48 protein-coding genes, 1 tRNA gene and 1 pseudogene (1 of these 50 only partly in view) are annotated in these 56570 nt (G+C 62.3%); 19 read left to right on the plus strand and 31 right to left on the minus strand.

Annotation, left to right across the window (positions count from 1 at the left end; translation table 11 throughout):
- Window positions 1-305: 305 nt before the first annotated feature.
- Window positions 306-506, minus strand: coding sequence for a hypothetical protein (locus J3A98_RS02305; protein WP_003251937.1), 201 nt, complete (start codon window positions 504-506; stop codon window positions 306-308).
- A gap of 481 nt (window positions 507-987) precedes the next feature.
- On the opposite strand from J3A98_RS02305, the gene pcaR reads away from it, so the two are divergent.
- The 8 genes and pseudogenes from pcaR (at window position 988) to pcaC (ending at window position 9092) form a co-directional block, all read left to right on the plus strand.
- A complete protein-coding gene (gene pcaR / locus J3A98_RS02310; RefSeq protein ID WP_209963721.1) occupies window positions 988-1863 on the plus strand; it encodes an IclR family transcriptional regulator in 876 nt (291 codons plus the stop codon).
- A 320-nt stretch (window positions 1864-2183) separates the two neighbouring features.
- Window positions 2184-3530, plus strand: coding sequence for an MFS transporter (locus J3A98_RS02315; protein WP_019752479.1), 1347 nt, complete (start codon window positions 2184-2186; stop codon window positions 3528-3530).
- A gap of 219 nt (window positions 3531-3749) precedes the next feature.
- Window positions 3750-3845 (plus strand): annotated as a pseudogene (locus tag J3A98_RS02320) (CoA-transferase subunit beta); the annotation flags it as partial.
- The gene (gene pcaF / locus J3A98_RS02325; protein WP_176682793.1) at window positions 3842-5047 is read left to right on the plus strand and encodes a 3-oxoadipyl-CoA thiolase; all 1206 of its coding nucleotides are present in this window, start codon (window positions 3842-3844) and stop codon (window positions 5045-5047) included. The pseudogene J3A98_RS02320 and the gene pcaF, both read left to right, overlap by 4 nt.
- A gap of 187 nt (window positions 5048-5234) precedes the next feature.
- On the plus strand, window positions 5235-6524 hold the full coding sequence (locus J3A98_RS02330; RefSeq protein ID WP_176682640.1) for an MFS family transporter: 1290 nt from the start codon (window positions 5235-5237) through the stop codon (window positions 6522-6524).
- A 9-nt stretch (window positions 6525-6533) separates the two neighbouring features.
- Entirely contained in the window at window positions 6534-7886 is a 1353-nt protein-coding gene (locus tag J3A98_RS02335; protein WP_209963724.1) for a 3-carboxy-cis,cis-muconate cycloisomerase, read from the plus strand.
- Window positions 7887-7897: 11 nt separating this feature from the next.
- A complete protein-coding gene (gene pcaD / locus J3A98_RS02340; protein WP_103463027.1) occupies window positions 7898-8689 on the plus strand; it encodes a 3-oxoadipate enol-lactonase in 792 nt (263 codons plus the stop codon).
- Between the two features lie 10 nt (window positions 8690-8699).
- On the plus strand, window positions 8700-9092 hold the full coding sequence (pcaC, locus tag J3A98_RS02345) for a 4-carboxymuconolactone decarboxylase (RefSeq protein ID WP_010952489.1): 393 nt from the start codon (window positions 8700-8702) through the stop codon (window positions 9090-9092).
- 82 nt (window positions 9093-9174) lie between these two features.
- On the opposite strand, the gene J3A98_RS02350 is transcribed toward pcaC, so the two are convergent.
- The 5 genes from J3A98_RS02350 to ttgA form a co-directional block, all read right to left on the minus strand.
- Window positions 9175-9699, minus strand: a complete 525-nt coding sequence (locus J3A98_RS02350) for an Mpo1-like protein (RefSeq protein ID WP_176682643.1) — start codon at window positions 9697-9699, stop codon at window positions 9175-9177.
- Between the two features lie 241 nt (window positions 9700-9940).
- A complete protein-coding gene (locus J3A98_RS02355) occupies window positions 9941-11197 on the minus strand; it encodes an OprD family porin (RefSeq protein WP_209963727.1) in 1257 nt (418 codons plus the stop codon).
- 405 nt (window positions 11198-11602) lie between these two features.
- Window positions 11603-13057 (minus strand): AdeC/AdeK/OprM family multidrug efflux complex outer membrane factor, encoded by a 1455-nt coding sequence (locus tag J3A98_RS02360; protein WP_176682645.1) that lies wholly within the window; start codon window positions 13055-13057, stop codon window positions 11603-11605.
- Window positions 13054-16206 (minus strand): multidrug efflux RND transporter permease subunit TtgB, encoded by a 3153-nt coding sequence (gene ttgB, locus J3A98_RS02365; protein WP_084850834.1) that lies wholly within the window; start codon window positions 16204-16206, stop codon window positions 13054-13056. The genes J3A98_RS02360 and ttgB overlap by 4 nt, the downstream gene beginning before the upstream one ends.
- A 3-nt stretch (window positions 16207-16209) precedes the next feature.
- A complete protein-coding gene (ttgA, locus tag J3A98_RS02370) occupies window positions 16210-17364 on the minus strand; it encodes a toluene efflux RND transporter periplasmic adaptor subunit TtgA (RefSeq protein ID WP_176682646.1) in 1155 nt (384 codons plus the stop codon).
- A gap of 256 nt (window positions 17365-17620) precedes the next feature.
- Between ttgA and ttgR the strand changes: the two genes are divergently transcribed.
- Window positions 17621-18253, plus strand: a complete 633-nt coding sequence (ttgR, locus tag J3A98_RS02375; protein ID WP_209963730.1) for a TetR family transcriptional regulator — start codon at window positions 17621-17623, stop codon at window positions 18251-18253.
- Window positions 18254-18370: 117 nt separating this feature from the next.
- On the opposite strand, the gene J3A98_RS02380 is transcribed toward ttgR, so the two are convergent.
- Window positions 18371-19822: an MDR family MFS transporter gene (locus J3A98_RS02380; RefSeq protein WP_176682648.1), complete on the minus strand. Its 1452-nt coding sequence runs from the start codon at window positions 19820-19822 to the stop codon at window positions 18371-18373.
- A gap of 382 nt (window positions 19823-20204) precedes the next feature.
- Here J3A98_RS02380 and J3A98_RS02385 point away from each other — a divergent pair, with 382 nt between their 5' ends.
- On the plus strand, window positions 20205-21074 hold the full coding sequence (locus J3A98_RS02385) for an oxaloacetate decarboxylase (RefSeq protein ID WP_103463020.1): 870 nt from the start codon (window positions 20205-20207) through the stop codon (window positions 21072-21074).
- 154 nt (window positions 21075-21228) lie between these two features.
- On the opposite strand, the gene J3A98_RS02390 is transcribed toward J3A98_RS02385, so the two are convergent.
- A complete protein-coding gene (locus J3A98_RS02390) occupies window positions 21229-22104 on the minus strand; it encodes a LysR substrate-binding domain-containing protein (protein ID WP_209963733.1) in 876 nt (291 codons plus the stop codon).
- Between the two features lie 114 nt (window positions 22105-22218).
- Here J3A98_RS02390 and J3A98_RS02395 point away from each other — a divergent pair, with 114 nt between their 5' ends.
- Window positions 22219-23856 carry a 5-guanidino-2-oxopentanoate decarboxylase gene (locus tag J3A98_RS02395; protein ID WP_209963736.1) on the plus strand — a complete coding sequence of 546 codons (1638 nt, stop codon included), beginning with the start codon at window positions 22219-22221 and terminating at the stop codon, window positions 23854-23856.
- A 123-nt stretch (window positions 23857-23979) separates the two neighbouring features.
- On the opposite strand, the gene J3A98_RS02400 is transcribed toward J3A98_RS02395, so the two are convergent.
- Entirely contained in the window at window positions 23980-24900 is a 921-nt protein-coding gene (locus J3A98_RS02400; protein ID WP_176682652.1) for an AraC family transcriptional regulator, read from the minus strand.
- 202 nt (window positions 24901-25102) lie between these two features.
- Here J3A98_RS02400 and J3A98_RS02405 point away from each other — a divergent pair, with 202 nt between their 5' ends.
- Complete coding sequence (locus J3A98_RS02405) at window positions 25103-25396, plus strand: antibiotic biosynthesis monooxygenase family protein (protein WP_209963738.1); 294 nt, start codon at window positions 25103-25105, stop codon at window positions 25394-25396.
- 16 nt (window positions 25397-25412) lie between these two features.
- Entirely contained in the window at window positions 25413-25679 is a 267-nt protein-coding gene (locus tag J3A98_RS02410) for a hypothetical protein (protein ID WP_014859143.1), read from the plus strand.
- Here J3A98_RS02410 and J3A98_RS02415 read toward each other — a convergent pair whose 3' ends face one another.
- From J3A98_RS02415 to bglX, 6 genes are all read right to left on the minus strand, one after another.
- Window positions 25680-26285 (minus strand): flavin reductase, encoded by a 606-nt coding sequence (locus J3A98_RS02415; protein WP_010952506.1) that lies wholly within the window; start codon window positions 26283-26285, stop codon window positions 25680-25682. It abuts the gene before it with no gap.
- A gap of 119 nt (window positions 26286-26404) precedes the next feature.
- The gene (locus tag J3A98_RS02420; protein ID WP_209963741.1) at window positions 26405-26731 is read right to left on the minus strand and encodes a hypothetical protein; all 327 of its coding nucleotides are present in this window, start codon (window positions 26729-26731) and stop codon (window positions 26405-26407) included.
- Window positions 26732-27031: 300 nt separating this feature from the next.
- Entirely contained in the window at window positions 27032-28351 is a 1320-nt protein-coding gene (locus J3A98_RS02425) for an MFS transporter (RefSeq protein ID WP_176682656.1), read from the minus strand.
- A gap of 253 nt (window positions 28352-28604) precedes the next feature.
- Window positions 28605-29939 (minus strand): sigma-54 dependent transcriptional regulator, encoded by a 1335-nt coding sequence (locus tag J3A98_RS02430; protein ID WP_176682657.1) that lies wholly within the window; start codon window positions 29937-29939, stop codon window positions 28605-28607.
- On the minus strand, window positions 29933-31690 hold the full coding sequence (locus J3A98_RS02435) for an ATP-binding protein (protein ID WP_176682658.1): 1758 nt from the start codon (window positions 31688-31690) through the stop codon (window positions 29933-29935). Before J3A98_RS02435 ends, J3A98_RS02430 begins: the two co-directional genes overlap by 7 nt.
- A 130-nt stretch (window positions 31691-31820) precedes the next feature.
- Complete coding sequence (gene bglX / locus J3A98_RS02440) at window positions 31821-34112, minus strand: beta-glucosidase BglX (protein ID WP_209963744.1); 2292 nt, start codon at window positions 34110-34112, stop codon at window positions 31821-31823.
- 186 nt (window positions 34113-34298) lie between these two features.
- Here bglX and J3A98_RS02445 point away from each other — a divergent pair, with 186 nt between their 5' ends.
- A complete protein-coding gene (locus J3A98_RS02445) occupies window positions 34299-34916 on the plus strand; it encodes a TPM domain-containing protein (protein WP_209963747.1) in 618 nt (205 codons plus the stop codon).
- A gap of 88 nt (window positions 34917-35004) precedes the next feature.
- Entirely contained in the window at window positions 35005-36219 is a 1215-nt protein-coding gene (locus J3A98_RS02450) for an SAM-dependent methyltransferase (protein ID WP_209963751.1), read from the plus strand.
- 33 nt (window positions 36220-36252) lie between these two features.
- Here the strand turns inward: J3A98_RS02450 and J3A98_RS02455 are convergent, their stop codons facing one another.
- The 7 genes from J3A98_RS02455 to J3A98_RS02485 form a co-directional block, all read right to left on the minus strand.
- On the minus strand, window positions 36253-37263 hold the full coding sequence (locus J3A98_RS02455) for a DUF4917 family protein (protein WP_209963754.1): 1011 nt from the start codon (window positions 37261-37263) through the stop codon (window positions 36253-36255).
- A gap of 204 nt (window positions 37264-37467) precedes the next feature.
- Entirely contained in the window at window positions 37468-39174 is a 1707-nt protein-coding gene (locus J3A98_RS02460) for a SulP family inorganic anion transporter (protein ID WP_176682663.1), read from the minus strand.
- Window positions 39175-39384: 210 nt separating this feature from the next.
- Window positions 39385-39458: transfer RNA gene (locus J3A98_RS02465), tRNA-Gly, on the minus strand.
- 111 nt (window positions 39459-39569) lie between these two features.
- Window positions 39570-40457 (minus strand): (R)-3-hydroxydecanoyl-ACP:CoA transacylase, encoded by an 888-nt coding sequence (gene phaG, locus J3A98_RS02470; RefSeq protein WP_176682664.1) that lies wholly within the window; start codon window positions 40455-40457, stop codon window positions 39570-39572.
- Window positions 40458-40801: 344 nt separating this feature from the next.
- Entirely contained in the window at window positions 40802-41494 is a 693-nt protein-coding gene (locus tag J3A98_RS02475; RefSeq protein WP_176682665.1) for a 16S rRNA pseudouridine(516) synthase, read from the minus strand.
- An 8-nt stretch (window positions 41495-41502) separates the two neighbouring features.
- The gene (locus J3A98_RS02480; protein ID WP_176682666.1) at window positions 41503-41715 is read right to left on the minus strand and encodes a cysteine-rich CWC family protein; all 213 of its coding nucleotides are present in this window, start codon (window positions 41713-41715) and stop codon (window positions 41503-41505) included.
- Window positions 41708-43189, minus strand: a complete 1482-nt coding sequence (locus J3A98_RS02485) for a diguanylate cyclase (RefSeq protein ID WP_209963758.1) — start codon at window positions 43187-43189, stop codon at window positions 41708-41710. Before J3A98_RS02485 ends, J3A98_RS02480 begins: the two co-directional genes overlap by 8 nt.
- Before the next feature lie 212 nt (window positions 43190-43401).
- Between J3A98_RS02485 and J3A98_RS02490 the strand changes: the two genes are divergently transcribed.
- The gene (locus tag J3A98_RS02490; protein ID WP_176682668.1) at window positions 43402-43851 is read left to right on the plus strand and encodes a hypothetical protein; all 450 of its coding nucleotides are present in this window, start codon (window positions 43402-43404) and stop codon (window positions 43849-43851) included.
- 44 nt (window positions 43852-43895) lie between these two features.
- On the opposite strand, the gene J3A98_RS02495 is transcribed toward J3A98_RS02490, so the two are convergent.
- Window positions 43896-45002 carry an enoyl-CoA hydratase/isomerase family protein gene (locus J3A98_RS02495; RefSeq protein WP_176682669.1) on the minus strand — a complete coding sequence of 369 codons (1107 nt, stop codon included), beginning with the start codon at window positions 45000-45002 and terminating at the stop codon, window positions 43896-43898.
- Window positions 45003-45128: 126 nt separating this feature from the next.
- On the opposite strand from J3A98_RS02495, the gene ung reads away from it, so the two are divergent.
- Window positions 45129-45821: a uracil-DNA glycosylase gene (gene ung / locus J3A98_RS02500; RefSeq protein WP_176682670.1), complete on the plus strand. Its 693-nt coding sequence runs from the start codon at window positions 45129-45131 to the stop codon at window positions 45819-45821.
- 27 nt (window positions 45822-45848) lie between these two features.
- Here ung and J3A98_RS02505 read toward each other — a convergent pair whose 3' ends face one another.
- The 6 genes from J3A98_RS02505 to J3A98_RS02530 form a co-directional block, all read right to left on the minus strand.
- Window positions 45849-47531 carry a bifunctional metallophosphatase/5'-nucleotidase gene (locus J3A98_RS02505; RefSeq protein ID WP_209963761.1) on the minus strand — a complete coding sequence of 561 codons (1683 nt, stop codon included), beginning with the start codon at window positions 47529-47531 and terminating at the stop codon, window positions 45849-45851.
- Window positions 47532-47621: 90 nt separating this feature from the next.
- Window positions 47622-48677, minus strand: a complete 1056-nt coding sequence (locus J3A98_RS02510; protein WP_209963766.1) for an AbrB family transcriptional regulator — start codon at window positions 48675-48677, stop codon at window positions 47622-47624.
- A complete protein-coding gene (locus tag J3A98_RS02515) occupies window positions 48670-50184 on the minus strand; it encodes a tripartite tricarboxylate transporter permease (protein ID WP_103463003.1) in 1515 nt (504 codons plus the stop codon). Before J3A98_RS02515 ends, J3A98_RS02510 begins: the two co-directional genes overlap by 8 nt.
- 3 nt (window positions 50185-50187) lie before the next feature.
- Window positions 50188-50646 (minus strand): tripartite tricarboxylate transporter TctB family protein, encoded by a 459-nt coding sequence (locus J3A98_RS02520; protein WP_176682673.1) that lies wholly within the window; start codon window positions 50644-50646, stop codon window positions 50188-50190.
- A 68-nt stretch (window positions 50647-50714) separates the two neighbouring features.
- On the minus strand, window positions 50715-51695 hold the full coding sequence (locus J3A98_RS02525; RefSeq protein ID WP_021785748.1) for a tripartite tricarboxylate transporter substrate binding protein: 981 nt from the start codon (window positions 51693-51695) through the stop codon (window positions 50715-50717).
- Window positions 51696-51741: 46 nt separating this feature from the next.
- Window positions 51742-53031, minus strand: coding sequence for an OprD family porin (locus tag J3A98_RS02530; RefSeq protein ID WP_209963769.1), 1290 nt, complete (start codon window positions 53029-53031; stop codon window positions 51742-51744).
- A 200-nt stretch (window positions 53032-53231) separates the two neighbouring features.
- Between J3A98_RS02530 and J3A98_RS02535 the strand changes: the two genes are divergently transcribed.
- On the plus strand, window positions 53232-53903 hold the full coding sequence (locus J3A98_RS02535; protein WP_021785746.1) for a response regulator: 672 nt from the start codon (window positions 53232-53234) through the stop codon (window positions 53901-53903).
- Complete coding sequence (locus tag J3A98_RS02540) at window positions 53896-55275, plus strand: sensor histidine kinase (RefSeq protein ID WP_176682676.1); 1380 nt, start codon at window positions 53896-53898, stop codon at window positions 55273-55275. Before J3A98_RS02535 ends, J3A98_RS02540 begins: the two co-directional genes overlap by 8 nt.
- Before the next feature lie 65 nt (window positions 55276-55340).
- On the opposite strand, the gene J3A98_RS02545 is transcribed toward J3A98_RS02540, so the two are convergent.
- Together J3A98_RS02545 and J3A98_RS02550 are read right to left on the minus strand one after the other, a co-directional pair.
- Complete coding sequence (locus J3A98_RS02545) at window positions 55341-56147, minus strand: HDOD domain-containing protein (RefSeq protein WP_176682677.1); 807 nt, start codon at window positions 56145-56147, stop codon at window positions 55341-55343.
- 55 nt (window positions 56148-56202) lie between these two features.
- Window positions 56203-56570 carry the 3' end of a folate-binding protein YgfZ gene (locus tag J3A98_RS02550; protein WP_209963772.1) on the minus strand. 574 nt of this gene lie beyond the right edge of the window, so the window shows 368 of its 942 coding nt (coding positions 575-942); the start codon falls outside the window, past its right edge; it ends in the stop codon at window positions 56203-56205.

A 56570-nucleotide genomic window follows, 5' to 3' on the forward strand; every position in this document is an offset into this window, starting at 1 on the left:
TGTCTGGCGGGTCATAGGGGGGCGGGATTATGCCAGAAAACCTTTGCAATCGATGCACTTGCAACAGACAGATGACAGCCTTCATGGTGCAAGCGTGTCGTGCAGAGGGGGGCGTTCAGTGGGGTAAATGGCGGCTAAAAGTCGAAAAACATGGCGAAAAATGGCCTAAATGTTGAGAAATGTCCATTTTGCAAAATTTCAAACGGCCGTATGAAATTTGTGTAATTCCATTTCATCATCGGCCAGACAGTAAAGATCGACCTCGCCCGGGCTGACCGGGCGACGACGCGCAGGGGCCCCGAGACTCAGGGGTTGTCGCTGCGCAGTTCTTTTTCGATGCGTTCCAGTTCCTGGCTGAAGGCCTGGTCGCGAACGCTGGCACGCTTGCGCCAGGGTTTGCGTTCCGGATCCGGTTGTGCGGCGTAAGTGGTGACTTCGCCACCATAAACATCCTTGTAACGTTCAGCCTGGCGCTCGAGTTCCGCGCGCAGTTCATCTTTCGTCACGTGCAGTACCTGAAAAAAAGTGTAATGACTGTTGTCATGCATTGTGCCACATGCATATTGCCTTGCTGGCCGCAACGGCTTGATAAAGCGGAAGGTTCTATGACCACGGTAAGCGGAGGGCCTGCGCAATCGATTATAGCAACCGATAATTCGCCGAACATCGTTAATTTACTCAACCCTGACATCATCTGGCGTAACTAGCAGGATGTGCCCGCGAACAGTTGGGACCTTTCGTACAAGTTTGAAAGGATTGACAGATAGAAGTTCGCTGCATTGTCAGGGCAGGGCGTAATGAAAAACGGCCTCGCCCGAAAAGGCGAGGCCGTTGCCTGGGGACTTCTACGGTGGGTACCTGACCAGTCTCTCCAAAGAAGCCACAAGTGGCATGGGAAAGGTATAAGCAAACGTGTCGGCGGTCAATTGCGATTATCGGCCGTTTGTTCGATAATCGCACGAACGGGTGTTTTTTTTGAGGTGTGCGATGAGTGACGAAACCCTGGGCAACGATTCCGCCAATCCGGAGGTGGCGCGGCCTGCTTCGACGGCCATGGCGCCGCCGATCGTGGCGTCCCCGGCCAAACGCATCCAGGCCTTTACCGGTGACCCTGACTTCATGACCTCACTGGCGCGTGGCCTGGCCGTGATCCAGGCATTCCAGGAGCGCAAGCGTCACCTGACCATCGCCCAGATCAGCCACCGTACCGAAATCCCTCGCGCAGCCGTGCGCCGGTGCCTGCACACGTTGATCAAGCTGGGTTACGCCACCACCGACGGGCGTACCTATTCGCTGCTGCCCAAAGTGCTGACCCTGGGGCATGCCTACCTGTCGTCGACGCCGCTGGCAATTTCTGCCCAGCCGTACCTGGATCGCATCAGCGACCAGTTGCATGAGGCGGCCAACATGGCCACCCTCGAAGGTGACGACATCCTTTATATAGCCCGCTCGGCCACGGTCGAGCGGCTGATCTCGGTCGATCTGTCGGTGGGTGGGCGCCTGCCGGCCTATTGCACGTCGATGGGGCGCATTCTGCTGGCGGCCATGGACGACACCAGCCTGCGTGAGTACCTGGAACGTGCCGACCTCAAGGCGCGCACCAGCCGTACCCTGAATGACCCTGAGTCGTTGTTTGCCTGCATCCAGCAGGTGCGCGCCCAAGGCTGGTGCGTGGTGGACCAGGAACTGGAACAGGGGCTGCGATCGATTGCAGTGCCGGTGTACGACGCTTCGGGGCAGGTGTTGGCTGCGTTGAATGTAAGTACCCATGTCGGGCGGGTGACCCGCAGTGAGCTGGAGCAGCGGTTCTTGCCGATTTTGCTGGCAGCCAGCCGGGACCTTTGCCATCAGTTGTTTGGTTGAGACCGCAGGGAGCACTTTGCGGCCCCGGATCAGAACAGGCAAAACCGTTTCTTGTGCGATAAACGCACAGTGTCGTGCCGGGTGAATTGCGTCACCCCGGCCCGCTGATTAATGTCTCTCGCAACGGTCGGCTAGCCGACCGAACAAGAAAAACACAAGAGGCACTTACGCATGAATACTGTCATCTCGCTGCTGCGGCCGCACCCGCATGCAGTACCGTTGTATCCAGGCTGACCCAGGCCATATACCCCAATCATCGCCCTTGTACCGGTTGCCCGCGTGCAATGGCCTGACTGTGCCCCACATTCTGGATAACAATAATGAACCAAGCGCAAACCAACGTCGGCAAAAGCCTCGACGTTCAGTCGTTCATCAATCAGCAGCCGCTGTCCCGCTATCAGTGGCGGGTCGTGCTGCTGTGCTTCCTGATCGTCTTCCTCGATGGCCTGGACACCGCTGCCATGGGTTTCATCGCCCCGGCACTGTCGCAAGAGTGGGGGATCGATCGCGCCAGCCTTGGACCGGTCATGAGTGCCGCGTTGATCGGCATGGTGTTCGGCGCCCTGGGCTCCGGGCCGCTGGCTGACCGCTTTGGCCGCAAGGGCGTGCTGGTGGGTGCGGTGCTGGTGTTCGGTGGCTTCAGCCTCGCCTCGGCTTATGCCACCAACGTCGACCAGTTGCTGGTGTTGCGCTTCCTGACTGGCCTGGGCCTGGGTGCAGGCATGCCCAACGCCACCACGCTGTTGTCCGAATACACCCCGGAGCGCCTCAAATCGCTGCTGGTGACCAGCATGTTCTGTGGCTTCAACCTGGGCATGGCGGGTGGAGGCTTCATTTCCGCCAAGATGATCCCGGCCTACGGCTGGCACAGCCTGCTGGTCATCGGTGGCGTGCTGCCGTTGCTGCTGGCGCTGGTGCTGATGGTCTGGCTGCCGGAGTCGGCGCGGTTCCTGGTGGTGCGCAACCGCGGCACCGACAAGGTGCGCAAGACCTTGTCGCCAATCGCGCCGCAAGTGGTGGCCGAGGCCGGCAGTTTCAGCGTGCCGGAGCAAAAGGCGGTGGCTGCACGCAACGTGTTCGCGGTGATCTTCTCTGGCACGTACGGTTTGGGTACCGTGCTGCTGTGGCTGACGTATTTCATGGGTCTGGTGATTGTCTACCTCTTGACCAGCTGGCTGCCAACCCTGATGCGTGACAGTGGTGCGAGCATGGAACAGGCCGCATTCATTGGCGCGCTGTTCCAGTTTGGCGGAGTGCTAAGTGCAGTCGGCGTGGGTTGGGCCATGGACCGTTTCAATCCGCACAAGGTGATCGGCATTTTCTATCTGCTGGCCGGGGTGTTCGCCTACGCAGTGGGGCAGAGCCTGGGCAACATCACCGTGTTAGCCACGCTGGTACTCGTCGCCGGTATGTGCGTGAACGGTGCGCAGTCGGCAATGCCATCGCTGGCGGCACGCTTCTATCCCACCCAGGGCCGGGCCACGGGTGTATCGTGGATGCTGGGTATTGGCCGCTTTGGTGCGATTCTCGGGGCCTGGAGTGGCGCCACGCTGCTGGGCCTGGGCTGGAACTTCGAGCAGGTGCTGACGGCGTTGCTGGTGCCGGCGGCGCTGGCGACCGTGGGTGTGGTCGTCAAGGGGCTGGTCAGCCACGCTGACGCGACCTGAGGGCGAGGGCCGCGTTGCGGCCCATTTGCAGCACAAGGCTGCTCCGGCAGAGCGGCGTTGTGCTGCGATCAGGGCGCACAGCTGCCCTGGATAGCCGCGCAACAAATGGTTCGTTAATCGCACAGATAGTCGATTATCGGATTGTAAGGTACCTACCAGTCTCCTTAATCTGGGTTCACCGAAGCACCCTGACCAGGAGCCTCCAAATGCCACGCGCAGACCATTTCCGAACCCACCCCAATCGAGCTGTCCACCATGTGTGACCTCGACGCCCGTACCGCCGCGGCCCATGGCCAGCTGGCAGGAGAAGCCTGATGCACGACGTATTCATCTGTGATGCCATCCGTACCCCGATCGGCCGCTTCGGCGGCGCCCTGGCCAGCGTACGGGCCGACGACCTGGCAGCCGTGCCGCTGAAGGCGCTGGTAGAGCGCAACCCAGGCGTGCAGTGGGACCAGGTAGACGAAGTGTTCTTTGGTTGCGCCAACCAGGCCGGTGAAGACAACCGCAACGTCGCCCGCATGGCGTTGCTGCTGGCCGGCCTGCCGGAAAGCATCCCGGGCGTCACCCTGAACCGCCTGTGTGCATCGGGCATGGATGCCATCGGCACCGCTTTCCGCGCCATCGCCAGCGGCGAGATGGAACTGGTGATTGCGGGTGGCGTCGAGTCGATGTCGCGCGCTCCGTTCGTCATGGGCAAGGCTGAAAGCGCCTATTCGCGCAACATGAAGCTGGAAGACACCACCATTGGCTGGCGTTTCATCAACCCGCTGATGAAGAGCCAGTATGGTGTGGATTCAATGCCGGAAACCGCCGACAACGTGGCTGACGACTATCAGGTTTCGCGTGCTGACCAGGACGCGTTCGCCCTGCGCAGTCAGCAGAAGGCTGCCGCTGCGCAGGCTGCCGGCTTCTTCGCCGAAGAAATTGTGCCGGTGCGTATCGTTCACAAGAAGGGCGAAATCATCGTCGAACGTGACGAACACCTGCGCCCGGAAACCACGCTGGAGGCGCTGACCAAGCTCAAACCGGTCAACGGCCCGGACAAGACGGTCACCGCCGGCAACGCCTCGGGCGTGAACGACGGTGCTGCGGCGATGATCCTGGCCTCGGCCGCAGCGGTGAAGAAACACGGCCTGACCCCGCGTGCCCGCGTTCTGGGCATGGCCAGCGGCGGCGTTGCTCCACGTGTCATGGGCATTGGCCCGGTGCCGGCGGTGCGCAAGCTGACCGAGCGTCTGGGGGTGGCGGTAAGTGATTTCGACGTGATCGAGCTTAACGAAGCGTTTGCCAGCCAAGGCCTGGCAGTGCTACGTGAGCTGGGTGTCGCTGACGATGCGCCACAGGTAAACCCTAATGGCGGCGCCATTGCCCTGGGCCACCCGCTGGGCATGAGCGGTGCGCGCCTGGTGCTGACTGCGCTGCACCAGTTGGAGAAGAGTGGTGGGCGTAAAGGCCTGGCGACCATGTGTGTGGGTGTCGGCCAAGGTCTGGCGCTGGCCATCGAGCGGGTTTGACCTGTACCGGCCTCTTCGCGTGCAAGCCAGCTCCCACAGGGATCCACGCAATCCCCTGTGGGGGCTGGCTTGCCCACGAAGAGGCCTGTCCTGTGAGACATAAGGCCAATTGCCAGCCAGATAGCGGAACGAGTGTGTTACCAGGTATGTCTAGATTTACCTGGTACCCACCAGGAGTAAAACCCTCATGACCTCAACCTATTACACCGGCGAAGAGCGCAGCTCGCGCATCTTCGCTATTGTCGGTGCCTCGTCAGGCAACCTGGTGGAATGGTTCGATTTCTACGTCTACGCCTTCTGCGCGATCTACTTCGCCCCAGCCTTCTTCCCCTCCGACGACCCCACCGTGCAACTGTTGAACACGGCGGGTGTATTTGCCGCAGGCTTCCTGATGCGCCCCATTGGTGGCTGGATCTTCGGCCGTCTCGCCGACCGTCATGGTCGCAAGAATTCCCTGATGATCTCGGTGCTGATGATGTGCTTCGGCTCCCTGATGATCGCCTGCCTGCCCACCTATGCCAGCATCGGCACCTGGGCCCCGGCGCTGCTATTGCTGGCCCGGCTGATCCAGGGCCTGTCGGTAGGAGGCGAATACGGCACCACGGCCACCTACATGAGTGAAGTGGCCCTGCGTGGGCAGCGTGGTTTCTTTGCTTCGTTCCAGTACGTCACCCTGATCGGCGGCCAGTTGCTGGCGGTACTGGTCGTGGTGATCCTGCAACAGCTGCTGACTGAAGATGAACTGCGGGCCTGGGGCTGGCGCATTCCCTTCGTGGTGGGGGCCATCGCCGCCCTGATCTCGCTGATGCTACGCCGTTCGCTGCACGAGACCAGTAGCGCCGAAGCCCGTAATGACAAGGATGCAGGTTCGATCGGTGGCCTGTTCCGCAATCACGCAGCGGCGTTCATCACGGTGCTTGGCTACACCGCTGGTGGCTCGCTGATTTTCTATACTTTCACCACCTATATGCAGAAGTACCTGGTCAACACTGCGGGCATGACAGCCAAGAACGCCAGCTACGTGATGACCGGGGCGTTGTTTCTGTTCATGGTGGTGCAGCCGTTCTTCGGCATGTTGTCCGACCGCATCGGTCGGCGCAATTCGATGCTGCTGTTCGGTGCGCTGGGTACCCTGTGCACAGTGCCGCTGCTGATGGCACTGAAAACCGTGACCAGCCCGATCATGGCCTTCGTGCTGATCAGCCTGGCCCTGTGTATCGTCAGTTTCTACACCTCGATCAGCGGTCTGGTGAAGGCTGAGATGTTCCCGCCACAGGTGCGGGCACTGGGTGTGGGCCTGGCCTATGCGGTGGCCAACGCAGCATTCGGCGGTTCGGCCGAGTATGTGGCCTTGGGCCTGAAAAGCCTCGGGATGGAAAACACTTTCTACTGGTACGTGACGGCGATGATGGCGATTGCCTTCCTGTTCAGCCTGCGCCTGCCGAAGCAGGCGGCGTATCTGCACCATGATGATTAAGGACGCTGCATGAGCAACCAACTGTTCGACGCCTATTTCACCGCGCCGGCCATGCGCGAGATTTTCTCCGACCGTGGCCGCCTGCAGGGCATGCTGGATTTCGAAGCAGCGCTTGCCCGTGCCGAAGCCTCTACCGGTTTGGTCCCGCACAGCGCGGTGGCGGCCATCGAGGCGGCCTGCCAGGCCGAGCGCTATGACGTTGGCGCGCTGGCCAATGCCATTGCCACCGCGGGTAACTCGGCAATTCCGTTGGTGAAAGCGTTGGGCAAGGTGATCGCCACTGGCGTGCCTGAAGCTGAGCGCTATGTGCACCTCGGGGCCACCAGCCAGGATGCGATGGACACCGGTCTGGTTCTGCAGTTGCGCGATGCTCTGGACTTGATCGAGGCCGACCTCGGCAAGCTGGCTGATACCCTGTCGCAGCAGGCGTTGAAGCATGCCGATACGCCACTGGTGGGGCGTACCTGGTTGCAGCATGCTACCCCGGTGACCCTGGGCATGAAGCTGGCCGGTGTACTGGGCGCTTTGACCCGCCACCGTCAGCGCCTGCAGGAATTGCGCCCGCGCCTGCTGGTCCTGCAGTTCGGCGGTGCCTCGGGCAGCCTGGCGGCCTTGGGCAGCAAGGCGATGCCGGTGGCCGAAGCGCTGGCCGAACAGCTCAAGCTGACCCTGCCCGAGCAGCCCTGGCACACCCAGCGCGACCGCCTGGTGGAGTTTGCCTCGGTAATGGGCCTGGTTGCCGGCAGCCTGGGCAAGTTCGGCCGTGATATCAGCTTGCTGATGCAAACCGAGGCGGGGGAGGTGTTTGAGCCTTCTGCGCCGGGCAAGGGTGGTTCTTCGACCATGCCACACAAGCGCAACCCGGTGGGGGCCGCCGTGTTGATCGGTGCCGCAACCCGCGTGCCGGGCCTGCTGTCGACGCTGTTTGCGGCGATGCCCCAGGAGCACGAACGCAGCCTGGGCCTATGGCATGCCGAGTGGGAAACCTTGCCGGATATCTGCTGCCTGGTCTCTGGCGCCCTGCGCCAGGCTCAAATGATTGCCGAGGGCATGGAGGTGGATGCCGCGCGCATGCGCCATAACCTCGACCTGACACAAGGCCTGGTGCTGGCCGAAGCGGTGAGCATCGTCCTTGCCCAGCGCCTGGGGCGCGACCGTGCTCACCACCTGCTGGAACAATGCTGCCAGCGCGCGGTGGCCGAACAGCGGCACCTGCGTGCCGTGCTGGGTGACGAACCGCAGGTCAGCGCCGAGCTGTCTGGCGAAGAACTCGATCGCCTGCTCGACCCTGCCCATTATCTGGGCCAGGCCCGCGTCTGGGTGGCGCGCGCCGTATCCGAACATCAACGTTTTACTGCCTGAAGGAGACTGCTGTGGCGCACTTGCAACTGGCCGATGGCGTTTTGAATTACCAGATCGATGGCCCGGAAGACGCCCCGGTGCTGGTCCTGTCCAACTCGCTGGGTACCGACCTGGGCATGTGGGACACCCAGATTCCGTTGTGGAGCCAGCACTTCCGGGTGCTGCGCTACGACACCCGCGGTCACGGTGCATCGCTGGTCACTGAAGGCCCTTACAGCATCGAACAGCTGGGCCGAGACGTGCTGGCCCTGCTCGATGGCCTGGACATCCAGAAAGCTCACTTCGTCGGCCTGTCGATGGGTGGCCTGATCGGCCAGTGGCTTGGCATCAATGCAGGTGAGCGCCTGCGCAGCCTGACCCTGTGCAACACGGCCGCCAAGATCGCCAACGACGAGGTGTGGAACACCCGTATCGACACTGTGCTCAAAGGTGGCCAGCAGGCCATGGTCGACCTGCGCGATGCCTCCATCGCCCGCTGGTTCACCCCAGGTTTTGCCCAGGCACAGTCGGAGCAGGCTCAGCGTATCTGCCAGATGCTGGCGCAAACCAGCCCGCAAGGCTATGCCGGCAACTGCGCAGCGGTACGTGACGCTGATTATCGTGAGCAACTGGGCCGCATCCAGGTGCCCGCGCTGATCGTTGCCGGTACTGAAGACGTGGTGACCACCCCTGAGCATGGCCGCTTCATGCAGGCCGGTATCCAAGGTGCCGAGTACGTCGACTTCCCGGCGGCGCACCTGTCCAACGTCGAGATTGGCGAGGCCTTCAGCCGTCGCGTGCTCGATTTCCTGCTGGCTCACTGAGGACAACGCCATGGACGAGAAACAACGTTACGACGCTGGCATGCAAGTGCGCCGCGCAGTGCTGGGCGATGCCCACGTGGACCGCAGCCTGGAGAAACTCAACGACTTCAATGGCGAGTTTCAGGAAATGATCACCCGCCACGCCTGGGGTGACATCTGGACCCGCCCGGGGCTGCCGCGTCATACCCGCAGCCTGATCACCATCGCCATGCTGATCGGCATGAACCGCAACGACGAGCTGAAGCTGCACCTGCGTGCGGCGGCCAACAATGGCGTGACCCGCGACGAGATCAAGGAAGTGCTGATGCAGAGCGCGATCTACTGCGGCATTCCGGCGGCCAATGCCACGTTCCACCTGGCTGAGTCGGTGTGGGATGAACTTGGCGTAGAGTCGCGCCAGTAAATCGTGTTCGCGGGCAAGCTCCTTGCCACAGGTCCTGCATAACCCTGCAGACCTGTGGCAGGGAGCTTGCCCGCAATGGCCCTTACACCGACGCCTTTTTCTCCCGCATGGCAACCGGGCCGGCTTTGGTTTCCACGGCATGCTTCAGTGTCGGGCACAGGCCCAGCATGAACGCAGCTTCCGCCACCACGAACAATGGCCCGATGATCAGGCCGCTCACATCGTCGACAAATGCCGGTTTGCGGCCTTCGTAGTAGTGGCCGATGAACTGGATGATCCAGCCCACCACGAACGCCCCCAGCCCGGCGCCGAGCCATAGTGTTGTCGACTGCACTGCCAGCGCCTCACCGACCCACAGGCACAGGCCCAGCAACAGCCCCATCACCAGCCCGAAGCGCAGGTCCAGGCGCAGGTAGAACCACACCGACGCCGCCGCTGCCAGCAGGGCGGGGGACAGCCAGATGCCAGCTATCTCCCAGCCTGGACGTGACAGCAGGATGGTGACTGCCAGCACGATCATGGGGATGCCGATGAAGTGGGTGAAGATGTTGCGCGGGTCGCGGTGATAGTTGGCGTATTGGCTCAGGTGGTCGACGAGGGTTTTCATTGTTGTGCCTCCCTGTTCAGCTTGGTTTCACCTGTAGCGGATAGTGATCAGGATAGCCTGCAGTCGCCACTATCATCATCTCAGCGAATGGCGGCAGCTCGCACTGGCAAATTCATGGCAGGGTTTTATTCAGCTGTAGCAAATCATGCCCTCAAAGAAGGTGCATGAATGTTTATAGCTTTAGGTCACTTGAGGGGCATCTGGCCTCTTCGCGTGTTCATCCGCGAAGAGGCCATTCGATTCACAGAAGGTTCAGCGGGTAACTCACAATCAAGCGATTCTCATCGAACGCGTTGGTGCTGAAGTCGCGACGCATGGTCGAGTTGCGCCATTTCACCGACAGGTCCTTGAAGCTGCCCGACTGCACCACATAGGCCAGCTCTGTTTCCCGCGCCCATTCCTTGCCATCGTCCACGCTGCCCGCGGTGACGTTTTCACCCTTGATATAACGGTTCATCAGGGTCAGGCCGGGTACGCCGACGGCGGCGAAGTTGAAGTCATGGCGAACCTGCCAGGAACGCTCCTTGGCATTGTCGAAGCTTGAATTGTAACTGTCGTTGGCCAGGCTACCGCCACTGGTGCCATTGACCCGCATCCAGGCGTCATCGCCGCTGACCTTCTGCAGGCCAACGTAAAAAGTGTGGCCTTGGTAGCGCGCCGAAAGCAGGGCGGAGGCGGTGCGGTTGTCCAGCTTGCCGGCACGTTCGGCGCCATCTTCCTTGCCGATGAAGTAGCCCAGGTTGGCGCCCAGCGTCCAGTCGCCCAGCGGCTGGCTGTGCGTCAGGTTGAGGTACTGCTGGCGGTAGATGTCCTTGAGCTGGGCATCCCACAGGCCGATCATGGTGCGCTTGTCGTTGAAGCTGTACTCACCGCCGCCGAAGTTGAAACGGTCGGAGGTGAAGGCAGCTTTGCCGTTGAGCGACATGTCTTCCATGCTGGCATCGTTGCGCGGGCTATTGCCGCGGAACTGGCCGGCGTACAGGGTCAGGCCGGCGATTTCCCTGGAGGTCAGTTGACCACCGCGGAAGGTTTGCGGCAACGAGCGACCATCGTCTGAACGCAGGATTGGCAGTACCGGCATCCATTCACCGACTTTCAGCTCGGTTTCGGACAGCTTGGCTTTCAGCGCCACACCCAGCCTGCCGAAGTCATCGGCCGGGCGCCCGTCGTCATGCACAGGTAGCAAGTGAGTGTTGGTGGTGCCTCTGCCGCCGTCGAGCTTGACCGAGTACAGCCCCAGTACGTCCACGCCGAAGCCGACCGTACCCTGGGTGAAACCGGAGCGGGCATCGAGGATGAAGCTTTGCGTCCATTCCTCGGCCTTGCCCTGTGGGTGGGCCGGGTCGACGAAGTTGCGGTTGATGTAGAAGTTGCGCAGGTTGAGGTTGGCCTTGGCGTCCTCGATGAAACCACCTTCGTTGGCGGCGAACACGGGGAGGGCGCAGGACATGGCCAGCAGGCCGGGCAGCAGCTGGCGTGCGGGTAGCGAAATGCTCATCTGTCGTGAATCTCTTGTTTTTATGGTCGAGCCAGTGCACTGCGGGATCGAGCCTGCAGATGCGGGTGTTTTTTGATGAACTTGGGCAACGTTGCGTGGGGGGGATGGTGCGGGGTTGTGCGGGGGTGAGGCAATTCGCCGCAAACGGAACGGGGCGATAATCGAACGGAATGTTCTGGTTGGTTAATAAGTCTCCTGTGCTGGCCTCTTCGCGGGTAAACCCGCTCCTACAACGGCTTGCGCCCAACCACCGATATGTGTCCACCACCGATCAGTGTAGGAGCGGGTTCACCCGCGAATACGGTGGTGGCTGCGACGGTGAATCACCAGGGGATACTGGCCGGCACAGGCAGTAAAAAAGCAAAGCCCACCGCTAAGGGTGGGCTTGTGCTGTAACAAGGCCGATCAGCCTTTCGGTGTTTCCACCGATGCTTGCTGGTTGGCCTGCCCGGTCTGCTCGTACCAGCCACCGCCGAGCGCCTTGTACAGGTTGACCTCGCTGGTCAGTTGCGACAGGCGGTCTCCGATCAGTGCTTGCTGGGCACTGAACAGGTTGCGTTGGGCGTCGAGGAAGGTCAGGTTGCTGTCAATCCCGATGCGGTAGCGGCGTTCGGCCAGGCGGTAGTAGTCCTGGTTTGCCTGCACCAGGTCGCGCTGGGCTTGCAACTGCTCGTCGAAGGTCTTGCGCGCCGCCAGGCCATCGGAGACTTCCTGGAAGGCCGTCTGGATGGTTTTTTCGTACTTGGCGACGTTGATGTCCTTCTGGATTTTCGAGTAGTCCAGGCTGGCTTTCAGGCTGCCGGCGTTGAAGATCGGCAGGTTGATCTGCGGCTGGAACAGCCAGGTGCCCTGGCCGCCCGAGAACAGGTGGCCCATGTCGGGGCTCAGGCTGCCGGCGTTGGCGGTCAGGCTGATGCTCGGGAAGAACGCTGCGCGGGCTGCGCCAATGTTGGCGTTGGCGGCCTTGAGCAGGTGCTCGGCTTCCTGAATGTCCGGGCGACGCTGGAGGATATCCGATGGCAGGCCGGCCGGTACTTCGGCCAGTTGGTCGTCATCGAGCGCCAGCGGCTTGGCCAGGTCGGCAGGAATGCCGGTACCCAGCAGCACAGTCAGGCTGTTGACGTCCTGGGCGACCAGGCGCTGGTACTGCGAGTACTTGACCCGGGCGCCTTCCACGGCGGTGCGTGCCTGACTGACGTCCAGGGCCGAGGCCACGCCGACTTCATTGCTGCGACGGGTGAGGTTGTAGCTTTCCTCGTAGGTCTTCAGCGTTTCTTCGGTCAGCTTGAACAGGGCCTGGTCGGCCTGCCAGGTGTAGTAGGCGTTGGCCACGCTGGCTACCAGGGCGATCTGCGTGGAACGACGCGCCTGCTCGCTGGAGAGGTAGGTTTCCAGGGCCTGCTCGGTCAGGCTGCGCACGCGGCCGAACAGGTCCAGCTCGTAGGCGCTGACGCCCAAAGTGGCCGAGTACTGGCTGGTGATGCCAGATTCACCTGTTTGCGACATGTTCGCCGGGACACGCTGGCGGCTGCCGCTGCCGGTGGCCGAAACCGCCGGGAACAGGTCGGCGCGCTGAATGCGGTATTGCGCACGGTAGGCGTCGAGGTTCAGCGCCGCAACGCGCAGGTCGCGGTTATTGACCAGCGCGGTCTGGATCAGCTGTTGCAGCGCTGGGTCGTGGAAGAACTGACGCCAGCCCTGTTCAGCAGCGGCGACATCCGCCGATTGCGTCGGCGAATAGGCAGGGCCTTGTGGCCACTGCGCAGCCACCGGCGCTTCCGGGGTCTGGTAGTCAGGGATCAGCGAGCAGCCGCCAAGAATGAAAGCGGTTACCGCCAGGGACAACAAAGACTTGGTCATTGCCCAGCCTCATAACGTGGATTTTCAGGGGTGACGTCTTTTTCCGGCTCTTTGCTGCCGAACAGCGACGACACTGCGACGAAGAACAGTGGTACCCAGAAGATAGCCAGCACGGTCGCACTGATCATGCCGCCGATCACGCCAGTACCGATGGCGTGCTGGCTGCCGGCGCCGGCGCCGCTGGCGATGGTCAACGGCACCACGCCCAGGATGAACGCCAGCGAGGTCATGATGATCGGGCGCAGACGCATGCGGCACGCTTCGATCGCTGAGTCGTACAGGCTACGGCCTTGTTCGTGCAGCTCCTTGGCGAACTCGACGATCAGAATGGCGTTTTTCGCCGCAAGACCGATGGTGGTCAACAGGCCAACCAGGAAGTACACGTCGTTGGACAGGCCGCGCAGGCTGGTGGCGATCAGTGCACCGATGATACCCAGCGGTACTACCAGCACCACGGCGATCGGGATCGACCAGCTTTCGTACAGGGCTGCCAGGCACAGGAACACGAACAGTACCGAGAGGGCGAACAGCGCCGGCATCTGCGAGCCGGAGAGTTTTTCCTCGTAGGACATGCCGGTCCAGGAGAAGCCGATACCGCTTGGCAGCTCGCCAGCAATGCGCTCGACCTCGGCCATGGCTTCACCGGTACTGTAGCCAGGCGCCGGTGCACCGAGGATCTCCATCGCTTCGACACCGTTGTAACGCGACAGCTTTGGCGAGCCGTAGGTCCATTCGCCTTTGGCGAAGGAGGAGAACGGCACCATCTCGCCTGCGCCGTTGCGCACGTACCATTTTTGCAGGTCTTCCGGGCTCATCCGCGCGCTTGGTTCGCCCTGGATGTACACCTTCTTGACCCGGCCACGGTCGATGAAGTCGTTGACGTAGCTGGCGCCCAGCGCAATCGACAGGGTGTTGTTGATGTCGGCAATGGTCACGCCCAAGGCGCTGGCACGTTCGTCATCAATGGTCAGCTGGTACTGCGGTTCATCGTTCAGGCCGTTCGGTCGCACGGCGCTGAGGATCTTGCTCTGCGCGGCTTTGGCCAGGAACTGGTTGCGCGCCTCCATCAACTTCTCGTGGCCGACACCGCCGCGGTCCTGAAGGAACACGTCGAAGCCGGTGGCGTTACCCAGTTCAAGCACCGCTGGCGGGGCGAAGGCGAACACCATTGCATCGCGGAAGGTGAAGAAGTGCTGCTGGGCACGCTGTGCCAGGGCGAACACGCTGTTCTCCTTCGAGCGTTCATCCCATGGTTTGAGCATGATGAATGCCATGCCCGAGCTCTGGCCGCGGCCTGCGAAGTTGAAACCGTTGACGGTGAATACCGACGATACGGTATCGGCTTCGTCCTTGAGCAGGTATTCGCGCATCTGGTCGACCACAGCCTGTGTACGCTCGGCACTGGAGCCGGCCGGGGTCTGCACCTGGGCGAACAGTACGCCTTGGTCTTCTTCCGGCAGGAACGCGGTGGGGATGCGGGCGAACAGCCAGATCATGCCGACCACGATCAGCGCATAGGCCAGCAGGAATGGCACCTTGTTGCGCAGGATGGTGCCTACACTGCGCTCGTAGCCATTGACGCTGCGGTCGAAGTTGCGGTTGAACCAGCCGAAGAACCCGCCTTTGGCGGTGTGGTGCTCGCCTTTCTTCAGCGGTTTGAGCATGGTTGCGCAAAGCGCCGGGGTGAAGATAAGCGCAACCAGCACCGACAGGCCCATGGCCGAGACGATGGTGATGGAGAACTGCCGGTAGATCACACCCGTGGAGCCGCCGAAGAACGCCATGGGCAGCAGTACGGCCGAGAGCACCAGGGCGATACCCACCAAGGCACCCTGGATCTGTTCCATCGAGCGCTTGGTAGCCTCCTTGGGCGGCAAGCCTTCCTCGGACATTACCCGCTCGACGTTCTCCACCACGACGATGGCGTCATCCACCAGCAAGCCGATGGCGAGGACCATGGCGAACATGGTCAGGGTGTTGATGCTGAAGCCCGCGGCGGCAAGGATGCCGAAGGTACCCAGCAATACGACCGGTACGGTCATGGTGGTGATGATGGTGGCGCGGAAGTTCTGCAGGAACAGGTACATCACCAAGAACACCAGAACCACGGCTTCGATCAGGGTGTGGATCACGCCGCTGATCGATTCGGTGACCACTGGGGTGGTGTCATACGGGAATACCGCTTTCACTCCAGGCGGGAAGAACGGTTCCAGGTCGGCGATGGTCTGGCGCAGTGCCTTGGCGGTGTCCAGGGCGTTGGCGCCGGTTGCCAGTTTTACCGCCAGGCCGGAAGCCGGCTTGCCGTTGAACTGGGCGCTGACTGCGTAGTTTTCACCCCCCAGGCCCACTTGGGCGACGTCACCCAGACGCACCTGTGAACCGTCTTTGTTGACCTTCAGCAGGATATTCTCGAACTGCTCGGCGGTTTGCAGGCGGGTCTTGCCGATGATGGTGGCGTTCAGCTGGGTGCCCGGCAGGGCTGGCAGGCCGCCGAGCTGGCCGGAGGACACCTGCACGTTCTGTGCGGCCACGGCGGTCTTGACGTCGACCGGGGTCAGCTGGAACTTGTTCAGCTTGGCCGGATCGAGCCAGATACGCATGGCGTACTGCGCACCGAACACCTGGAAGTCACCCACACCCGCAGTACGCGAGATCGGGTCCTGCATGTTCGAGACGATGTAGTTGGCCAGGTCGTCCTTGGTCATGCTGCCGTCTTCGGAGACCAGGCCGATCACCAGCAGGAAGTTCTTCACTGCTTTGGTGACGCGGATACCTTGCTGCTGCACTTCCTGCGGCAGCAGCGGGGTGGCCAGGTTCAGCTTGTTCTGTACCTGTACCTGCGCGGTGTCGGGGTTGGTGCCCTGTTCGAAGGTGGCGGTAATGGTCATGCTGCCGTCGGAGTTACTTTCCGACGACACATAACGCAGGTTGTCGATACCGTTGAGCTGCTGCTCGATCACCTGCACCACGGTGTCCTGCACGGTTTGCGCCGAGGCGCCCGGGTAGGTCACGGCGATGGCGATGGCCGGCGGCGCGATACTGGGGTACTGGTTGATCGGCAGCTTCAGGATCGACAAGGCCCCGACCAGCATGATCACCAACGCGATCACCCAGGCGAAGATCGGGCGATCGATAAAGAACTTCGACATGGTTTACTCCGCTTTGGCGTCTGCTTTCGCCGCGTTGGCCTGAACAGGGCCGGCCGGCTTCTTGACGTTGGTGGCTTCGCTGACCTTCACCTCGACGCCCGGGCGCACGTACTGCAGCCCTTCGGTGATCAGGCGGTCACCCGGGTTGAGGCCTTCCTCGATCAGCCAGTCGCTACCCAAGGTGCGGCTCGCCTTGAGTTGGCGCAGTTCGACCTTGTTCTCCTGGTTGACCACCAGGGCGGTTGGTGCGCCCTTGAGGTCGCGGGTCACGCCTTGTTGCGGTGCCAGGATGGCGTTGGCGTTGACACCGGCCTTGAGCCGCGCATGCACGAACATGCCTGGCAGCAGGGTGTGATCGGGGTTGGGGAACAGGGCGCGCAGGGTCACAGAGCCTGTGGTCTCGTCGACCGCGACTTCGGAGAATTCCAGGCGGCCTTCCTGTTTGAACAGGCTGCCGTCCTCCAGCACCAACTGAACCGAGGCGGCGTTGTCACCAGCCTTCTGCAACTGACCGCTTTCCAGGTCACGGCGCAGCTTGAGCAGCTCGGCGGTGGACTGGGTAACGTCGACATAAATAGGGTCGAGCTGCTGGATGGTGGCCATGGCATCGGTCTGACCATTGCTCACCAGTGCACCTTCGGTGAACGAAGAACGGCCGATACGGCCGCTGATCGGCGCCAGAACCTTGGTGTAGCGCAGGTCGATCTGTGCGCTCTTGAGCGAAGCCTCGGCCTGCAATCGTTTGGCATTGGCGTCGTCATATTCCTGTTTGGAGACGGCCTGTTCGTCAATCAGTTGCTTGTAGCGTTCGGCCAGCGAGCGTGTAGCCAGCAGGTTGGCCTTGGCATTGGCCAGGGTGGCTTCGTACACGGCAGGGTCGATCTGATACAACTGCTGGCCTTCCTTGACCTCACTGCCTTCCTTGAACAGGCGCTTGAGGATGATGCCGTTGACCTGCGGGCGCACTTCGGCGACGCGGTAGGCACTGGTACGCCCCGGCAATTCCGAGGTGAGGGTGAAGGCTTGCGGCTGGATGGTCACGACGCCGACCTGAGGAGCCTGCGCCGCTGGCGCTGCTTCTTCTTTCTTACAGCCACTGAGCAGTGTTGCCAGGGCGACGGCGGAAACCAGAGCGGTAACGGCTGGCTTGAATTGCATGAGGATCCTCGGGTCGCTGGAGCAGGGAGACGCTCAAGAGTAATGGAAGAGATCTTGATCTGGAAAAAATGCTATCCGGTGGATAAATAGCTTGCTAAGAAATATACTTACATTCATGGTTGTTTGTAAATACTGCTGGGCTGTACTCCGGTACTGCCTCAGCGTTTGATTAGCTCATCCGAGAGGCCCCTGCAGAGGTTCCCCGGAGCGTTTCCCGCACGCGCTGCGCGTTCGGGCCAGATGAGGTTGTACTGCCATGGTCCGTAGAACCAAAGAAGAAGCCCAGGAAACCCGCGCCCAGATCATCGAGGCGGCGGAAAGGGCTTTCTACAAGCGCGGGGTTGCGCGAACCACACTGGCCGACATCGCCGAACTGGCGGGTGTGACGCGGGGGGCGATCTACTGGCACTTCAATAACAAGGCCGAGCTGGTGCAGGCGTTGCTCGACAGCCTGCACGAGACCCATGACCATTTGGCGCGCGCTAGCGAAAGCGAGGATGAAGTCGACCCGCTTGGCTGCATGCGCAAGCTGCTGTTGCAGGTGTTCAACGAGCTGGTGCTCGATGCCCGAACCCGTCGTATCAATGAAATCCTGCATCACAAGTGCGAGTTCACCGATGATATGTGTGAAATTCGCCAGCAGCGCCAGTGTGCGGTGCTGGATTGCCACAAGGGCATCACCCTGGCGCTGGCCAATGCCGTACGCCGGGGCCAGTTGCCTGGCGAGCTGGATGTCGAGCGCGCGGCGGTGGCCCTGTTTGCCTATGTCGATGGCCTGATCGGGCGCTGGCTCTTGCTGCCTGACAGTGTCGATTTGTTGGGTGATGTCGAAAAATGGGTCGACACCGGGCTGGATATGCTGCGCTTGAGCCCGGCTCTGCGCAAATGACACTTTGTGAAGGATTGTGAGGGAGTGTTTCCCGTTTGTGTTAAGGGGGGATTAAGGGCGCGGCTGCCTTGCGGCTGTGCGCAGCACAAGGCGGCTCTTGCAGCGATTGCGCAACTTTCAGCGGCCGCGCAATTGCCGGTCGGGTAGAGCGAATGCCGCAAACAGGCCCAGCACCGCGACAAGCGCACTCCCCATCAACAGTTGTCTGAACGTCTCCAGCAACCGTCCCTGAGTCACCAGGTCCACCTCTGCGGCCTTCAAGCTCCCCAGCAACGGATTGACCGACAGTTCGAAACCACCCTGATGCAGCAGTGCCAGCAACAGGCTGGACATGCACGCCACGCCCATGGCTCCGCCCAGCGAACGGAACAGGTTGGTGGTGCTGGTGGCCACGCCGATGTCCTTGCTGGCCACCGCGCTTTGTGTGCCCACCAGCGAGGTCGGGAATTGCAGCCCGCAGGCTATGCCGGTCAGCAGCATGAACAGCGCAGCGAGCAACGCGGATTGCGGCGGAGTCAGTGCCATCGCGAAAATGGCCACTGGCATCAGCAGTGCACCGGCCAGGATCTGCGGCTTGTAGCGCCCGGTCCGGCTGGTCATGCGGCCTCCTGTGAAGGCGCCCATGGGCAGCCCCATGGCCAGCGGCAGCAGGTGCAGGGCGGCGCTGTCGGCACCGGCGCCGGTGATGCCTTGGTAACGCAAGGGCATGAGCATGGTCAGGGAAATGGACTGGAAACTGGCGAAAAAGATCACTGCCCAGCACAGCACTGCCACTCGGTTGCTGAACAGGCTGAGCGGCAGCAGCGGCTCCGGGCAGCGCCGTTCGTGGGCGATGAAAAGCGTGAGGCCAAGCAGGGCGCAGCCGAACAGCGCCAGCACGGCCGGGTCGGCCCAGGTGTGGCCCTGGCCCACCATGGTAATGCCCAGCAGCAGGCTGCCAAGGCCGAGAATCAATAGCATGGCGCCAAGGTAGTCCACCTGTGCCTCGCGACGCTGCACCGGCATGCTGCCGAGCGCACGGCGTATGGCCCACAAGGCGACCAGCCCCAGCGGCAGGTTGATCCAGAACACCCAGCGCCACGACAGGTACTCGGTCAACCAGCCGCCCAGCACTGGCCCAGCCACGCTGGCCGCGGCGTACATGCTGCTGAAGTAGCCCTGGTAGCGGCCGCGTTCGCGTGGGGGCACGAAGTCGCCAATGATTGCCTGGCTCACCGAGACCATGCCGCCTGCGCCGATACCCTGCAGTACCCGGGCCAGCACCAGTTGCGGCATGTCCTGGGCCATGGCGCAGGCAATGGAGGCCAGGGTGAACAGGCTGATGCCGGTGAGGATCATCCGGCGCCGGCCATAAAGGTCGCCCAGTTTGCCGTAGATCGGCACGGCCACGGTCATTGCCACCATGTACCCGGAAATGACCCAGGCCAGCATGCCGACATCGCTGAACTGTGCCGAGATGGCGGGCAGCGAGACGGCGACGATGGTCTGGTCCAGAGCGCCAAGGAAGATGGCGAGCATGAGGGCGGTGAGCACGTTGCGCAGGGAGGTGGGGGGCAGGGCGGCGGTCACGGGAATACCTTGTTTTGTCTATGGCAGCCTCTTCGCGGGCAAGCCTGCTCTCACAGAAGCCCCCGAATTGTACCCTGAGTTAGGTAGCTTCCTATGTACTATCTGCATCCCCTATGCAATATCGGCATTGGCGCATTCATCCAGTGCTGCATGGCTGCGTGATATCGTTGGTATGCCACAGAGGCTGAAATCCGGGGCTTGCACCAGCTTGGTGCAACATATTGCCGCAGGTTTTTCAGTCCACTGTCTCCCACACCTTTTATTCCTCTGCCTGCATGTCGAGCATGACCGCCCAGATGGCGACGGTTGGAACAGGTCAGGTAGACCCGATTACAGGGGTCGGTAGTTACCGTTCAAATTTCAACATTATTGCGGAGTGATCATGCCCAAGGCTTCCCACCAAGATCTGCGTTTTGCCTTCCGCGAGCTGCTCGCTTCAGGTTCCTGTTTCCACACTGCCTCGGTGTTCGACCCGATGTCGGCACGCATTGCCGCAGACCTGGGCTTCGAAGTCGGTATCCTCGGCGGTTCGGTCGCCTCGTTGCAGGTGTTGGCTGCTCCGGACTTCGCTCTGATCACCCTCAGCGAGTTCGTCGAGCAGGCCACCCGCATTGGTCGGGTCGCGCAACTGCCGGTACTGGCCGACGCCGACCACGGCTATGGCAACGCACTGAACGTGATGCGCACGGTGACCGAACTGGAGCGCGCCGGTGTGGCCGCGCTGACCATCGAGGACACCCTGCTGCCTGCCCAGTTCGGGCGCAAGTCTACCGACCTGATCCCGGTCGAGGAGGGGGTTGGCAAGATCCGCGCGGCGCTGGAGGCACGAGTCGATTCGTCCCTGTCGATCATTGCCCGTACCAACGCGGGCGTACTCAGCACCGAAGAAATCATCGTGCGTACCCAGAGCTACCAGAAGGCGGGCGCTGATGGTATTTGCATGGTAGGGGTCAAGGACTTCGAGCAGCTCGAGCAGATTGCCGAGCACCTGACGGTGCCGCTGATGCTGGTCACCTATGGCAACCCGAACCTGCGCGATGACGAACGCCTGGCGCGTCTGGGCGTGCGCATCGTGGTCGATGGCCATGCGGCTTACTTTGCCGCGATCAAGGCCACTTACGACTGCCTGCGGCTGCAGCGTGGCCGGCAGAACAAGTCGGAAAACCTCAGTGCCACCGAACTCTCGCACACCTACACCCAGCCTGAAGACTACATTCGCTGGGCCAAGGAATACATGAGCGTCGAAGAGTGATCGGCAGGGCGCCGTCCATTCAACGGACGGCGCTCAAGGTAGCACTCCACAGTCGGCCATTGAGTCGCCTGCTTCGCGGGCATGCCCGCTCCCACTGGTACCGCACAGATCCCAAGGCATGTGCATACCTGTGGGCGACCCCGCGAAAGGGCTGTCACAGGCTGGCCTGGCCCTCCAGCCAGTCCAGTAGTTCGAGCAACCCCGGCGGCAAGCTTCTGGCCTGGCTCACCAGGTAATACCCCTTGCCCGTCAGCACCTTCAGCGCAAACGGCATGCACAACCGCCCACCGCGCAGGTCATCGCCAATCAGCGACCAGTCACCGATCGCCACCCCTGTGCCCTGCGAAGCCATGGCCATCGCCATGTCCAGTGTCTCGAAATGCTGTTTGGGTCCATGTGTGGCCAGCGTCACTCCAGCCGCCTGCAACCACAACCGCCAGTCGTGTTCATCCCGCGAGGGGTGCAGCAGCATGTGCCTGGCCAGGTCTTCCACCTGCTGCAACGGCACTGGCCCTTCACGCAGTGACGGTGCGCACACCGGGGTCAGTTGCTCATCGAACAGTTTGCGCACGTGTAGCCCGTGGTTTGGCGCATTGCCATAGACCACCGCTGCATCGAAGCCCTCGCGACGCAAATCCACCCCGTGCTGCACGGTCGTGGTCAGCTCAACCGGCACATCCGGGCGCAGTGCCTGCCATTCCATCAGGCGCGGCAGCAGCCAACGCATCACACAGGTGGGGGCCTTGAGCTGCAGGGTGGTGCTGTGCTCGCCCACTTCGCGCACCCCTTGTTCGATCAGCGCGAACACCTGCTGCACCCGCGGCAGCCAGTCCAGGCCTTCACGGGTCAGGCTTAACCCGCGTGCCTCGCGCTTGAACAGGGCATAACCCAGGTGTTCTTCGAGGGATGCAATCTGGCGGCTGACAGCGCCTTGGGTGATGTGCAACTGCTGCCCGGCGCGGGTGAAGTTGCACTGCTGGGCGGTGACCAGAAACGTGTGCAGGGCAGGCAGGGGCGGGAGGCGTTTCATTGCAGTAAGCCATGATCACAGGACATGGCTAGTATGTGTTTTTTTGCATTGTGGCGATAGCCGTGGCTTGGGTCCAATAAGGGCATACCCCAACACGATTCATGGTGATCCCTGATGGCAACCTGCGGCGAAGTACTGGTCAAACTCCTTGAAGGCTATGGCGTCGATCATGTCTTCGGCATCCCCGGTGTACATACCGTGGAGCTCTATCGTGGCCTGGCGGGCTCTTCCATTCGTCACATCACCCCACGTCATGAGCAAGGTGCCGGGTTCATGGCTGACGGCTATGCGCGCACCCGCGGCAAACCCGGGGTGTGCTTCATTATCACCGGGCCGGGCATGACCAATATCACCACTGCCATGGGCCAGGCCTATGCCGACTCGATCCCGATGCTGGTGATTTCCAGCGTGCAGTCCCGTGACCAGTTGGGCGGTGGCCGTGGCAAGCTGCACGAGCTGCCCAACCAAGCGGCGCTGGTATCGGGTGTGGCAGCGTTTTCCCACACTTTGATGAGTGCAGCCGACTTGCCGCAGGTGCTGGCCCGGGCATTTGCCGTGTTCGACAGTGCCCGGCCGCGTCCGGTACATATCGAAATCCCGCTCGATGTGCTGGTTGAACCGGCCGACTTCCTGCTGCCGGGACGCCCTGTACGGGGTAGTCGGGCAGGGGCTGCACCTCAGGCCGTGGCGCAGATGGCTGAGCGACTGGCCAGTGCACGTCGGCCGCTGATTCTGGCCGGTGGCGGGGCGTTGGCTGCGGGCGCTGCGCTGGCACGCCTGGCCGAACACCTTCAGGCCCCGGTGGCGCTGACCATCAATGCCAAAGGCTTGCTGCCTGCCAGCCACCCATTGCAGATCGGCTCGACCCAGTCGTTACCGGCCACACGGGCGCTGGTGGCCGAGGCTGACGTGGTGCTGGCGATCGGCACCGAACTGGCCGAAACCGATTATGACGTGACCTTCAAGGGAGGCTTCGAGATCCCGGGCAGTCTGCTGCGCATTGACATCGACCCGGACCAGACCGTGCGCAATTATCTGCCGGAGCTTGCGCTGGTAGCCGATGCCGAGCTGGCTGCCGAAGCGCTGCTCGGTGCCCTGCAAGCCCAGCCGCAGCCAGTGCACGAAAGCACTTGGGGCGTGGCCCGCGTGGCCAATCTGCGCAAGGTCCTGGCGGCAGACTGGGACCAGCCCACCCTGAGCCAGACGCGCTTGCTGAGCGCCATACTAGAGCGCCTGCCGAATGCGATTCTGGTGGGCGACTCGACCCAACCTGTGTACACCGGCAACCTGACACTTGACATGGAGCAGCCACGCCGCTGGTTCAACGCCTCGACCGGTTACGGCACCTTGGGTTACGCGTTGCCAGCAGCCATGGGCGCCTGGTTGGGCAGTGCCGAGCAGGCCGTTGAACGCGCTCCGGCGGTGTGCCTGATTGGTGATGGTGGTTTGCAGTTCACCCTGCCGGAACTGGTCAGTGCAGTGGAGGCGCAGGTCCCGCTGATCGTACTGCTGTGGAATAACCAGGGGTACGAGGAAATCAAGAAATACATGGTCAATCGGGCGATCGAGCCGGTCGGGGTGGATATCCATACCCCGGATTTCATCGGCGTGGCGCGGGCGTTGGGCGCGGCAGCAGAGAACGTGGCCGATATCGCCCAATTGCAGGCCGCGCTCGGGCAAGCGGTGGAGCGCACGGGGCCGACCTTGATTCAGGTGGATCAGAATCAGTGGCAGGCCGCGGTGTTGGGTTGAAGCATTGCGATTGCCTGTATCGGCCTCTCGCGCCTGCAGGCAGCGCGCAATTTTCGCATCTGTGCAAAAACCTGTAGGAGCGGGTTTACCCGCGAAAGCGCCGGTGCAGGCGAATGTTGAGCTTCAGACCGCAGTAGCCCGCAACCGAGCCACATCACGAATCGGCGGCGCGCCGTAAAGCCGGCTGTATTCACGGCTGAACTGCGACGGGCTTTCATAACCCACCCGATAAGCCGCCACCGCCGCCTCCAGCCCGTCGTTCAACATCAGTCGCCGGGCTTCCTGCAGGCGCAGTTGCTTCTGGTACTGCAATGGGCTCATCGAGGTCACCGCCTTGAAGCGGTGGTGCAAGGTCGAGGTGCTGAGGTTGACCTCACGTGCCAGGTCCTCGATACGCAGCGGCTGTTGGAAGTTGTTGTTGAGCCAGGTGATGGCCTGGCAAACCCGATGGGTCTGGCTGTTGGCCAAGGCAATTTCATACAGCCGGTAACCCTGCGGCCCACGCAGCAGGCGGTAGAGAATCTCGCGGCGGAACAGCGGCGCCAGCATTGCGATATCGCGGGGGGTGTCAAGCAGGCGCAGCAACCGCAGCAGGGCATCGAGCAATGCGGCATCTGTCCTTTCCACGTACAAACCACGGCCGGAAGGTCGATTGGGTACCAGCATCGGTCCGCTCTCGGCGATCAGTTGGCTGATCTCGGCCGGGTCCAGGTCCATGCGCAGGCCCAGGCTTGGGTTCTCGGGGCTGGCATCCAGCCTCACGGCACTGAGCGGCAAGGTCACCGAAACGACCATGTAATGCAGTGGGTCGTAGGCGTACTGCTCGTCACCCAGGAACAGGCTTTTGCTGCCTTGGGCAAGGATGCACAGGGCAGGCTGCGCCAGGGTGGGCACAGAACGCACATTTTCGGTGTAGCGCACCAGGTGCAGGTCATCGATGGCCGATGCCGGGCCATGGGGCTCGCCCGCGTGGCGGTTGATCAGCTCGGCCAGCTCCAGGCGCTGCAGTTCCAGGGTCGGTTCGGTGGACGTGGCGGTGGTCATGATGGCTTTCCTCTGCTGACCGACGCAGCATAGGTTTGGGCAAAGACGGGCGCTAGTCGAAAGCTGCATGTCGATTGCCTGATCCTGCCGCGCTGCAGGATCAGGCAATCGACGTGCAGTAATGGCCTAACGCGCCGCGCGGGTGAGCGCCTAACCTTGGCAGCCTGGCTTTTCCGTCCGCCTGCTTCAAGGAGATTGTGCAATGACCCTTAACCAACCGGTCACCCACCTTGCTTTCATCCGTGCCAGCAGCGGGCGCTCGGCAGAGCTGGGCGCGCGCCTGCGTGACCTGCTTGAGCCCTCGCGGCGTACACCGGGTTGCCTGAGTTTTACCGTGCAGCGTTCGCAGGCTGATGCTGACCTGTGGTTGCTCAGCGGAAGCTGGCAGGACCAGCAGGCGATGAGTGGTTACTTTGCTTCGCCGACACTGGAGGTGTTCGGTGAGCTGGTGCAGGCCCAGGTGGTCAGCAGCCTGGACTTGCATACCTTCGATTGAGCGTGGATGAGGTAAAGTGACGCCCTTGTTCAATCACGCGGACAGCAACATGGCACGTAGGGAATTCACTCATTTCGAAGCGGTATCGGCGATGGTGCCGGTGGAAGGTGGCGGCTACAACGCAGCCATCGCGGTCAAAGCCTTGGGTATGGGCGGCGCACCGCGCTTTCACAAGGTTCTCGACGGGCAGGTGTTCAAGGGCGCCGTGGCCGCCGACGAAGCGGCCACCGCCGAGCTGCAACGCCTGCAGGGCGTCAGCGAAGAGGGTGAGCTGGTCTGGTGATCAGGCCGGTGGCCGGGCCATCTTGAACAGGTTGCCCAGCTCGAAATAATCCGCCGGGCCACCCCCCCGCAGAATAGGCTCGGCGGCAGCGGTATCGTAGATGCCGTTGTTCAGCAGGTGTTCGGCAATGTGCACCGCCACCACTTCCCCGAGGATAAGCCAGCTGGGCACCTGTTCCTGGTCGGCGCGCTTGAGCTGGACGATCTGGCTGACCTTGCACTCGAAGGCTACCGGCGTTTCACCCACGCGCGGCACCTTGACGATGCTCGACGGTGCGGCAGTGAGGCCGCTCAATTCGAATTCGTTTACTTCGGCAGCAACCGGTGCGCAGCTCAGGTTCATTTGCTCGGCCAGGGGGCGGGTGGCCAGGTTCCAGACGAACTCACCGGTCTGCTCGATGTTGTTCAGGCTGTCTTTGCGCCCGACGCTGCAGAAACCGATGATCGGCGGGATGTAGTTGAACGCATTGAAGAAGCTGTAAGGCGCCAGGTTCAGGCGGCCTTCGCGGTCCTGAGAGGAGATCCAGCCGATCGGGCGGGGACCGACGATGGCATTGAACGGGTCGTGCGGCAGGCCGTGGCCTTTGGCGGGTTCGTAGTAATACATCTGTGCTGGCCTTGTTGGCCCTACCTCCTAGTGGACAAGGTGCCTAGTGTGCCAAGCCTGAGCTCGCGTGCAAATGATCAAGCCCGGCCGAAGCCGGGCTGGGTGCTCGCAATCAGGTATCAGCTGATGCGGTGCGCGTTGGTGCGGTTGAAGCCATCTTCGGCAAAACGTTGGCCGCCGGTGCGATCAAAGCCGTCTTCGGCGAAGCGTTGGCCGCCGGTGCGATCGAAGCCGTCTTCGGCGAAGCGTTGGCCGCCGGTGCGGTCGAAGCCATCTTCGGCGAAGCGTTGGCCACCGGTGCGATCGAAGCCGTCTTCAGCGTAGCTGGCGGGCTGGGTTTGAGCCGCGGCAAAGGTGTGAGCGTCGGTCCGGTCGAAGCCATCTTCGGCGAAGGCGCCAGCTGCGAAAACCGAGAGGGCCAGGGTAAGGATCAGTTTGTTTTTCATGGTCGTTGCTCCAGGGGTTTGTGAGTTGTTTGTTTCTATGGGTTTAATCCTACGCCGAATAATTTGATTAAAAAGCGCAAAAAACAGCGCTTAATAATCTATTTATTCGATGTATTTGGGCGCGTATGTCGTGCTTCAGGCCGCAAGCCTGGCTAGGGAGCGTCCTTGCGGGCGCCAACGTTCTGCCAGCCATTGCAGCTTGATGAGGTGGAATTAATAGGGCGTTAAGAAGGAAAAGTCTGAATAGAAAAGGGGCGCTCCATGCAATGGAGCGCCCCTTTTAGTACTGCCAGGCCAGCGTTACTCAGTGGTAATCCGCGAGTGCTGCTTGGTGTCTTTCATGGTCGCGTAAACCAGCAGCGAGCAGGCGATACAGGCGGTGACGTACCAGTAGAAGCCGCTCTCCATCCCAGCGCTCTTGAACCACAGGGCCACGTATTCGGCGGTGCCACCGAAGATCGACACGGTCAGGGCATACGGCAGGCCCACGCCCAGGGCGCGAATCTCGGTAGGGAACAGCTCGGCTTTGACCACGGCGTTGATCGAGGTATAGCCGCTTACGATGATCAGCGCTGCCATGATCAGGAAGAACGCACCCCACCAGCTCTGGATGGTGTGCAGGGTGCTGAGGATAGGGACGGTGAACAGGGTGCCGAGCACACCGAAGGCGATCAGGATTGGACGGCGGCCGATCTTGTCGGAGAGACCACCGATCACCGGCTGCAGGCACATGAACAGGAACAGCGTGGCGGCCGAGATGGTGGTCGAGTCACTGATGCTCATGCCTACGGTGTTGACCAGGTACTTCTGCATGTAGGTGGTGTAGGTGTAGAAGGCCAGGGTACCGCCCATGGTCAGACCGACGACGGTCATCAGTTCCTTGGGGTGACGCAGCAGGGTGCGCATCAGGCTTTCCTTGGCCTTTTCCTTCTTGGTGAACGAGGCGGTTTCTTCCATGCCGCGACGCAGGTACAGGGCCACCACCGCGCACAGCGCACCGATCACGAACGGCACGCGCCAGCCCCAGGCGTACAACTGCTCGGTGGTCAGGGTCTGTTGCAGGACGATCAGTACCGCCAGGGCGATGAGCTGGCCGGAGATCAGGGTCACGTACTGGAAGCTGGAGAAGAAACCACGGCGCTCCTTGCTGGCCATTTCGCTGAGGTAGGTGGCCGAGGTGCCGTATTCACCACCCACCGACAGGCCCTGCAGCAGGCGCGCGATGACCAGCAGGACAGGTGCGGCGACGCCGATGGTTTCGTAACCCGGGGTCAGGGCGATGACCAGCGAGCCGGCGCACATGAGCAGGACCGACGCCATCAGCGCGGCCTTGCGGCCCTTGCGGTCGGCGTACAGGCCCATCAGCCAGCCACCGATCGGGCGCATGAGGAAGCCCACGGCGAAGATCGCGGCGGTATTGAGCAGTTGTGCGGTGGAGTCGCCGGCCGGGAAGAAGGCCTTGGCGAAGTACAGCGAGAATGCGGCGTAGACGTACCAGTCGTACCATTCGACCATGTTGCCGATGGACCCGCTGAAAATCGACTTCAAGCGGCTGGCGGTGGTTTTTTCTGCGGCAGGCGCGGTGGCCGCCCCGGCGGGCAGGGAGGTGGCGTTATCCATCAGGGATACCTTCTCGTTGTTTTTGTGGAGCGCGCCGTGGCGCAGCTTGCCAAGGCAATTGCAGAAGGTGTGCCAAATGGGTGCGGGCTGATTCATTTGAGGGCATCAAATACCCCAAGCCGGCACAGTAGTGGGCCTTGCGCCGCCCTATGCAGGCGCGGGCCTGACCGCGAAGGGCTGCAAAGCAGTCCGAAATCTCGATGTGATGAGCAGTTTTTCGCCTACCAGGTCCTGGTCATAAGCGGATTTCCGCTCATGCCTGCCCAATAAAATCCTCGCGCACCAGCCCATGCCGTTGCATCTTCTCGTTAAGCGTGCGCCGCGGCAGTTGCAACGCCTCCATCACCGACTTGATCTCGCCCCCATGCTGACGCAAGGCCGCACGCAGGCATTGCGCCTCGAATGCTTCCATTTGCTCGCCCAGCGACTGCCCGGCAGGTGCAACCTCGATGTTTGGCGAACCCAGCCCCAACGCATGCCGCTCCGCCGCATTGGCCAGCTCACGCACGTTGCCAGGCCAGTCATGTGACAGCAGCTGCGCCAGCTGTGCACCCGATAGCGGCGGGGCAGCGCGACCAAGCTTTTCACCGGCAGCACGGGCAAAGTGTTCGAACAGCAGCGGAATATCCTCCCGCCGCTCGCGCAGCGGTGCCAGGCGCAATTCGGCCACATTCAGGCGGTAGGCCAGGTCTTCGCGGAAGCGCCCGGCACGAGCCTCCCCGAGCAGGTCGGGCTTGGTCGCCGCAATGATGCGCAGGTCCACGCTGATGCTCTGGTTGGCCCCCAGGCGCTCCAACTTCTGCTCCTGAATCACCCGCAACAGCTTGGCTTGTTGGGCCAGTGGCATGCTCTCGATTTCGTCGAGGAACACGGTGCCACCGTTGGCGTACTCCAGCTTGCCGATCCGTTTACCCTGGGCGCCCGTGAAGGCACCGCTCTCATGGCCGAACAGTTCGGCCTCGAACAGCGATTCGGGGATGGCCGCGCAGTTAAGGGCTACAAAGGGCTTGGCGGCGCGAGGACCAAAGTCGTGCAGGCAGCGGGCCACCCGCTCCTTGCCACTGCCGGTTTCACCGCGGATCAGTACGTTTACCGGCAGGCTGGCCAGATCCAGGACTTGCCGGCGCAGCTGTTGCAGGCCCTGGGACATGCCCAGCAGCGTGACTTCCAGGCGTGACTTGAGGTCGGCCTGCTCGTGGAGCCGGCGGTTCTCCAGCACCAGCTGGCGCTTTTCCAGGGCGCGACGCAGGCTGCCCAGCAAGTCTTGCGGCGTGAAGGGTTTTTCCAGGAAGTCATAGGCCCCGCTGCGCATGGCTTCTACCGCCATCGGTACATCACCGTGACCGGTCAGCAGAATCACGGGCAGGTCGGGGTCGTTCGCTTGCAGGCGTTCGAGCAATTGCAGGCCATCCATACCCGGCATGCGCACATCGCTGATGATCACCCCAGGGAAGTGCTGCGGCAGGTGCGCCAGGCACTCTTCGGCGCGAGCGAACAACTGCACGCTGAAGCCTGACAGGCTCAGCCATTGCTCGACAGCAGTGCGGATACTGGCTTCATCATCGACGACGATCACCGAATTCAACATACAGGCTCCAGGTCACGGGGCAGGGTAAGGCTCAGGCGCGCGCCGCCAGGCAGGTTTTCGGCCCGCAGCTGGCCGCCGGCCTCATGGACGATGCCGTAAGAAATGGCCAGGCCCAGCCCTAGCCCTTCCCCCACCGGTTTGGTGGTGAAGAACGGGTCGAAGACCTTGGGCAGGTCGGCTTCGGCAATGCCGCCACCCGAGTCGAGCACGCTCAGGCGCCATAGCTCTCCGTCGGGTTCGATGCGGATCTCCAGGCGTTTGTAGCGCTTGTCGATCATCGCGTCGAGTGCATTGTGCAGGAGGTTTATCAGCACCTGCTCCAGGCGTATGGCATCGCCGCGTACCCAGGCCGGGCGTGCCAGGTACAGAGCCACCTCCACTTCCTCGCTGCGAATGCGCGCTTCCAGCAGGTGCAAGGCCTGATCGACCACGGTTGCCAGGTCGAGGCGTTCGCGCAGGCCCATCGGGCTGTTGCGGGCAAAGGTTTTCAGGTGGCTGGTCAGTGCTGCCATGCGCGTGAGCATCTGTTCCAGCGGCTCCAGCGCTTGCCGTGCTTCGTCGTGGCGACCATGGTCAAGCAGCAGGCGCAGGGTCTCCAGCTGCATACGTTGGGTGGTCAGCGGTTGGTTGATTTCGTGGGCCATGGCCGCCGACATCTGCCCGAGTGCGGCCAGCTTGGCTGATTGCACCAGGCCTTCCTGGGCAGTGCGCAGCTCGCGGGTGCGCTCCTCGACCTGGCGTTCGAGTTCTTGCCGGCTGCGCTGGCGCAGGCGTGCCAGGCGCAGGCGTTGGCTGACGAAAAGGACGGCGAACACCAGGCTCAGCCAGACGGCGGCGGCGCCAAGCGCGGCATTACGGCCGTCGGCAGCGACCTGCGGTTTGCGCAGCAGGTGCAAGGTCCAGTTTTCGCCTTCCAGCGGCAGGCTTTCCCACAAGTACTCGGTGCTACCCTCGGGGCCTTGCACGCGGCTAAGGGTGCTGTAGGGGGCAAACCGCGTCAGCACCTGATGCTGGAGCGGCACCAGCGGTTGCTTGTCGTACTGACGGGTTTCGGCCAGCTCGGCACGGTCGGCACCACTGAGCGGCTGAAGCTCGCGGTAGCGCCAGCCATCCTGGTTTGCAATGAAAGTAATACCGCGGGCGTCGCTGACCAACAGGATATCGTTGCCCTGTCGCCACTCGCGTTCCAGCTCGGGGAATTCCAGCTTCACCACCATGGCGCCAAGGAAGCGGCCGTGCTCGTCGTTCACCGCGCTGGCGAGAAAGTAGCCCGGCACGCCACTGGTCACGCCCACGGCATAGAAGCGGCCACTGCCCTGGCTGCGGGTTTGCTTGAAGTAGGGACGGAAACCGTAGTTGGAGCCGACGTAGCTGCTGGGCAGGCGCCAATTGCTGGCGGCAATGGCCAGGCCGGTGCGGTCGAGCAGTTCGAGGGTGGAGGAATTGGCGGCGCCATTGATACGTTCGAGCTTGTGGTTCAGGGCGTTCTGAACGCCTTCATCGATCGGGCCGCGCAAGGCTGCGATCAGTTCCGGATCCAGCGCCAGCACGGCGGGGAGGGCGCGGTAGCGCTCGATCAGGGTGTGCAGTGCGTTGGCGTACAGGCCCAGTTGCTGGCTGGCACGCTTGGCGTCGTCTTCCATGGCCTGGCGCTTGGCCTGGTGCATGGCCCAGCCGGCGCTGAGTGCGGTACCCAGCACGATCAGCAGGGTGATCAGCCCCAGACGCAGGGCGCGAAAGGAAAAGGGCATTGGGGGCGGATCCGGTGGTGGGATATCGGGGCCGGCCTCTTCGCGGGTAAAACCGCTCCTACAGGTACTCTGCAGCACCTGCAGGAGCGGGTTTAGCCGCGAAAAGGCCGGAACAGGCGGCCATTTTCAGTCAAAGCAATTCGAAGCTCTGCTGCTGCACCGCCTGGGAATCCAGCCCTACCTGGACATTGAACTCCCCAGGTTCGGCAACCCGCTGCAACTGGCCATTGTAGAACTTCAGGTCGTCCTCGCTGATGCGGAAGGTCAACGTGCGGTTTTCACCAGGTTCAAGCATCAGCTTCTGGAAGTTTTTCAGCTCTTTCACCGGGCGGCTCATCGACGCCGACACATCCTGCAGGTACAACTGCACCACCGTCTCGCCTGCAACCTTGCCGGTGTTCTTGACCGTTACCTTGGCTTCCAGCGTATCGCTGCGCTTGAGATCCTTGCCCGACAGCTTCAGGCCCGACAGCTCGAAGCTGCTGTAGCTCAAGCCATAGCCGAACGGGTAGAGCGGCCCGTTGGGTTCTTCGAAGTATTGCGAGGTGTAGTTGCCCGGCTTGCCCGGCGTGAACGGCCGGCCGATGCGGGTGTGGTTGTAGTACATCGGGATCTGCCCCACCGACCGTGGGAAGGTAATGGCCAGCTTGCCGGAGGGGTTGTAGTCGCCAAACAGCACGTCGGCGATGGCATTGCCGCCTTCGGTGCCGGCGAACCAGGTTTCCAGGATGGCGTCGGCCTGCTCGCGCTCCCAGCTGATCGACAGCGGACGGCCGTTCATCAGCACCAGCACCAGCGGTTTGCCGGTGGCCTTGAGCGCCTTGATCAGCTCGCGCTGGCTGGCCGGGATCTCCAGGGTGGTACGGCTCGACGACTCGTGGGACATGCCGCGGGACTCGCCGACCACGGCTACCACGACGTCGGATTGCTTCGCCGCCTTGACTGCTTCATCGATCAGCACGGCAGGCGGGCGTGGGTCGTCGACGATTTCCGGGGCATCGAAGTTGAGGAAGTTCAGGTAATCGAGGATCGCCTTGTCGCCCGTGACGTTGGAACCTTTGGCGTAGACCAGCTTGGCCTTGCCGTCCACGGCGCGGCGCAGGCCCTCGCGCACGGTCACGGAGTGGACGGGTTTGCCGTCGGCGGCCCAGCTGCCCATCATGTCGATCGGGGCATCCGCCAGCGGGCCGACCACGGCAATGGTGCCGGCCTTTTTCAGCGGCAGGGTCTGGTTGCGGTTTTCCAGCAGCACCAGGCTGCGGCGTGCCACGTCACGCGCAGCTTCGCGGTGCAGGCGGTCGTTGCCGTAGTAGTCTTTCAGGTCGGTTTCGGCCTTGCCGATGCGCACGTAGGGGTCTTTGAACAGGCCCATGTCGTACTTGGCACCAAGCACCTCACGCACCGCCTGGTTCAGTTCGCGCTGGGTCACCTCGCCGGACTTCAGCAGGCCCGGCAGCTCTTCGCCGTACAGGGTATCGTTCATGCTCATGTCGATGCCGGCCTTGATCGCCAGCTTGGCGGCTTCACGGCCGTCACGGGCGACGCCGTGGCGAATCAGCTCCTGGATGGCACCGTGGTCGCTGATGGTCACGCCCTTGAAGCCCCACTCCTTGCGCAGCAGGTCGTTCATCAGCCAGGTGTTGGAGGTGGCTGGTACGCCGTTGATCGAGTTCAGCGCTACCATCACCCCACCGGCGCCCGCATCGAGTGCGGCGCGATAGGGCGGCAGGTAGTCGTTGTACATTTTCGGCAGGCTCATATCGACCGTGTTGTAGTCGCGCCCGCCTTCCACTGCGCCGTACAAGGCGAAATGCTTGACGATGGCCATGATGCTGTCGGGGTTGGCCGGGCTGCTGCCCTGGAACGAGCGCACCATTACCTGGCCGATTTTCGAGGTCAGGTAGGTGTCTTCGCCGAAACCTTCACTGGTGCGGCCCCAGCGTGGGTCACGGGCGATATCCACCATTGGCGCGAACGTCATGTCCAGGGCGTCGGCCGAGGCTTCGATCGCGGCGGTTCGGCCGACCTTGGCGACGGCCTCCATGTCCCAGGTAGCGGCCATGCCCAGGCCGATCGGGAAGATGGTGCGCTCGCCGTGGACGGTATCGTAGGCGAAGAACATCGGGATTTTCAGGCGGCTGCGCATGGCCGCGTCCTGCATCGGTCGGTTTTCGGGGGCTGTGCGAGAGTTGAAGGTGCCACCGATGCGGCCGGCGGCGATTTCCTCGCGGATCTTCTCGCGGGGCATTTCCGGGCCGATGCTGATCAGGCGCAACTGGCCGATTTTCTCGGCTTCGGTCATCTGGCTGATCAGATGCTCGATGAATGCCTGCTTGTCCTGCAGGGGCGGCGCGGAGGGGGCGGCGAGGGCCGCCTGACTGGCAAGGCCCATGGCCAGGCCCAGCAAAGACAGTTTCATCATCAATTCCGTTATGGGGCCGCTGCCGTATCCACCGTGATACGTGCGCGACCGAAGTTTTCAGGCGGCTATTGTTGTACGATTTGCGGGCAATTCTTCCAGCGGCGGATTATGCCTGAATATATCGCCTGCGGATGAAGCCCCGAATGCCGGGATAACAACTATAAGAACGCTCAAGAGACCGACGGCATGACGCCCTTCGACGAATACCATCAGCGGCAGATTGCCGAAGCCATAGCCCGTGCCGAACGGCGTACCGATGCCGAACTGGTGACGGTGCTGGCCCGCCGTGCCGACGACTACGCCTATTGGCCGTTGCTCTGCGCCGCTGTGCTGGCGCTGTCCGTACCGGGTCTGTTGCACTGGCTGCTGGCTTGGCCCAGCGTGCGTGGTGTGCTGCTGGGCAACGTGCTGTTGTTCGTCGGTCTGTGCCTGCTGCTGCGCAACGCGCGCCTGGCCGACTGGCTGATCCCCCGTGCCTTGCGCCGCTGGCGAGCCTCACGCCTGGCCCGCCAGCAGTTTCGCGAGCAGAACCTGCAGCGCACAGCAGGCGCCACGGGCGTGCTGATTTTCGTCAGCGAGGCGGAGCGGCATGTGGAAATCTTGGTCGATCGGGGTATCGAACACTGCCTGGATGCCGAGGCCCGCGCGGCCATCGGTGCCCGCTTTGCCGAGCAGGTGCGCCAGGGCCGGACCTTGCAGGGCTTTGTCGAGTGCATCGAGGCGTGTGGCGAGCTGCTTAGCCGGCACGTGCCGCCAACCCATGCCCGCAACGAGTTGCCCAACCGCTTGGTGATTCTCGACTGAAGGAGCACCAGCGTTTCTGGAGAGCGCTCCCACAGGGTGCTTGGGGCACGTTAGAATAGGCGTTCCGCTACCCAAGGCCCCCTTTTTCATGCCCGCCAGTACTTCTGCCTCTTCCGCGCCGGATGCGCGCGCTCAGTTTCTCGACCTGCTGAACGCCGCCCTGCACGGCGAAACCCTGGTCAAACTGGTGCTGGCGCGCCATGTCGGTGCCGACCAGACCTTGCAACGGATCATTGCCAAGCCGCTGCAGGTCAAGGGCCAGCCGTGCCTGTCGCTGGTCTACCGCCACCAGACCCGTGACATCACCCGCAACCTGCCGCTGGACCAGGCTCAGGTGCTGGTTTCCGAACTGCTGCCGGACAGCTTCCGCAATGCTCACCTGTTCGATGTTGACGGCGAAGTGCAGCTGACCTTCAGCAAGAAGGGCAAACCGATGCTCCAGCGCCACGGTGCCCAGGCGCCGCGCGTGGCCGACGCGGGCAGTGGGCATGACCGCGAGAAGAAGCGTTATCTGGAGCTGTCGCGGCCGTTTCTGCGCGACCTCGGTGTGACCGATGCACAAGGCGCACTGATCCCGTCCATGTCGCGCAAGTGGAAGCAGATCAACAAATTCATCGAGGTGTTCGACCACGCCCTGGCCAGCGCCCCGGTGCCGGCCGAGCAGGCACTGCGGGTGGCCGACTTCGGCTCGGGCAAGGGCTACCTGACCTTTGCCATGCACGATTACCTGCGCAACAGCCTGGGCCGCGACGCACAGGTGACTGGCGTGGAACTGCGCCAGGACATGGTCGACCTGTGCAACACCGCAGCCGCACGCCTGGACCACCCGGGCCTGGAGTTCCAGTGTGGTGACGTACGCAGCGTGGTGCCTGAGGCCATCGAGGTGATGATCGCCTTGCATGCCTGTGACATCGCCACCGACTACGCCATCCACACCGGCATCCGCTGCAACGCCGCAATCATCATGTGCTCGCCGTGCTGCCACAAACAGATCCGCCCGCAACTGCACAGCCCGGGGTTGCTGCAACCCATGCTGCAGTACGGCCTGCATCTGGGCCAGCAGGCCGAAATGCTCACCGACAGCCTGCGCGCGCTGTATCTGGAAGCCTGTGGCTATGAAACCAAGGTGTTCGAGTTCATCTCGCTGGAGCACACCAACAAGAACAAGATGATTCTTGCGGTGAAGCGGCGCCAAGCGGGGGATAACGGGGCGTTGCTGGAGAAGATTGCCCAGCTCAAGGCGTTCTATGGGGTGCAGGAGCATTGCCTGGAAACATTGTTGCGGGCGGATGGGTTGCTCTGACGCCACCCACCGGCATGCCTGCAGGGGACGCTGTCAGCGCCGAGCTGAGGGCACTTCGACAGCCAATGCTGCCTGCCCCAGCGGATGGGTGCTGGCATCGAAGAAATGCAGCGTCGTCCCCGGCAAATCCCCGAAACGATCTGCAAAATGCTGCTTCTGATTGATCACCGAAGCCTCGCCTAGCGGCCGAATGGCAATGGAGAGCTGTTGCGGACGGGCTTGGCGCACTGCGTCGAGCAGGTGCCGGTCACTGCTGTCCAGGTGCTGCCCGAACAGGCATAGCCCCTGGCTTTCCCTTGCCAGCTGCCCCAGGCACCAGCTCAGATAGTCCGAGTTGCGGATCGCGCGCAGTTTCTCGTCGCTGCGGTCTTCGTTGACGAACAGCGGTACTTCACCCGGGATGTTCACGGCAAACCCATCGAGCAGTTCGGCACTTTCAGCGCTGCGCTGGCGGGTGGTGCCGTCGGGCAGCTTGAGCAGGTGCAGGCCGCCGTGCAGGTGCAGCACCCGGGTGCCTTCGCTGCCGGTGCGTCGAACGTCGAAATAGCCATGTTCGTCGAACAGTTCGGCGAAGCCATTCGGGGCGTGCTGCACGGCCCATGGCAGCAGCAGGTCGTAGTTGCTGGTGTAGACGCTTCGATAGCCGCGCAGCGCCTGATTGAGGGTTGTCAGTGTCGCCTTCGGTATCAGCGGCCAGGGCAGATGCACCGTGCGCACGGCGTGGATCAACGCTTCCTTGATCGAGTAGTAGCGGTTCAGCGGCGCGGTGGAGTTGATGGCCAGGGCGGCATTGGTACGCACGGTGGTGTTGAGGGCGCTGAGCACCGGCTCGAACAGTTCCGTGGCCAGGGACTTGAACAATGCCTGGTCACTGACCGCCAGGCCTTTCTTGCGGCCCGCGCGTTGCGCTTGCTCGAACAGCGAGAAGTAGCCGAACGGCTTCCATACTGCGCGGCTGGCGCCGTTGCCCAGCAGCAGGGCGTCGCAGGGGTGGCGGGCGGCGAGTTCTGGCCAGGGGGTAAGGGTGGCATCGAGTGCGGGCATGCTGGGTCCGTTGGGTGGTGCGGGGAACGGGGCGACTTTAGCATGTCATGCGAGGTGTGCGAGGGTTGGTGTCAAGGCGATGGTTTTGGGTTGTCTGTGCTGGCCCTTTCGCGGGTAAACCCGCTCCTACAAGTCCCTGTAGGAGCGGGTTTACCCGCGAAAGGGCCAGCACAGTCGCAGCACGTTGAACAGGATGAAAGCCGCTCAACCCTGTTCTGTCACTTGCACACTGCGGTTTCGGTTGCGCCACACGCGGTACGCGCGAATTCCCGCGCGGACCGAGCCGAATAGCAGTTTGTCTTCCATGTCCCGCGCCATCCCCGAGCGCACCAGCATGCGCAGGAAGGTGCCTCGGGCGCGGGCGATGGCGAAGAAGATGCCTTGGGCCGCCAGGGTGTCGCGGACTTCGCGCAGGGCGGCCATGCCGCTGACATCGATGCTGGTTACCGCTTCGGCATCGAACAGCACGGCTTTAGGCTGGTCCTGGCTTTGCACGGCTTCCAGCAGGCGCATCTTGAAGTAGTCGGCATTGAAGAACAGGATGGCGTCGTCGAAGCGGTACACCACCAGGCCAGGCACGGTGCGGGCGTCCTTGAACTTGCGGATGTCCACCTGGCCTTCGGTGCCCGGCAGCCAGCCCAGTACGGCATCGGTGGGCTGGTAGATGCTGTAAAGCAGGCGCAGGATCGCCAGGGTAACGGCAAACACGATGCCGGGCAGCACGCCCAGGCCCAGTACGCCCGCCGTGGTCAGCAGGCACAGCCAGAACTCGAAGCGGCTAAGGCGCCGGATGTGCCCCAGCGACTTGATGTCGATCAGCCCCCAGCCAGCCATCAGCAACACGGCGCCCAGCGCAGCCTGCGGGATCCACGCCATGGGCGCGGTGAAGAACAGCAGAATCAGGGCGATGACCAGTGCAGCGATGATGCCCACCAGCTGGCTTTTGCCACCAACCATGTCGTTGACTGCCGTGCGCGAGTCGGCGCCGCTGATGGCAAAACCCTGGGAAACCCCGGCCGCCAGGTTGCTCACGCCCAGGGCGACGAATTCGTGGTTGGCGTTGATCGCATAGCCATGCCGGGCGGCAAAGCTGCGTGCGGTAAGCATGGCGCTACAGAAGCTGACGGTGGCGATACCCAGGGCGTCGCGCAGCAGGCTCTTCATTTCTGCCAGGTTGCTGTGTGGCCAGGCCAGTTGCGGGATGCCTGCAGGTACCGGCCCAAGGACGGCGACGCCGAAGCGGTCGAGGCCGAACAGGCCAACCAGCAGCATGAACAGCGCCACTACGGTGAGGGCGGCGGGTAGGCGCGGGTAGCGCCGTGGCAGCCAGATGAGCAGGCCCAGGGCGGCCAGGCCGATGATCAATGTGACCCAGTGAATTTCCCCCAGGCGCTGGAAGAAGTTGATCAGGCTGAGGATGAAACCGTCGCCCTCGATCTTGAAGCCCACCACCTTGGACAGCTGCCCGGCGATCAGGCTCAGGCCGATACCGTTGAGGTAGCCGATCAGGATCGGCCGCGAGAAAAAGCTGGCGATGAACCCGGCCCGCGCCAGGCCGGCGGCAATCAGCATCACGCCGACCAGCACGGTGACGATCACCGACAGTTCAGCGATGCGCTGCGGGTCGCCCATGGCCAGCGGTGCCACGGCACCGGCGATCATCGCGCAGGTGGCGGCGTCGGGGCCGACCATCAACTGGCGCGAGCTACCGATCAGCGCGTAGACGATCATCGGTAGCACACAGGCGTACAGGCCATATTGCGGCGGCAGCCCGACGATCTGCGCATAGGCAATGGCAATGGGAATCTGGATCGCGGCTACCGACAGGCCAGCTTGCAGGTCGGCGTGGAACCATTCACGGCGGTAGTGCAGCAGGTTGGCAAGGCCCGGTAGCCAGCGGGAGAGAAACATGCGTTGTCCTTTCGAATGGTTTCACGAATCCATTGAGCATATCCGCCACAAGCCGTTTCGCTTGCACGTGCTGAGGCCCGATGCGCATTGAAGCGGATCGGCGGGTAAATGGCCATGGGCCAGATCACGGGAGGGGGGAAAACGAAAAAAGGAGCCAAGGCTCCTTTTGACTGCGATGACGTTGCTGGAACGCCATGCGGGAATGCGATGTGGAGCGGGTAGAGGGAATCGAACCCTCAACTAAAGCTTGGGAAGCTTTCGTTTTGCCACTAAACTATACCCGCATCTGAGCTCGACTTTTTACCAGAACCTTCAGCGAATTAGAAGCCCAAGTTATAAAAAAGCTTGTCGGCGCCCCATGGCTTGCGGGTATTTGCTACAAGGCGCCGAGCCGCTCAGATGGCAAATGCATGCTGCCCCTGTTGCACAGGTTGGTAACGGTGACGGGGTTCACGCACGGTTGGCTTGAGGAACCCCAGCATGACACTGCGGGTGTTCTCGCAGGCGGTCTTGTTCTCCATGTCCAGGAAGTGGCCCGCGTCGCGGATCACGCTGAACTGGCTTCTGCCCACATGCTTGCTGAACTGCCGCGCATCCTCGACTGTGGTGTACTCGTCGCGTTCGCCGTTGATGAACAGTACCGGGATGTTGATATTGCGCGCGCCTTGCAGCGCTCGTTCCAGGTCGTGCTCCAGCACCTGGTTGATGTGGAAGTGCATCTGTGCGTACTCGTGGCTGTCCAGGCTGCTCACATGGCGGTAGTTGAAGCGCTTGAACAGCGACGGCAAGTGCTTGCCGATGGTGTCATTGACCAGGTTGCCGACCTGATAACGGTCGCAGGCGGCCAGGTACTGGCAGCCACGGTCCAGATAGTCGCGCATCGGCTCGTTGATCACTGGCGAGAACGAACTCACCACTGCCTTCTTCACGTACCGCGGCTGGTGCGCCAGCGCCAGCAGCGTGCTTGCGCCACCCCACGAAAAAGACATCACGTGGTCTGCCTGGAAGTGCTCGATCAGCTCAAGGAGGATATGCGCCTCGGTCTCCTTGCTGATCAGCCGTTCCTGACGGTTGTGCGGTTTGGACTTGCCGGCATACGGCTGGTCGAACAGTACCACGTTGAACTGTGGGTGCAGGTTACGTACCGTCTGGGCGAAAGAGGCCGTGGTGGCCAGCGAGCCGTTGATCAGGATGATCGTGTTTTCGGCCGCATCCGCGCGATAGAACTCCGTGTAAACCCGATACTGACCTTGGATATCAAGTACAGCGATTTCTGGCCTCATGTCATCGACTCCTGGCGCAAAAAGGGTATTCGCGTCACCTAGGGTGCACGTGCTTTATGACAGGTAGGCATTTGCCTGAAGATAAAACCGGGGGCCCTGTGTCGATCCTTGGCACTTGCGTCGACGGTATTTTTTTTGGCGGGCAATTTGCCGTGCCCCAAGGCATCTAGGCCTTGGGTGGCCGACAAAAAGTGTCATCGACCGCGGGTGTGACCTGGTAGTCACATGCAGACTGACGATTTGGATTCAAGCAGTGGGTTGGGGATCGCGCAAGTGCCGTTCGGTAAGTAATGTGACTTTTGTCGCTGAGCGGTCGTATGACGAGCCGGGCTGTCTGTTGCGGCCTAGACAGTGGCTATCTCATTGGCCGTCAGTTCACGGTACTCTCCCGGCGCCAACCCCGGATCCAGCCGGATCGCCCCCATGCTTTCCCGGTGCAGCCCCACCACTTTGTTGTTGAAATGCCCGAACATGCGCTTGACCTGGTGATAGCGCCCTTCGACGATCGCCAGCCGGGCCTGGTGGGGGCCGAGGATATCCAGCTGGGCAGGCTGGGTGGTGAGGTCTTCGAAGGCGAAATAGAAACCCTCGCGAAACTTGGCCACATAGTGCTCGCCAATCTCGTCCTCGGTGTCCACCAGATAATGCTTGGGCAGTTTGGTGGCAGGCTGGGTCAGGCGCCGTGACCACTGGCCATCGTTGGTCAGGATCATCAGCCCGGTGGTGTTGAAGTCCAGGCGCCCGGCGATGTGCAGGTCATCTCGCAACGCCGTTGGCAGCAGGTCGAGAACAGTACGGTGTTGCGGGTCGTGGGTGGCGCTTACGCAGCCAGTGGGCTTGTACAGCATCAGGTAGCGGGCCGGGCGGCCGGCCTGCAGCAGTTGCTCGTCCAGCTCTACGCGGCTGAATTCACGTACTTCGGTCAGCGGGTCGCTGACGATCTGGCCGTCCACCCGCACGCGGCGTTGCGCCAGCATCAGGCGAACTTGCTGGCGGTTGTAGCTGGGCAGGTTGGCGAGGAAACGATCAAGGCGCATGGAAACGATCAGTGGGCAGCGGATGGACGGAGCTGTTCTTCAATGGCGGCGCAGCGCGGGCACAGACAGGCCTTGTTGCGCAGCTCGGCGGGCAGCGCCTGGAGCACGGCCGGGTCGATGGTCACGCTGTAGCACCAACAAGCCTGGGTGGCACGGCGTGGGTCGGCCAGGCTGCACTGGTTGAGGGCACCGCAAGCGGGGCAATGTTGCTTGTCATTCATGGCGGGTTTCACTGCAGACGCGGTTGCGGCCAGCCTGCTTGGCACGATAAAGCGCGCGGTCGGCGCGGGTCAGCAGGGCGTGCAGGGTATCCCCCGGTTGCAGGCTGCTCAGGCCGATGCTGGTGGTCAGCCGCAGCGGCTTGTTGTCGTAACTGAAGGTCAGCTGCTTGGTGCGTCGGCGGATCTTTTCCGCCACCTCGATGGCCTGGCGGCCTTCAGCTTCGCGCAGTAGCACGATGAATTCCTCACCGCCCCAGCGGCACAGTATATCTGACTGACGCAGGCTGCCTTGCAACACATTGGCGAATTGGCGTAGCACTTCGTCACCTGCCAGGTGGCCGTGGGTGTCGTTCAGCGCCTTGAAGTGGTCCAGATCGATCAGCAAGGCCACCAGTGGGCTGCTGTCGCGCCGGGCTTCGCGCAACGCCTGGGCGGCGAGCAGGTCGAAGCTGCGCCGGTTGTGCAAGCCGGTGAGGCTGTCGAGCGTGGCCAAGGCTTCGGTGCTTGCCTGGTGGCGGCGGACCATGGCATGCACCAGTGCCAGCACCACCAGGGTGATCATCGTACAGATCGCCAGGTTCAGGTACAGAGCCTGGCGAATGCGGTCGAGGACGCCGGTTTCGCGTTTGTCCACCAGCAGGTACCAGTTCAGTTCGGGGAGGTGACGCACGTTGAGAAAGTGGCTGTGGTTTTCGCTGTCATGGTACTCGTGGCTGCCTTCGCCTGGCACCCACTGCTCGGCCAGCAGGGCCTTCAGCTCAGGGTTTTCCTTAAGTGGCTGGCCGACTTGCAAGCCATGCGGGCCGCCCCCGGAGCCGGTCAACAGCACCTTGCCTTTGGCATCCGTGAATAGCACCGCGCGCTGGTAGCGGCGTTGGTACTGATCGATCAGCTCGACCACCGACGATACGCTCAGGCCTACGCCTGCCGCACCGATGAAGCGCTGCTGGTAGTCGTGCACCTGGTAGTTGATGAACACAGTCAGGCTGTCCTGGTTGGCCATGTCCAGGTCGACGTTGATCTCATAAGGGGCCTTGAGTTCACGCAGACGGAAATACCAGGCATCACGCCAGGTGCCCGGTTCGACATGCTTGAGCACACCTTTGGCCTGGTAGTAGGTCAGCGTGCGATCGGACACGAAAAAGGACGTGAATATGTCCTGCTTGCCCATGACCTCGCCCAGGTAGCGCGTCATGCGTTCGGTATCCTGCTCGCCGGACAGCACCCAGTCGCGCAGGAAGGTGTCCTGGGCCATCATCGAAGCGATCAGCACCGGGCGGATCAGGTCTTTCTGGATTTCCGAGTAGACAGTGTCGGAGGTCAGCGGCAATTCGGTATTGATGATGCTGTCGCGGATGGCGCTGCGCGAGGAGAAGTAACTGAGCAGCGAAGTGGCCAGGAAGCCGCAGGCCAGTAACACGAGCAGGGTAACGATCAGCGAGCGCTGCGAGAACAGAGCGGAACGTAAGGGCATGATCTTCCCGTGATGTGTGCCGAGCCGCTTATTCTATTGAGATGGCGGGCAAATGACTGCAAGTTTTTCAGGGTTATTTCACCTGTATCAAGTTATTGCAGGAATGGCACTGCACCTGCGCGCCACTGTCTTATTCAGTGTCGATCTACACATCTTGCATCGATGCTCGCCAGCGCCGCTGTTCGGGCACTCCAGCGGTCCAGGAGGCCGCCATGTCCTATCGAATCCTGTTGATCACCCTGCTGGGGCTGATGACTTCGGCCTGTGCCCCGTACCATGACCGCGGAGGCTATTACCGTTCGGACTACTATTCTACCGACCGCTATGTGGCGCCGGGGTATTACCGCCATGACCGGTACTATGTGGCGCCTGCGCCGCGCTACTACTATCAGCCTGCTCCCCGCTACTACAATCGGTCGGCCCCTGTGCCCCATTACCGGCCCTATTCGCGGCCGGGGATGAACCAGTGGCATGGCAACCCGCGCCATGACTATGGCAATCGCCAGCGGCAAGACTACCGGCAGGACCGGGATCGCCATGACTATCGCAATGGCAGCCAGCGTTACCGGCAGGGCGATCGGCACTCCAATCGGCAGGTGGACGACCGCGGTCGCTGGGACGGGCGGCGCGGGCAGGGGCGAGGAGGAAACTGGCAGCGCTAGCTGAGCGGAGGCGGGGGCTGAAAAGAAGCCCCCGGATCAGCAAGCTAACCCACATCCGCCAATGGGTGCCGCCCTTCCCACGCCTTGGCAAAATGCGCCTCGACTACCGCCGCCGGCACTTGCGCCACATCAGGCCAGTGCCAGCGCGGCTGGTTGTCTTTGTCCTGCAGGCGAGCGCGCACGCCTTCACTGAATTCAGGGTGGCGGCAACAGTTCAAGCTCATGCTGTATTCCATCTGGAACACTTGCGCCAACGACAGGTACCGCGCCCGGCGGATCTGCTCCCAGACCAGATGCGCCGTCAGCGGGCAACCCTCGTGCAGGCGTTGGCCGGCATCTGCCAGCAATGGGTCGTCATGCCGCTTGAGCCTTTCCAGTGCGCGCCAGGCTGAGGCAGCATCAGCCACGTCGAGTAACTGATCGATCTCATGCCGTCGCGGCAGCCACTGGGCATCCGGCAGCTCGGCCCAGGCACGATGCTGTTCGGCCTTGAGCAGGCTGTTCAGTTGTATGGCAGTCTGCTCCTGCCAGTTGAGTTGCAGTAACTCCTCGATCAAGGCCTCTTGCTGGTGCTCGCCCAGGAAACGGTCAGCCAGGCCCAGGTCAAGGGCATCGCGGGCGTTGATTGGCGCACCTGTCAGGCCGAAGAACAAACCCAGCTTGCCCGGCAGCCGGGCCAGGAACCAACTGGCGCCTACGTCAGGGTACAGGCCGATGCTGATTTCCGGCATGGCCAGCCGGCTGCTGGGGGTCACGATGCGTACATTGGCGCCTTGCAGCAGCCCCATGCCGCCACCCAGCACATGCCCATGCCCCCAGCACAGTAACGGCTTGGGGTAGGTGTGCAGGGCAAAGTCCAGGCGGTATTCGGCGGCGAAGAAGGAGGCCGCCAGCGGCGGAACGCTACCGGGGTGGTCGCGGCAGGCTTGCGCCAGCGCACGTACATCGCCGCCTGCGCAAAAGGCTTTTGCCCCGTTGCCGCGCAGCAGCACGCAGACGATACCCGGGTCGCGGGCCCAGGCATGCAGCTGTTCGCCCAGTACCTCGATCATCGGCAGGTTCAGGGCATTGAGCGCCTTGGGCGCATCCAGTGTGGCGATGCCGATGCGGGCGCCATCGACGCCGGTGAGTACCTCGCAGTGAATGGTCATGGACTACCTCTCGCAAGTCATCGCTCAAGTATGGCTTGCCTGGCCGATCATGCCGGTCGTCGGTCGGATCGTTTGACAAGCGCGAAGGGCTTACCTAGTGTCGCGCCATTGTTTATGGAAGGCCCCATGACTGACGACGATCGCATCAAACTCGAACCCAGCTGGAAGGCCGCATTGCGCGGTGAATTCGACCAGCCTTACATGCATCAACTGCGCGAGTTCCTGCGTGGCGAGTACGCTGCCGGCAAGGAGATCTACCCGCCAGGGCCGCTGATCTTCAATGCGCTCAACTCGACGCCGCTGGACCAGGTGAAGGTGGTCATCCTCGGTCAGGACCCGTATCACGGGCCGGGGCAGGCACATGGCTTGTGCTTCTCGGTGCAACCGGGCGTGGCCACACCGCCGTCGCTGGTCAATATCTACAAGGAATTGCAGCGCGACCTGAACATCCCGATCCCCAGCCACGGCTACCTCCAGAGCTGGGCGGAACAAGGCGTTCTATTGCTCAACACGACCATGACCGTCGAGCGCGCCAATGCCGCGTCGCATGCCAAGAAAGGCTGGGAATTGTTTACCGACCGGGTCATCCAGGTGGTCAGTGAGCAATGCCCGAACGTGGTATTCCTGCTATGGGGGGCTCATGCGCAGAGCAAGCAGAAGCTGATCGACGGTACCAAGCACCTGGTATTGAAGTCGGTCCATCCTTCACCGCTGTCGGCGTATCGCGGGTTCATCGGTTGCGGGCATTTCAGTCGTGCCAACAGCTTCCTCGAGCAGCGGGGGCTCGGGCCCATCAACTGGGCACTGCCCCCACTGTGAGAAACCGCGGGTGGGGTACGCAATCGCTCAGGGCGTCATGCTGATGCGCGGCTCGCTGCGCTGGCCAATTGCAATACCCCGCTCATGGTTCTGGCGCACATACTCCACCAAGGCTTCCAGGTCGGAAATGCCGGTGTCCTGACGTCGCCTTCCTTCTTTGAACGTGGCCAAGCCACCGCCACCATCGGCCAGGAACAGGTTGCTGACTACGCGATAATGGGTCAACGGCTCAAGGGGTTTGCCGTGCAGACGTACACTCCCGTCGACCACACGGCTGCCGACAGGCCGTGAACCGTCCCATTCATAATGGAAACCCTTCGATACCTGCAGCGGGTTGAAACTGCCCCTGTTCCATTGAAGGTTGAGCAGTTCGGTAATCTGCCTGCCTGTCAATTCCTGAACTACCAGAGGGTTATTGAACGGTTGTACGGCGAATAATTGTTCGTAGGTCAGGTCGCTATCGGCAGGCTGGATAAGATCACTGCGCAGCCCACCCAGGTTGAGAAAGGCAATCTGTGGCTGAAACGCTTGGGTCATGGCCAATTGGGCATCCGTGACCAGGTTTCCCAAGGTTGTTTCACCGGCGGCATTTTCTTCGCGGTCAAGTTCTGTCGTCGAGATGCGTCCTATGGGTTCGAGCAGTTTTTCCCCGGACCGCTGACGCACTTCCTCCAGCAGACTGGCCAACTTGGCGTTCGGCAGGTAGTTCTGCGGGTCAGCAGGAATATTGCGGGCAGTGATGTTTGTGACGTGATGGGTGCCTGGCGTTACCTGCAACTTCAACTGAGTCAGGAAGTGGCCGTACTTGCCAGCCTGAGTGATGCTCAGGTCACCCACCTTGCATTGATAGCTGGCATGCGAGTGACCGCTGATGACGGCATCTACCGCAGGATCCAGCCGCTTCGCCACGTCGACGATCGCACCACCCAGCTGGCTGCAATCCTGTGTGTCGAACGGCTCGGCGGTATCCCCTCCTTGGTGCATGATCGCAATGATTGCATTGACACCTTTGGCTTTGAGCTCCGGAATCACGTCATTGATGGCTTGCGCTTCATCTGTGGCTTTGAGCCCTGCGAATGCTCTGGCCGAAACCACTTTTTCCATGTTGCGCGGTACTGCACCGACGAACGCTATCTTGACCCCTTTTACCTGCTCAATGTGATAGGCCGGTAGCAAGCGCTTGCCCGTAGTGGTATCGATCAGGTTGGACGCTATGTAAGGGAAGCCACTTCCAGAATAATTGCCGCGAAACTTGCAAGCCTTTTCAGGGCGTGTTGACTCGCACCCTCCGTGGATCTGACGAAGGAACTCGGCCTTGCCTGCATCCAGTTCGTGGTTTCCGGATGCGCTGACAATCATGCCCATCGCGCTCAGGGCCTCAAGCACAGGCTCGTCAGCCCAGAGTGCAGAAATGGCGGGGCTGCCCCCTATCAAGTCGCCAGCCCCGATGAACAGCAGATCGGGGTCCTGGGTTCGCAGTTCATCGAGCATGGCGCCGAGTGTGGCGATGCCGCCGTAGGTCAGGCGGGTAGCGCCTTGCGCGCCGGCGTAGTCTTGGGGGTTGGGTTCCAGGTAGCCGTGAAGATCATTGATGGCCACGACGTTGATCTGGACGGGGGCAGGTGACTCTGCGGCAAGACTGCCTGCGCTGATGGCAAGGCATGCCCAGGCAATAGCCGAGCGACAGTTGCAAGAAAGACGGACTTTCATCATTACCTCTTGAATGCCGGGAAGTGTGGGTTTGCTGTCGATCAGGGCAGCAAACCGACTCTATTCACCCGGGCATTGGGCAAGTGGTAACTATCTATCTTCAGGGAGCTTGCAGCTTGAATGCCTGTTGTCCCACCACCGGAAAAGCGGTTCTGCAAGAAACAACACCAGGATCAGGCGCATCACCTGCAGCGCCGTCACCAGCGGCACCGACAATTGCAACGTTTCGGCCGTGAGGCTCATTTCGGCGATCCCGCCAGGCATCATCCCCAGTGTCAGTGAGCGCAATTCCAGTGCAGTCATCATGCTCAGCAGCCACGCGGCACTGGCGGCAATCGCCATGCACAATGCCGTAGCCATCAAGGTGCGCCCCAGGAACGACGGTGCGCGGCGGAAGAACGCGCGGTTGAAGTGGCAGGCCAGGCCGCTGCCGATGAGCCACTGGCCGATCTGGCTGGCGCCATTGGGCAGGGCGATCTGCAGGTTGCCGGCCAGGCTGACCGTAGCCGCTACCAGCAATGGCCCGAACAGCCATGGGTTGGGCTGGCGCAAGCGCTGCCAAAGCAAGGCAACGGCAACGCCCAAGGGCGCAATCAGTGCCAGCCAGCCCCAGCTCACGCTACCGGTGTGGTTCAGTGGTACCCCGTCACCCAGCAAGAACTTGAACAGCGCCGGCACGCACAGCACCACTGCCAGCACACGCAAGCTCTGCGCTGCTGCCACCTGGCTGAGTACCGCGCCATTGCGCGCCCCAAGGTTGACCATTTCTCCCGAACCGCCTGGCATGCTGGCAAAGAACGCGGTGGCACGGTCTTCGCCGGCTCGCCGCAGCAGCCATACGCTGATCACGCTGGACAGGGTGGTGAACAACGCGCCGAAGAGGATCAGCGCGAAATGGCTGGCCACTTGCTCGATCACCGCTGGCGTGAAGTGCAGGCCAATACCGATGCCGATGATCCACTGCCCGCACTTGCGGCCGTTGGGGATTTCCGAAAGTTGCCAGGGCGTCAGGCAGCGCACCAGGATGATCGCCAGCAATGAACCGACCATCCATGGCAAAGGCCAGCCGACCTTGCTGGCGGCAAAACCGCCAGCAAGGCCGACCAACCCGGTCGCGACGAACCATGGCAACGACCGATCAGGCATCGGCCAAGGCCCGGCGCTGCAGGCTGCGTTTGCGCCAGATGCGCAGCAGCGGCAGGGCGAGCATTGCCACAACCAGCGCCCAGATGCCCATGCTGATTGGGCTCGACCAGAGGATGCCCAGTTCACCGTTGGAGATCGACAGCGCCCGGCGCAGGTTCTGCTCCATCAGCCCGCCGAGGATGAAGCCCAGCAGAATCGGCGACAGAGGGAAGTCCAGCTTGCGCATGATGTAGCCCATGATGCCGATGCCGACCATGAGGAACAGGTCGAAGGTAGTGGCATGCACGGCGTACACGCCGATCGCGGTGATGATGGCGATCACCGGCACCAGCGCCCAGTTTGGCACGGCGAGGATACGGGTGAAGATGCGGATCATCGGGATGTTGAGGACCACCAGCATGATGTTGGCGACGAACAGCGAGGCAATCAGGCCCCAGACGATATCTGGCTGCTGCTCGAACAGCAGTGGGCCAGGGGTGATGTTGTACAGGGTCAGGGCGCCGATCATCACCGCCGTGGTGCCGGAGCCGGGTACGCCCAAGGTCAGCATCGGTACCAGGGCGCCACAGCAGGACGCACCAATGGCAGTTTCCGGCGCTGCCAGGCCACGGGCATCGCCCTTGCCGAACTTGCCGCTTTCACCCGCCAGGCGCTTCTCGGTCATGTAGGCCACGGCGCTGGCCAGCGTTGCGCCGGCGCCGGGTAGAACACCCATGATGAAACCGAGCAGGCCGCAACGGATGTTGACCAGGAACACCGAGGCCGCTTCCTTGAAGTTGAACAGCATGCGGCCGGTAGCCTTGACTGCCTGGTGACCATGGTGGGTCTTTTCCAGCAGCAGGAGGATTTCGCTGATGGAGAACAGGCCCAGCACGAGCACCACGAACTGAATGCCGTCGGCCAGGTGCACGCTGTCACCGGTGAAACGGTACACGCCGCTGTTGGCGTCGATGCCGACCGCCGACAGGAACAGGCCGATGAGTGCGGCAATGAAGGTTTTCAGTGGTTTGTCACCGGCCATGCCACCCAGCGCGACGATGGCGAACACCATCAGCACAAAGTACTCCGCGGGGCCGAAGGCGATGGCCCATTTCGCCAGCAGCGGGGCGAACAGCACCATGCCGCAGGTGGCGATGAAGGCGCCGATGAACGAACTCCAGGCCGACAGCGACAGGGCAACACCGGCCAGGCCCTGACGGGCCATCGGGTAACCATCGAGGGTGGTCATGACGGTCGAGGCTTCGCCCGGGATGTTCAGCAGGATCGAGCTGATACGCCCGCCATATTCACAGCCCAGGTACACCGCGGCCAGCAGGATCAGCGCCGATTCCGGCGGCAGCCCGAGGGCAAAGGCGATGGGGATCAGCAGGGCCACGCCGTTGATCGGGCCCAGGCCCGGCAGCAAGCCGACCACGGTGCCGATCAAGGTGCCGGAGAGGGCGGTGACCAGGTTGTAGGGGGACAGGGCGATGCCGAAGCCCTGGCCCAGGTAGCTCAAGGTATCCATGTGTCAGTTCTCCAGTACGCTCAGCAGGCCAAGGGGCAGGGGCACGTCCATCACGCGGTCGAACAGCCAGTAGAGGAAAATGCTCATGCCGACCACCACGATGGCGCTGCGCAGTCCGCGGCCACCGTACAGCCGGGCCATGGGCAGGCCGACCAGGACAGCGCTGAGGATGAAGCCGAGGGCTTCGAAGGTGGCGGCGAAGACGAGCAGCAGGCCGACACAGGCGGTGATCTTGATCAGGGTCTCGCGATCCAGTTCTGGTTCGTCATCCTTGCGTACGATGGGCGTTGGGCGGAACACCAGGTACAGCAGGCCCAGCCCCATCAGGCCGAGCACCAGCAGCGGGTAGGCGCGCGGGCCCACCGGTTCATAGGAAAATGCAGCCTGGTAGGGCCAGGCCATGACGGCCAGGGCGGCACAGACCGCCAGCAGGGCCAGTGCGAAAATGCGTTGAAGGATCATTGGGGAATCCTCGATTGTGGGCGCGGGTAAACCCGCACCCACAAGGGCTATGAAAGGTCGTGGAAGGCTTACTGGATCAGGCCGAATTCCTTGGCCAGTGCCTTGTAGTCAGCCACTTGCTTCTTCACATAGCCGTCCAGCTCTTCGCCGGTCATGGCGAACGGGAACAGCTCGCGCTGGTCTCGCAGCTTGGCGAAGTCCTCTGAGGCCAGCATCTTGTCGAACGAGGCCTTCCACCAGGCGTAATCCTCGTCGCTCACCTTTGGCCCCAGGTAGAAACCACGCACCACCGGCCAGACGATGTCGTAGCCCTGCTCCTTGGCCGTCGGGATGTCTTTCATTTCCGGCTCGTCCAGGCGGTTTTCCGAGAACACTGCGAGGAGGCGCATGTTGCCGCTCTGGATGTGCGGCATGGAGTCGGAAATGTCGGTAGAGCCGACCTGAATGTGACCACCCAGCAGTGCCGTGGCGATTTCGCCACCGCCTTCCAGGGCCACGTAGCGCAGGTCGCGCGGGTTGATGCCTGCGGCCTTGGCGATCAACGCGGTCTGCATCCAGTCCTGGCTGCCTACGGTACCGCCGGAACCGATCACGACCTTGCTCGGATCTTTCTTCAGCGCTGCGACCAGGTCATCAAGGGTCTTGTAGGGCGAGTCGCTCTTCACCGCGATGGCACCGTAGCTGGTGCCGACGGCAGCCAGCCATTTCACCGCATTCTCGTCGAAACGGCCGAACTTGCCCTGGGCCAGGTTAAGCAGCGAGCCGCTGGACCAGGCCACCAGCGTGCCGGCGTCTGCCGGGCGCTGGGCGACCACGGCGTTGTAGGCTACCGCGCCGACACCGCCGGGCATGTAGGTGACGCGCATTGGCTTGCTGAGGATCTTTTCTTGCACCAGTGCGCTTTGCACCAGCTTGCAGGTCAGGTCAAAGCCACCACCGGGTGAGGCGGGTGCGATGCATTCGGGGCGTTTCGGTTCTGCAGCAAGGGCGTTGCCGGCCAACAGCAGGCAGCCGGTAGCGAGGACGAGGCGGCGCAGTGAAAAGGTCATCGTCGATCTCCGTGAGCGTTGTTGTTATCGGATTACCGCTATGGGGTTACCACAGCGCCACGCTGTAGCTGACCAACAGCCTCACTTCATCCGCGTCACGGGCGAAGTTGGAGCGGAAGGTAGCGTTGCGCAGGCGCACGGCGACGTTCTTCAACGGGCCGCTTTGTACCACGTACTTCAGTTCGGTGTTGCGTTCCCACTCTTTGCCTTCGCCACCGGCAGCCCGGCTGACGTTGTCACCGCTGACGTAACGGGTCATGAAGGTCAGGCCCGGTACGCCGAGTGCGGCGAAGTTGTAGTCGTAGCGCGCCTGCCAGGAGCGTTCGTCGGCACCGGCGAAGTCGTTGATCTGGACGAAGTTGACCAGGTACGGGTTGGCGCCATCCACATACGGGAAGGCGCTTTCGCCAGACAGCTGCTGCCAGGCAGCGCTGACCTTGTGCCCGCCCAGGGCATAGCTGAGCATGCCGTTGAAGGTGGTGTTGTCGATGTTGCCGGCCTTGGCGGCGCCAGCGTCGTCACTCATGGCAAGGCGCAGGTCGGCACCCAAGGTGCCCGGGCCCCAGGGTTGGGTGGCGACCATGCCGATGAAGTGCTGGCGGTAAATATCGTCGAGCTGGGCGAAGTGGTAGCTGCCGGTGATGCGGTCGGTGAACTGGTAGTCGAGCCCGCCCAGAGCCAGGTTGTCAGCGCTGAAAGTGCCACCGAAGCGGCCGTTCTTGTTGTTCAGCGTCAGGTCTTCCCAGTTGGTGTCGTTGCGGTCCTTGGCTTTGTCTATGCGGCCACCGGTGAAGGTCAGGCCCTTGATCTCCTTGGAGGTGAGCAGGCCACCCTCGAAGGTTTGCGGCAGGATACGCCCATCGTTGGGCTGCAGCGTCGGCAGGTCGGGGATCAGGGAGCCGATCTTGAGTTCAGTCTGGGAGATCTTCACCTTGCCGGTCAGGCCCAGCTTGGAGTACTCGTCGGCAGCCTTGCCGTCATCGTGGGTCGGCAGCAGGCCGCTGTTGGCACGGTCCGGGCTGGAGTCGAGCTTGATGCCGAGCATGCCCAATGCGTCCAGGCCAAAGCCCACGGTGCCATCGGTGTAGCCAGACTCGAAATTGAGCATGAAGCCCTGGGCCCATTCATCGCGCTTGGATTGCTGCGCGCTGGTGCCGTCGCGGAAGTCGCGATTGAAGTACATGTTGCGGGTTTCGAAGGTGGCCGTGCTGTCTTCGAAGAAGGCGGCCTGGCTCATCGGGGCGACACCGGCAAGCGCGAGGGCGCTGGCGATGGCCGAAGGGCGTGCGATAAAGGAACGGGTAGGCGCGAACGCCTGCGGCTGCGATGACAGCATCGTCGATGACTCCGTTTATTGTTCTTATTCGTCGCACCTTGCTGGTGCTTTTTTCGGCGCGAAGGGCGACCGTGGTGCGATGCTAGGCAACGAACCTTTCGCTAACCTTTCAGCGTGAAAGGTTTGTCACGAGGGGCTTCACAGGCGTGGTGACAGCGGTACACTCCGCGCCACCGTCCCACCCGAGCAGGGAGAATCCGATGCGTGTACTGCTGGTCGAAGACCACCTGCAACTGGCCGAAAGCGTGGCCCAGGCCTTGAAAAGCCATGGTCTGACCGTAGATGTGCTGCATGACGGCGTGGCGGCCGACCTGGCGTTGGCCAGTGAGGAATACGCTGTGGCAGTGCTGGATGTCGGCCTGCCGCGCATGGACGGCTTTGAGGTGCTGGCGCGTCTGCGAGGACGTGGCAAGACTTTGCCGGTGCTGATGCTGACTGCGCGCAGCGACGTCAAGGACCGGGTCCATGGCCTGAACCTGGGCGCCGACGATTATCTGGCCAAGCCGTTTGAGCTGACCGAGCTGGAAGCGCGGGTCAAGGCCTTGCTGCGTCGTAGTGTGCTCGGTGGCGAGCGCCAGCAACGCTGTGGGCCGTTGGTGTATGACCTGGACACCCGGCGCTTCACCCTCGGTGACGACAACCTGGCGCTGACTTCGCGCGAGCAGAGTGTGCTGGAAGCGCTGATCGCTCGTCCGGGCCGGGTGATGAGCAAGGAGCAGCTGGCTGCCCAGGTGTTTGGCCTGGACGAAGAAGCCAGCCCTGACGCCATCGAAATCTACATTCACCGGCTGCGCAAGAAGCTCGACGGGCACCCTGTGGCCATCGTCACTTTCCGCGGTCTGGGCTATTTGCTCGAGCACCGCGATGCGTGACAACGGCAGCCTGCGCGGGCGCTTGCTGGGTAATTTGGCACTGTTGCTGGTGGTGCTGATGCTGGCCAGCGGCCTTAGCGCCTACTGGAATGGCCGCGAGGCCGCCGACACCGCCTACGACCGCACCCTGCTGGCTTCGGCGAGGACCATCGCCGCGGGCCTGTCGCAGCGTGATGGTTCGTTGAGCGCGGATGTGCCTTACGTGGCGTTGGACACATTCGCCTATGACAGTGCGGGGCGCATTTACTATCAGGTGCTGGATATCAAGCAAAGGCTGATTTCTGGCTACGAGAACCTGCCGCCACCGCCGCCTGGCACGCCGCGCACCGATGACTATCCGGCATTGGCGCGTTTCTACAACGCCACTTACCTTGGCCAGGACGTTCGTGTGGTCAGCCTGCTTAAGCCGGTAAGCGAGCCGAACATGAACGGCATGGCAGAAATCCGCGTAGCCGAAACCGAGGAAGCGCGGGTGCGTATGGCCCGAGGGTTGATGGCCGATACCCTGCTGCGTCTGGGCATGCTGGCACTGGCGGCGTTGGTGATGGTGTGGTTTGCCGTGAGCGCCGCGTTGCGGCCTTTGGAGCGCCTGCGCACAGCGGTGGAAGAACGCCAGCCGGACGACTTGCGAGCGTTGCCGGTGGTACAGGTACAGCGTGAACTGAGCCCGTTGGTGCGCGCCTTGAACCACTTTACCGAGCGCTTGCGCGGCCAGTTCGAGCGCCAGGCGCAGTTCATTGCCGACGCGGCCCACGAACTGCGTACGCCGCTGGCGGCATTGAAGGCGCGGGTCGAGCTGGGCTTGCGCTCGGCCGAGCCGCAGGAGTGGCGGCAGACCTTGGAGTCTGCAGCCCAGGGTACCGACAGGCTGACCCATCTGGCCAACCAGTTGTTATCGTTGGCGCGGGTCGAGAATGGCGCACGGGCAATCGCTGAAGGCGGTGCGCAGCGTCTGGACTTGAGCCAGTTGGCCCGCGAGCTGGGCATGGCCATGGCGCCTTTGGCGCACAAGCGCGGGGTGGCGCTGGCGCTGGAGGCCGAGGCGCCGGTATGGCTGAAAGGGGAGCCGACGTTGCTCAACGAGTTGTTGAGCAACCTGGTGGACAATGCCTTGGCGCATACGCCAGCGGGTGGCAATGTGATTTTGCGGGTAATGGCGCCGGCAGTGCTGGAAGTGGAAGACGACGGGCCAGGTATTCCCGAGGCCGAGCGCGAACGGGTGTTCGAGCGCTTCTACCGGCGAAGTGCGCAGGGCAGTGGATTAGGGCTGGCGATCGTTGGCGAGATCTGTCGGGCGCACCTGGCTCAGGTGAGCCTGCATGATGGCGAGAAGGGCGGGTTGCGGGTACGGGTGAGTTTTATAGCGGATTGATGGCTTGCCTGTGTCGGCCCTTTCGCGGGCTCACCTGCGAAAGGGCCCTGGCAGGCTGTTACAGCTCAGCGCAACATGCTCCGCGCCTCTAGCAGTTCATCGACCTCCAGCTCGGTGCCAAACGGCAGCCCCAGATGGCGGTAAGCCGGTAGCGCAGCCAATGGCCGGTGGCGCCCGCGCTGGCTGATGCAGCGGGCGATCTGCACGATGTCGATGTAATCGATCTTGTCCGTCTGGCGGTCCAGGTCATGAACCTGGCTTGGCAGGTGGACCAACTGCTCCGGAAACTCCCAGGCCTTGAGGATCTTGTCCCCCAGCACCGGCTGGAGTTGCTCGATCACGTAATGCAGGCAAACCGGGTCGGACAACAGTTCGTTGTGCTCTTCGGCATAGATGAGTACCGGCAGCGCGCCAATCTGGTTGACCAGCCCACCCAAGGTGGCCTGGTCAGGCTTGAGGGGTGTAAAGCGGCGGCAGATTTCGTAGCTGATGCCCGCCACTTCCAGGCTACTGGCCCAGATATCGCGCAGTTTCTGCTCGACTGCGGACGAGCGGGCATGGAAAATCTGCTCGATCACCAGGCCGATGGCCAGGTTGCAGCTGTAGTTGATGCCTAGCCGCGTGATGGCGGTATGCAGGTCGGTAACCTCGACCGCAGCACGCAGCAGTGGGCTGTTGACGACCTTGATCAGGCGCGCTGAAAGGGCCGCGTCGCGACCGATCACCTTGCTCAGGGCCGCTACGCTGATCTCGCTGTCTTCCGCTGCTTCGCGGATGCTCAAGGCAACCTCGGGCAGGGTTGGCAGGACCAGGTCATCCTTTTCGATGGCGTCGAGCAATTGTGCTTGAACCAACTCGGCCAGCTTGTTCATGGGCATGTCTACCGCAGTGGTGGTGCGGCCCCGCCACAAGGGTGGGGCAGGCTGGTCAGCGCTGGATTTCCCGGTCGCGGTCCAGTTCGTAAGGCAGGGTCAGTACCTGCAGGCGCGGGCCTTCGAGGCTGCCCAGGTGCAGGTTGCCGTCTTCCACCGCCTCGGCGCTGAGCACCGCGAGCAGTTCGCAGCCCGCGCCGTTGCCGGCAGCAATGACCACTTCACCGACCGACGACCCATGGGTGGGCGAGAAAATCTCGGCGCCCGGGGCCGGAATGGCCTGCTGGTCCAGTGCCAGGCGGTACTGGCGGCGTTTGAGTTTGCCCAGGTACTGCATGCGGGCGACGATTTCCTGGCCGGTGTAGCAGCCTTTCTTGAAGCTGACGCCGTCGACAGCCTGCAGGTTGATCATCTGCGGAATGA

This window comes from Pseudomonas sp. BP6 (assembly GCF_017875935.1).
Taxonomy (GTDB): Bacteria; Pseudomonadota; Gammaproteobacteria; order Pseudomonadales; family Pseudomonadaceae; genus Aquipseudomonas; species Aquipseudomonas putida_Y.

Excerpts from the sequence above, each read along its gene's own strand:
- phaG (WP_176682664.1), bottom strand. The coding sequence starts at position 40,457 with ATGAGGCCAGAAATCGCTGTACTTGATATCCAAGGTCAGTATCGGGTT.
- J3A98_RS02400 (WP_176682652.1), bottom strand. The coding sequence starts at position 24,900 with ATGACCACCGCCACGTCCACCGAACCGACCCTGGAACTGCAGCGCCTG.
- ttgB (WP_084850834.1), bottom strand. The coding sequence starts at position 16,206 with ATGTCGAAGTTCTTTATCGATCGCCCGATCTTCGCCTGGGTGATCGCG.
- ung (WP_176682670.1), top strand. The coding sequence starts at position 45,129 with ATGACTGACGACGATCGCATCAAACTCGAACCCAGCTGGAAGGCCGCA.
- ttgA (WP_176682646.1), bottom strand. The coding sequence starts at position 17,364 with ATGCAATTCAAGCCAGCCGTTACCGCTCTGGTTTCCGCCGTCGCCCTG.
- J3A98_RS02405 (WP_209963738.1), top strand. The coding sequence starts at position 25,103 with ATGACCCTTAACCAACCGGTCACCCACCTTGCTTTCATCCGTGCCAGC.
- J3A98_RS02520 (WP_176682673.1), bottom strand. The coding sequence starts at position 50,646 with ATGATCCTTCAACGCATTTTCGCACTGGCCCTGCTGGCGGTCTGTGCC.
- bglX (WP_209963744.1), bottom strand. The coding sequence starts at position 34,112 with ATGATGAAACTGTCTTTGCTGGGCCTGGCCATGGGCCTTGCCAGTCAG.
- J3A98_RS02385 (WP_103463020.1), top strand. The coding sequence starts at position 20,205 with ATGCCCAAGGCTTCCCACCAAGATCTGCGTTTTGCCTTCCGCGAGCTG.
- pcaR (WP_209963721.1), top strand. The coding sequence starts at position 988 with ATGAGTGACGAAACCCTGGGCAACGATTCCGCCAATCCGGAGGTGGCG.
- J3A98_RS02540 (WP_176682676.1), top strand. The coding sequence starts at position 53,896 with ATGCGTGACAACGGCAGCCTGCGCGGGCGCTTGCTGGGTAATTTGGCA.
- J3A98_RS02505 (WP_209963761.1), bottom strand. The coding sequence starts at position 47,531 with ATGAAAGTCCGTCTTTCTTGCAACTGTCGCTCGGCTATTGCCTGGGCA.
- J3A98_RS02460 (WP_176682663.1), bottom strand. The coding sequence starts at position 39,174 with ATGTTTCTCTCCCGCTGGCTACCGGGCCTTGCCAACCTGCTGCACTAC.
- J3A98_RS02535 (WP_021785746.1), top strand. The coding sequence starts at position 53,232 with ATGCGTGTACTGCTGGTCGAAGACCACCTGCAACTGGCCGAAAGCGTG.
- J3A98_RS02515 (WP_103463003.1), bottom strand. The coding sequence starts at position 50,184 with ATGGATACCTTGAGCTACCTGGGCCAGGGCTTCGGCATCGCCCTGTCC.
- J3A98_RS02525 (WP_021785748.1), bottom strand. The coding sequence starts at position 51,695 with ATGACCTTTTCACTGCGCCGCCTCGTCCTCGCTACCGGCTGCCTGCTG.
- J3A98_RS02430 (WP_176682657.1), bottom strand. The coding sequence starts at position 29,939 with ATGTTGAATTCGGTGATCGTCGTCGATGATGAAGCCAGTATCCGCACT.
- J3A98_RS02355 (WP_209963727.1), bottom strand. The coding sequence starts at position 11,197 with ATGAGCATTTCGCTACCCGCACGCCAGCTGCTGCCCGGCCTGCTGGCC.
- J3A98_RS02455 (WP_209963754.1), bottom strand. The coding sequence starts at position 37,263 with ATGCCCGCACTCGATGCCACCCTTACCCCCTGGCCAGAACTCGCCGCC.
- J3A98_RS02350 (WP_176682643.1), bottom strand. The coding sequence starts at position 9,699 with ATGAAAACCCTCGTCGACCACCTGAGCCAATACGCCAACTATCACCGC.
- pcaC (WP_010952489.1), top strand. The coding sequence starts at position 8,700 with ATGGACGAGAAACAACGTTACGACGCTGGCATGCAAGTGCGCCGCGCA.
- J3A98_RS02495 (WP_176682669.1), bottom strand. The coding sequence starts at position 45,002 with ATGACCATTCACTGCGAGGTACTCACCGGCGTCGATGGCGCCCGCATC.
- J3A98_RS02360 (WP_176682645.1), bottom strand. The coding sequence starts at position 13,057 with ATGACCAAGTCTTTGTTGTCCCTGGCGGTAACCGCTTTCATTCTTGGC.
- J3A98_RS02330 (WP_176682640.1), top strand. The coding sequence starts at position 5,235 with ATGACCTCAACCTATTACACCGGCGAAGAGCGCAGCTCGCGCATCTTC.
- J3A98_RS02475 (WP_176682665.1), bottom strand. The coding sequence starts at position 41,494 with ATGCGCCTTGATCGTTTCCTCGCCAACCTGCCCAGCTACAACCGCCAG.
- J3A98_RS02530 (WP_209963769.1), bottom strand. The coding sequence starts at position 53,031 with ATGCTGTCATCGCAGCCGCAGGCGTTCGCGCCTACCCGTTCCTTTATC.
- J3A98_RS02485 (WP_209963758.1), bottom strand. The coding sequence starts at position 43,189 with ATGCCCTTACGTTCCGCTCTGTTCTCGCAGCGCTCGCTGATCGTTACC.
- J3A98_RS02545 (WP_176682677.1), bottom strand. The coding sequence starts at position 56,147 with ATGAACAAGCTGGCCGAGTTGGTTCAAGCACAATTGCTCGACGCCATC.
- J3A98_RS02480 (WP_176682666.1), bottom strand. The coding sequence starts at position 41,715 with ATGAATGACAAGCAACATTGCCCCGCTTGCGGTGCCCTCAACCAGTGC.
- J3A98_RS02395 (WP_209963736.1), top strand. The coding sequence starts at position 22,219 with ATGGCAACCTGCGGCGAAGTACTGGTCAAACTCCTTGAAGGCTATGGC.
- ttgR (WP_209963730.1), top strand. The coding sequence starts at position 17,621 with ATGGTCCGTAGAACCAAAGAAGAAGCCCAGGAAACCCGCGCCCAGATC.
- J3A98_RS02415 (WP_010952506.1), bottom strand. The coding sequence starts at position 26,285 with ATGTATTACTACGAACCCGCCAAAGGCCACGGCCTGCCGCACGACCCG.
- J3A98_RS02435 (WP_176682658.1), bottom strand. The coding sequence starts at position 31,690 with ATGCCCTTTTCCTTTCGCGCCCTGCGTCTGGGGCTGATCACCCTGCTG.
- J3A98_RS02390 (WP_209963733.1), bottom strand. The coding sequence starts at position 22,104 with ATGAAACGCCTCCCGCCCCTGCCTGCCCTGCACACGTTTCTGGTCACC.
- J3A98_RS02315 (WP_019752479.1), top strand. The coding sequence starts at position 2,184 with ATGAACCAAGCGCAAACCAACGTCGGCAAAAGCCTCGACGTTCAGTCG.
- J3A98_RS02445 (WP_209963747.1), top strand. The coding sequence starts at position 34,299 with ATGACGCCCTTCGACGAATACCATCAGCGGCAGATTGCCGAAGCCATA.
- J3A98_RS02335 (WP_209963724.1), top strand. The coding sequence starts at position 6,534 with ATGAGCAACCAACTGTTCGACGCCTATTTCACCGCGCCGGCCATGCGC.
- J3A98_RS02450 (WP_209963751.1), top strand. The coding sequence starts at position 35,005 with ATGCCCGCCAGTACTTCTGCCTCTTCCGCGCCGGATGCGCGCGCTCAG.
- J3A98_RS02510 (WP_209963766.1), bottom strand. The coding sequence starts at position 48,677 with ATGCCTGATCGGTCGTTGCCATGGTTCGTCGCGACCGGGTTGGTCGGC.
- J3A98_RS02490 (WP_176682668.1), top strand. The coding sequence starts at position 43,402 with ATGTCCTATCGAATCCTGTTGATCACCCTGCTGGGGCTGATGACTTCG.
- J3A98_RS02420 (WP_209963741.1), bottom strand. The coding sequence starts at position 26,731 with ATGAAAAACAAACTGATCCTTACCCTGGCCCTCTCGGTTTTCGCAGCT.
- J3A98_RS02425 (WP_176682656.1), bottom strand. The coding sequence starts at position 28,351 with ATGGATAACGCCACCTCCCTGCCCGCCGGGGCGGCCACCGCGCCTGCC.